Below are 57671 nucleotides of genomic sequence, written 5' to 3'. Positions count from 1 at the left end.
CAGCACGTCGTCGATGGGGCCGGTGGATTTGCCGCGCCGGGAGACATTGATGTGCTCCCAGCGGCTGAGCCGTTCGAGCGTGATGTCGTCCTCGAAAATGGGGTGATGCTCGCGAGCGACGCCAACAAAGGTGGTGGTAAACAGCGACTGCACGCGGATTTCCGGCCCGAGCTTGCGCGAGGCGCTGATGAACAGGTCGATGCGGCCGCTGCGCAGCGCCTCGCCGTCCACATCGTCTTCTTCCGGGGAAAGGCGCAACATGGCGCGCGGCATGTCCGTGGCCATTGCATCGAGCAGGCGGCCCAGGTGGATACTCACGAATTCGTCGGTGGCTCGCACGTTGAAACGGCGCTCCAATAGTTTCAGGTCAACCTCGGCACCGTGTGCCAGCACCTGCGTCGCCTGCTCGACCGCCGCGCGCACCTGCTCGCGCATGGCCAATGCCCTGGGCGTCGGCACGAGCTTGCGGCCCGCCTGCACGAACACGGGATCGCCCAAGGTTTCGCGGATTCGGCCCAAGGTGCGACTCATCGCAGGCGAGCTCAGGTTCATGCGCCGCGCGGCGCCGACCACGCTACCTTCCTCCAGCAGAGCGTCCAGCGCGAGCAGCAGGTTCAGATCGGGCTGCCCCATAGCGTGCCTCCATCAATGGCATAAAGTAAAATTTTAACCGCATATCCATGTCGCGCGCAGCAATGACGAAGGTGATCGCGTGCTCCTGCTCTCTGCAAGCCCGAGGATGGATGGGTATCGATGTAACGACACCGTCACATTTGAATGCCACTATGCACATTTTCAGAATGGTGTGCCTACCTTGCCGACGCGATCCGCCCTCCTGCCATGGCCCTTGCAGCACCGTTGCGGGCGTGTGTACGCTGGCGTGTTGAGCTGTAGCGGAATGGCGCTCTTCTGGGTGCTGGGTGGGGTGATCGGATCAGCGGGAGACGCGCTTGGTGCCTCTCCTGATCTGCCGCTCGCGGGCCTTGCACGTGTCAATCCCGTTGCTGATGCAGGTACGCCTTCCGTTGCTTTCAACATCCCGGCGCAGCCGCTGAATGCGGCGCTGAACCAGTATGCGGACACCACCGGACAGCCGGCGTTGTTTCCCAGCGATCTCGTTCATGCCCGTACCTCCACGGCGGTACACGGCCTTCACTCGGCCGAAGGAGCATTGCGCATGCTGCTGCAAGGTACGGGGCTGATTGCGGACAAGCGCAGTTCTGGTCTGGGGCAGACATTCATTCTGAAAGAGGCCGGTGCGGCATCCGCAGTGCCGGCATCCGCAGTGGCTCATAATGGCATGGCCGAGTTGTTCCGTGAGGATGGCTACGCCGGACTGGTCCAGATGCGTATTTGGCAGGCGCTGTGCTCGGATGTACGAACCCGGCCGGGTAACTACACTTCTTTGCTGCAGTTTTACCTGGAGACGGATGGTCGCATCGGCGGTGTCCGTCTTCTCGGCAGCAGCGGCGATGCCCGCCGCGATGCCTCGTTGCTGCACGCATTGCGCGGTGTGCACATCGGCCGCCTGCCGCCAGCGGCGATCGCGCGGCAGCCCTTGTCCATGATGGTTGCACCGAATGCCCCGGATGCAGGGCCGCAGTGCGACCGGCAACAGGGGGCGGGCTAGCCATGTCCGAAGGCACGCAGCTCTTCCTGCTGAACTACCTGGGTAAGCATTACGCATCCATCAAGCAGCGCCTGACACGAAAGCTGGGCAATGCGGAGGATGCCGGCGATGCGCTGCACGACACCTGGCTGCGGCTGAAGGGTAGCGAGGACCACGGGCCGATCCAGAACCCGGGGGCCTACCTGTCCCGGATGGCGATCAATATTGCGGTGGATGTCCAGCGCCGACACAGCCGCCTGCTGTCAGGCGATAATATCGATGCATTGCTGGAGGAACTGGTGGACCCGTCACCTGGTCCGGCCCGGACCGCCGAGATACGCTCGGACCTCGATGCTTTGTTCCTGCTCCTCGACCGCATGCCCGAGCGCCGTCGGGCCGTCGCACTGCTCGTGCATGCGGAAGGCGTGACGCAAAAAGAGGCCGCACAACGGCTGGGCGTGTCGCTGCGGACGGTCGAGTACGAATTGAAGCGCGTGCATGAACGCCTTGACACTTATCTGGCGGCGGAGAATAAATAATGCGGGTTTTCCGGGACGCCATTCGTCATCCAGTATGAGAGAACAAAAAATATATGCACGCAACACGCAGCAGCCTGCCGGTTTCCTGCTTTACGGCCGCGCCTGGCCGCTGGATATGACACGATGAAGACGCCGCCGCCCAAGAACAGTCACGCCACTTCGCCCTCGGACCTGGACGCCCAGGCGTGGAACTGGTTGCGCCTGCTCACTTCGGGAGACGCGCGCGAAGTGGATGCACAGCAGTTCAGGCGCTGGGTCAAATCGAGTCCCTCGCATCAAGCCGCATACAACGACGTGAAGCGCCGCTGGGATGCGATTGAGGCCCCGGCCCGCGAGTTGTTGCGCGTCAAGCCGGAAGCCGCGACGCTGGGCGCATGCCGTCCTCGCCTGGTGCCGGGTGGACGGCGGGCCTTCCTCGGTGCTGCCATCAGTGCGGCGGCGGTCGCAGGCGTGGCCGTGGTGCATCCGCCGCTGGGCTTGTGGCCGGGGCCGGATGAGTGGAATGCGGATGACCGCACCGCCACCGGGGAACTGCGCACGCTGGCGCTGTCCGGGGGTGTCGATGTCATGCTGAATACGCGCACCAGCATTCGTCGCCAGACCGACGGCGGCAAGCTGGTTGGCCTGGATCTGCTGATCGGCGAGGCCTCCATCGATGTGAGGGATGGAGGGCAGGCCTTTGCTGTCGTGGCCGGCGTTGGCCGCAGCCTGCTCGAATCCGGACGGGTCGAAGTGCGTCATCTTAATGGCAAGGTCTGTGTCACCTGTATCGAAGGCACCGTCCGCGTGCAACATCCGGCAGGCGCGCGTCAACTGTATGCCCGCCAGCAAATGATGTACGGCGCCAGTTCGGTGGGCGACATCGCCAGCATTGACCCGAAAACAGTCTCGGCCTGGCGTCAAGGGATGCTGGTGTTTAACCAGGTACCTCTGGCCGATGTGCTCGACGAAATCAATCGTTACCGCTCCGGTCGCGTGGTGCTGATGAACGATGCCGTGCGCAACAAGCCGGTCAGCGGGCGCTTTTCCACGGCCTCGCTGGATCTGGCACTGTGGCAGTTGCAGGAATCCTTTCAGTTGCACGCCAGGTCGCTGCCGGCGGGATTGTTGTTCTTGAGCTGAATGGCTTTCTTCATCGGTTTGCATTGCGGGTTCGTGCGACCTTGCGCAGGGTATGTCGGGGCTGCGGAAAAATTTTCAAAAAAGTTTGCGGTATTTGCGTGGTGCAGTTCGTCACCCATACATAGGGGCTTTTTCTGTCGCAGACGCTACTCGGTTGCGATGCGAAAAGCCACCATGAATGTGGTTGGCCGGCGCGAGACGGGCAGCCGAACGGCATCGACTCAATGACCAGGCGGAAACTTACATGAACACACGCGGGCGCAGTGGCAAGGAAAATCAAACGATACGCAAACAAGATCGGGTATTCAGGCTGGTACCGTTGGCGCGGGCCATCGCGCTGACACTGGTCGCCGGCGCGGTAACGCTGCCGGCCCATGCGCAGCGCACGTTCAGTCCGGCATGGTTTACCGACAAGGGCGGGGTCAGGGACACGGCGTCGCAAACGGGCCGGCTGCCCAACGGTCTGCCTGCAGCAAACCTGACGAGCCCGCTCGGACAGCAGCAGAAAGCCAACGAGCAACTGCAGCGCTCCATCAGCAATCTGAACCTGGCCGCGCGCGGCATCGCGGCGCAGCAGTCGGCCCAGGCCGCCGCCCGTCTGGCGGCCGCCAAGGGTGCATCCGTCCCCGATGGCATGACCGAGGGTGGCCTGAAAATCGACACCAACTCGCTGACTGCGGGCTGGCACAATGCGAATGCCCCGGAGCTTTCCCAGGTCGACGGTCGCACCAATGTCGCCATTCAGCAGACCGGCGACAAGGCCATCCTGAACTGGGAGACTTTCAATGTCGGGCGCAACACCACGGTCGAGTTCAGGCAGCAGAAAGACTGGGCCGTCCTCAACCGCGTCAATGATCCGAACGCACGCCCCTCGCAGATCCAGGGCCAGATCAAGGCCGATGGCACGGTGCTCATCGTTAACCGCAACGGCATCGTCTTCAATGGCGGCAGCCAGGTCAACACGCGCAATCTCATCGCCGCCGCCGCCGAGATCGGCGACGGCCAGTTCAAGACCCACGGCATCTACACCGCCAACGCCAGCCAGCCCGGCTTCACCAACGCCCAGGGCAAGGTAGAGATCCAGGCCGGCGCCCGGATCGCCACACTGGCCCCGAAGACTTCCACCGAAGGCGGCGGCTATGTCCTGCTGCTTGGCAAGGAAGTGCACAACGCGGGGGACATCGCTACGCAGAAAGGCCAGACCGCGCTCGCGGCCGGCGACAGCTTCATCATCAAGAAGGGCGTCGGTACCGACGGCAACCAGGCGTCGACCACGCGCGGCAACGAGATCACCGCACAGTTCAACACCGACAGCCTGTCGGGCAAGGTCGGCAACACCGGCCTGATCCAGGCTCGCCACGGCGACGTGACCATGCTGGGGCGTGACGTCCAGCAAAACGGTGTGGTACTGGCCACCACCAGCGTCAACACCCGTGGCACCGTGCACCTCAACGCCATCGACGCGGATGGCAAGGTTGCCTTCGGCCAGGGTGCCATTACCGCCGTGGTGATTGAAGACGACGGCAAGACGGCCCTGGACAGCCAGCGCGACGGCTTGCGGGGACCGGCAATCACGACGCCCGAGAACATCGTGGCCATCACCGACCGCCGCGACCAGTCCCGCATCGAGATCAGCAGCAGCGGCACGGTTGACTTCCAGAGCGACTCCCTGACCTTGGCCACCGGCGGTCAGATCGTCATCCATGCAGCCCAGCGCAGCCTAATGCGTGAGCGCGCCCGGATCGACGTTTCCGGTGCCGTGGGCGTGAACCTGGCCATGGAATCGAACAACGTCAAGGTTAACGTCCAGGGCAACGAACAGCGCGATGCGCCGCTCAACCGGGATGGCAAGACCCTCAACAGCAACGACGTGTGGATCGACCGCCGCAGCCTGGTGTTCGTACCCAAGGGCACGAACGGCTACGCCACCGACCGCTGGTACACCGCGGGCGGCCTGCTGGAGGTCGGCGGCTACCTGGGCACCCAGGGCCACACCGTGGGCGAATGGATGGCGCAGGGCGGCACGCTGAGCTTTGGCGGCAACGATGTGGTCACGCAAGCAGGCTCCAGCATCAACCTCTCAGGCGGCACGCTCAATGTGCAGAGCGGTTTCATCAGTCAGACTTGGCTCAAGGGGGCGGATGGGCGGCTGTACGACGTGAACAAGGCGCCGGGCGACCAGCGCTACACGGGCGTCTACAAAGGCTACGAGGACAAGCACGAACGCTGGGGCGAAAAGGCGACCGGCTATTACTACAACCCGCTGATCGGACAGCAGCGCCGGCTGGAAAGCGGCTACACGGTGGGCCGCGATGCCGGCCTGCTGGTGATCGGGACGAAGAGCGCGGTGATCGAGGGCGACATCGCGGGCGACACCGTCCAGGGAAGCCGCCAGACGCAGGCGGCGCAGGCCGGACTCGACGGGTATGACCAGTCGCAGATGGCGGTGGCGCGCGGCGGGCAGTTGGTGATCGGCAGCTACGGCGCCCTCTACGACAAGAACAGCGGCCTGATGCACCGCCGGCTCGACACTGCAGGCGTGAAGGACGTGGTGTTGACAGACACGGCCGAACGCATCGCCGCCGGCCTCGACCTTACGGCGGCGCTGCCCGCCGCGCGCCAGGATAACTTGACCCTGGACACCACGCTGCTCAACGGCTTCTCGCTGGGCGCGGTGCGCATCGCGGCCACGAACGCGATCACGGTGGACTCGGCGCTGACGCTGGGCAATGGCGGCGACATCGCGCTCTACGGCCCGAAGGTCGCTGTGAACGCGGACCTGACGGTGCACGGCGGCAGCATCCGCCTGGGCGACACGCTCGCGCAGGCCAGCACCAACTACCTCGATGACACCACGCAGATCACCACGCCCGAAGGCGTGCGCGCGGGCGTGGCCGTGGCTCAGGGCGTGACGCTGGACACGCGTGGCCTGTGGAGCAAGCTGCATCTCGATCCGGCCGGCACCGGCAACATGGCCTGGCGCAACGGCGGCAGCGTGTCGATACGCAGCAGTGGCGACGTGCAACTGGACGAAGGCAGCATCATCGACGTGTCCTCGGGCGCGGCCTTGCTGGCCAACGGCACCTCGCAGCAAGGCGGCAAGGGCGGCGACATGCGGCTGCAAGCGAATGCGCAGACCGGCGGTGATGGTGTGCTGGCGATCGATGGCGCGCTGCGCGGCTGGGGCACCTCGGGCGGCGGCACGTTGAGCCTGCAGGCCGGGCGCATGCTCGTCACGGACGAATCGGTGGCTGCGGCTGATGCCGGCACGTTGGTGCTGGCTGGCAACTTCTTCGACAAGGGTTTCAGCCGCTACGAACTCATCGGTGACCGCGGCCTCACGGTGGCCGACGGCGCGAAGGTCGCGGTGACGATGCCGGTGTTGCGCGTGACCCCCGAGGCCAAGAATGTCGCGACCGGCGCTGAGGCGGGCAAGGCGCTACAAACCTGGACGCCGCCGCTCTACACCGAGGATGCCGTCAAGGGCGTGCTCACGCAGCGCGCCGGTGCGAGTCTGAGCCTGCAGGCGGGCACGGCGCAGACCCTGGCGGCCGACCTGCCGACCGTGGCTGCGGTCATCGGTCAGGGTGCGCAGATCACGGTCGATCCGGGCCAGGCCATCGACGTGCGCAGCGTCGGGCAGCTCACGCTGCAAGGCCGGCTGCAGGCGCACGGCGGCAGCATTTCGCTGAAGAACCTCGACCTCACGCGCATGGAGCAGGAGCACGCCGTGGACGTGGCGCACAGCCGCTCGATCTGGCTCAGCGAGCAGGCGGTGATCGACGTGTCCGCCACGCCCGCGACCGGGCTCGATGCGCAGGGCCGGCGCTACGGCATCGTGCGCGACGGCGGCAGCATCGTGATCGGCGGCGAGATCAGGGAAAGCGACGGTTCGGCCACGGCCGCCAACGGCTTCATCATTGTGCGCGAGGGCGCCATGCTCGATGCCTCGGGCACCGCCGCCGTGCTCGACATGGGCGATGCCGGCCCGGTCGCGGTCGCGAGCCGCGGCGGGCGCATCACGCTGGCCTCGAACAACGGCCTCTACCTCGACGGCGAACTGCGGGCCCGCTCGGGCGGCGCGGGCGCGGCCGGCGGCACGCTGCAAGTCGCGCTGGAATCGCCCGAAGTGCGCACGAGTTCCGGCCCGGCGCAGTACACGCTGGCTGAGAACGCGGTGCGCAACTACCGCGACCTGGTGGTCGGCAGGCTGCAGGGGCCGTCGGACCTGCCGGCTGGACTGGCCCCCGGCGCGGCCGATGCGATGCTGGTCTATGGTCACGGTCGGCTGGGCGTCGACACCGTCACACGGGGCGGCTTCGATAATCTCGCGCTGCTCAGCGCGGGCGGCATCAGCCTGGAAGACAACGCCAGCCTGCGGCTCGGCCAGAGCCTGTCGGCCTACGGCGCGCTGATGCTGGCCAACAACGCGCGCAACGATGCGCACATCACGCTGGAAGCGCCCTACGTGCGGCTGGCCGGCATCACGCAGAGCTTGGCGTTGGACGTGACCCGAGGTCGCTTCGGCGTCATCGGCACCGGCGACTGGCTACCCTCCGAGGCGCATCTGGCGGTGCATGCCGGCCTCATCGACGTGCGCTCGTCGGTTCGAATGTCTGGTGTCAACGGCGATATACCGATAGCGTCCGACAGCGACACGCCGGAAAACCCGGGCAGCATCAGGGTGGAGCGGCGCGGTTTCGGCCAGACCACGCTGCAAAGCGACGGCGACTTGCGCTTTCTGTCCGACGTGCCGGCCTTGACCAACGGCATGCCGACGACCAGCCTGGCCACCCCAGGCGACCTCACGCTGCGGGCTGGGCAAATCTACCCGGCCATTGGCGTCTCGGCCTCGATCCAGGCGGGTGTGCTGCACGACGGCACTTATGCACCGGATCGCGTGCTGCGCATCGAAGGCAACGGTCAAGCCGCGCCGGCGGTACCCTATGCGGCCTTCGGCGGCCTGACGCTCGGCGCCGCGACCATCGAGCAGGGCGGCGTGCTGCGCGTGCCGCTGGGCAGCCTGCGCATCGGCGACGCAAACACCACGCGGGTCGACTTCCTGCCTGGGAGCCTGACCTCGGTCAGTGGCAACGGCCTGCTGATGCCGTATGGCGGCACGGTTGACGGCTTGAACTACCTCTACGACGGCACGCAGGTCCAGTTGATCGGCGTGGGCGGCGCCGGCTCGTACGGCCAGACACTGACGGTCGGCCTCACGCTGGGCGGTGCGAGCGCCAATGTGCAGCCCGGCGCGGTGCTGGACCTCTCGGGCGGCGGCGAACTCAAGGGCTTTGGCTTCATCGGTGGCCGCGGCGGCTCGACCGATGCGCGCTACCACCCGCTGGTGCGTACTGCGGCCGATGGCAGCTTCAGCCTGCCCGGTCTCGCGGGCAACCCGGTATATGCCGTCGTGCCCGGCGTGCAAGCCCCGGTCGCCCCGGTGGGCGGCGAACGTGGCGCGGTCGACCCGCTGATCGGCCAGCAGATCACGCTGGGTGCCGGCGTGCCGGGCCTGCCTGCGGGCACCTACACGCTGATGCCTTCCACTTATGCCCTGATGCCCGGCGCCTTCCGCGTCGAGCTCAACGGCAGCGCCGGCCAGGGCGCGGCGCAGCCCGGCAGCGCGATGCGCAACGGCTCGTGGTCGGCCGCCGCGCGGCTCGGCATCGCCCATACCGCCATCGGCGATATGCTGTTCCGCCAGGCGATCCTCACACCGGCCGAGGTGCTGCGCACCTACTCGCAGTACAACGAGACTTCGTTCAACCAGTTCATCGTGAGCGACGCCGCGCGCCTCGGCGTACCGCGCGCGATGGCACCGGCGGACGCGCGCACGCTGCTGCTGGCCCTCACGCCGAACACCGGCGCCGGTGTCGATGCCTTCCGTTTCGACGGCATCGGACGCTTCGACGCGGCCAAGGGCGGCTACGGCGGCACGGTGGCTTTTTTTGCTGGATCTGGGGGGCCTGAAAGTCAGATCGAGGTCGTGCGCGGTGGCGCGAAGGCCACCGCCGGTTTCGAGGGCGTGACGCTGAACGCTGATGCGCTCAATGCGATGGGTGCCTCGCGGCTCATGCTCGGCGGTCTGCAGTACGTGACCTACGGCCCGGGCGGACGTATCGTGATGTTCGGCACGGGCACGAACAGCCTCACGCTGCGCCAGGGTGCGGTACTGTCGGCACCCGAGGTGTTCCTGCTGGCCGATGCCACCAACACCGATAACGCGAGCCACCTCGTGATCGAGCAGGGCGCGGCGATCCGCACGCTGGGCAAGGGCCGCGCAGCCTATGACTCGGCCGATGGATTTTTCTACGCGGGTACGGCCGGCAATCTGGTGGCCGTGTCCAACGGCGTGCTCAGCATGCTGCCGGGTCTGCCGAGCGTGGACTTGCTAGGTAACCGCAGCCTGCAGATCGGCACATGCACCGTCGCGCCCTGCGCGGGCCAGGCCGAGCTGTATTCCGAAGGCACCATCGCGCTGTCCACGCCCGACCGTTTCGTGCTCGACGACTCGGTGCGCTACGGCACGCGCAACCTCACGCTGGCGGTGCAGGGCATCAACGTCGGCGACAGCGCGGCGCTGGCCGACGCGGCCGCGCGCAACACGCTGCCTTCCGGCTTGGTGTTGAACCAGAGCGTGCTCGACCGCCTGCTGCGCGGCGACACGCGGTACGGCGCCCCTGCGCTCGAGACGTTGGAACTCAACGCCAGCGGCGGCCTGCGCTTCTTCGGCAGCGCCTCGCTCGACACCATCGACCCGGCCACCGGAAAATCCACGCTCGCGCGCCTGGTGCTGGGCACGCCCGCCATCTATGGCGCGGGCGCTGCCGGCGATGTGGCGACCATCCGCACCGGCCACCTGATCTGGACCGGATCGACCGTGGCGCCCGGCGCCGCAGTCACGGGCGGCGCCGGCACCGGCAGCGGCACGCTGGCCATCGAGGCAGGAACCGTCGAATTTGGCTATGGCCCAGGCACGCAAGCCGAGGGCGCCAGCGATGACGCGCGTCTGGCGCTGGGCTTTGCCGATGTGCGGCTCACGGCCAGCGACCGAATCACGGCCAACAACAAGGGCAGCCTGTCGGTCTACCAGTCGCAAGGCGCGTATGAAGCCGGCAACGGTTATGCCTACAGCGGCGGCAACCTCAGCATCGACGCGCCGTTGGTGACAGGCGCGGCGGGCTCGGTCAACCGCATCACCGCGGGCGGCGATCTGCGCGTGACCAGCACAGCCCCGGCAATGATGCCGGTCGCCGACGCCGCACTCGGCGCGGAACTGCGCCTTGCGGGCCGTGACGTGATCGTCGACGCCACGCTGGCGCTGCCCAGCGGCAAGCTCGTGATCAGCGCCGACAAGGACCTCACGCTGACCGGGCGCGCGCGGCTCGACCTGGCCGGCCGCAAGATCGATTTCAACGATGTATCCAAGTACAGCTGGGGCGGCGACGTCACGCTCGAAAGCCTGGCCGGCAATGTGCGCCAGGCTGTGGGCTCGGTGATCGACCTCTCGGCGCGGAACAACCGCGCCGGCACGCTCAAGGCGCTGGCGCTGGGCGACCAGGCGGGCGTAGTCGACCTGCAGGGCACGATCCGCGGCGGCAGCACGGGGCGCTACGACGCGGGTGGCACCCTGGTGCCCTATCTGGCGGGCGGCGTGGAGATTCGCGCGCAGCGCCTGGGCGAATCCGGTACGCTCGACAGCCAGTTCGCATCGCTCAACCAGCGGCTCAACGAAGGCGGCGTGTTCGGCACGCGCACCTTCCAGCTCAAACAGGGCGACCTCGCCATCGGCGACGGCCTGAAGGCCGGCGAGGTCAACGTATCGGTCGACAACGGCAGCCTGACGGTCAACGGCACCGTCGATGCCAGTGGCGAGCGCGTGGGCCGCATCTACCTCGCGGCGAAGAACGCCCTGACGGTGGCGAGCTCGGCCATGCTTGATGCGCACGGCACGCTGCTGCGCGTGGACAGCTACGGCAAGATCATCGATTCGCCCAACCGCGCCAGCGTCGACCTGAGCACCCAGGGTGGCGTGCTGACGCTGGCCGACGGCGCACGCATCGACCTGCGCCATGGCACGGCCGCGACCCTGGGTACGCAAGCGGGGCAGAACGACGGCCGCGCACGCGGCACGCTCGAACTCTCGGCGCCGCGCATCGGCGCCAACGGCTTGCCGGGCATCAACGGGGCATTTGACGCGGCGGTCTACGGCGACATCGCCATCGACGCGCGCGGTGCGCTCGACATCCGCGGCGCTCGCTCCATCGCGGTCAACGCCATGCAACGCTACGACGACGCCCCGCTGGTCAGCTCGCCGGCCGCCAGCGGACGACCCTACCAGGAGATCACCCAGACCTGGCTGAAGGACAAGCACGACCACAACAACGATTTCATCGATGCCGCACTGGCGCGCGCCAGCCTCATGACCGGCAAGCTTGCCGGCCTGCGCAACCCGGCCTATGCCGACGCCTTCCATCTGCGTCCCGGCATCGAGATCGTGAGCAATGCCACAACCAACCCTGGCGGGGACATCGTCGTGTCCGGTGATCTGGACCTGTCGGGCTACCGCTACGCCAGCGTCAACCCGCACACGCAAAAGACCGGCGTCTATGGCTCGGGCGAAGTCGGCAACTTGCGCATCCGCGCGGCCGGCAACCTCGATATCTATGGCAGCATCAACGACGGCTTCGCGCCGCCGCCCGCCACGCAGGACGACAAAGGCTGGCTGTTGCTTTCGGGAAAAAATCTCTTCGGCGCCGACACGGTGATCCCGCGTGCCGGCATCGTGCTGGCCGATGGCACGGCGTTCGAAGGCGGCAACGCGCTCAATTTTGACCTGCCGATACAGTCGGTTGACTTTGCCGCCGGCACGCTGATCCCCGTGTCCAGCGCATTGACGGCGGAGATGCTGCTTCCCGCCGGGACTGTGCTCGCTGCCAACGTGCGCGATGCCTCGGGCCAGATTATTCACGCGGCCGGCAGCATCGCCGGCGAAACCATGACGCTGCCACAAGGCACGCGCCTGGACGCGGGCACGCGCCTGCCGGGCGCCACCACGCTGGACGCGCTGGTCTGGCCCAAGGGCGTCGCGCTACCGGCCGTACGCGCGAAGTACCTGATGCAGGGCGACACGGCCTTGCCCGTGGGCGCGCTGCTGCCTTCTTCGACCAACATCAAGCTGCCGGGCGACGCCAAGTCGGTCGAGCTCCGTCCTGGCGGCGCGGGCCGGCTGTGGGGCGTGGCCGCGATGCTGCCGGAAGGCTCGCAGTCGTGGTCGCTGCAACTGGCGGGCGGCGCCGACCTCGCTGCGGCCGACCCGCGCACGTTGCAGCAGAACCCCGCAGCGGGTGTGCTGCGCATGGCCGACACCCACTACGGTCTGTTTGCCAAGGCGCTGCCGTTCAAAGGCGCGTTCGCATGGACATCGCTCGCGGCTACCGCTCTGGGCTTAAAGGCAGGCGTAGAAATCACCGATGAAGTCGCCCGCCAACTCATGGGTGGCAAGTACCAGACCGCTACGGCGCTGTGCGCGGCGAACGGGGCCTATTGCACGCCGGTCTACGCTTTCAAATGGTCGCAGAGTGGGGCCAATGCGGTAAAGAATCCCGCTTTTGCGGATACGCCGATACTCGATGCGGTTGTCGCCAAATCCACCAACGGCGCGTACAAGACTGCCGCAGCGCTGTGTGCGGCACGCGTCAGCTATTGTGTGGCGCTGCCCGTGAATGTGTATTATGAGTATCTGCCCGGCAGCACCCGCTTCAGCGTGCTGCGCACCGGCGCCGCCGACCTGGACCTGCGCGCGGCCGGCAACCTGGGCATGAACTCGCTCTACGGCATCTATACGGCCGGCGCTTCGTCGCAGGTCACGCAGGCCGGCGACCCGTATAACCTGCCGCGCGTGGTGGGCAGCAGTGGCACGGTGCTGAGCGACAAGAACAAGGGTTACGAGAAGTTCGTCGATGGCGGGGCAGAGAGCCTGGCGCGCGCCTGGTACCCGGCCGGCGGTGGCAACCTTACGCTGCAGGCAGGCGGCAACCTGACCGGCGAGACGGCGCAGGCCATCACCTCGACCGGCGTCGGCCGCCCCAACCCGGCCGATAAGGGCGTGACGACCAACGACACCGCCAACTGGCTGTGGCGCCAGGGCAGCGGTAGCACGCTCGGGGGAGGCAACGATCAGGCTGCGGCCTGGTGGATCAACTTTGGCAGCTACGCCACGCGCGGCACGACCGACACGCTGCTGGGTTTCACCGGTTACGGCACGCTGGGCGGAGGCGACCTGCGCGTGGACGTGGGCGGCGACGCGGGCCTTGTGTCCAAGCGGGGGGAGGCCGTTCGCACCGGCACGGTCAACCTGCGCAGCGACGGCCTGGTGCTGGCCGTGGGCGGCACCGGCCGCGTGCTGGCCGATGGCAGCCTGGCGCTCACGGGCGGGGGCGATCTGAGCCTGCGCGTCGGCGGCGCACTCAATCCCCTGGCGCTCGATCCCTTGAACGACATCCAGACCAACGCCGTGCTCAACGGCGCCGTCGTCAACCTGCGCGGCGACGTGCAGATGCAAGCCGGCGCGATGGGCACCCAGTCGCTGCGCTATGCGCAGTACACCGGCCAGCTGTCCGAACGCGACCCCCGGGCGATAGATCCGTTCTCGGCCGGGCGCGCGGTGGCGCAGGGCGGCATGCTGCTGATGCCGGGCGATGCGAGCTACCAGCTGAACACGCGCGGCGACCTGGTCGTGACGGACGCCAACGATGCGGGGCGTGCCGTGATTCAGAACCGTACCCCCTTCATGGTGGACGCGGCCAAGGGCAGCGGCGACAGCTGGTTTACGCTGTGGACGCCGAACACCGCCATCCGCCTGTTCTCGGCCGGCGGCGACCTGACGCCGCAGATGGCTAACCTTGGCGCGCTCCCGACCGACATGGCGAACGTCTACCCGTCGATCCTGAGCGCGGTCGCTGCCAGCGGCAGCCTCTACTACGGCAGCATGGCCACGGACAGAACGACAGAGGCGACCGGCGCGCTGGTGCTCGCGCCATCGGCCAACAGCTTGCTGGAGTTTCTTGCCAGCGATTCGATCCATGGCGGCGGCTACACCGTGAGCCCCTCGGGCGCGGCCGAGAGTGCCATGGCCACGCCCTTCCATCCGGCTTTCCGGGGCACGCTGGCGAACGGCACAGTTGTGAGTAATCTCGCCCAGGCCGGCAACCTCATCGAAAATGGCAGGCCATTGTTCGCGCTGGGCGCCAACACTGTTTCGGCAGGCGGCGAACATGGCAGCGAACCGGTGCGCTTCTATGCCCTGCACGGCGACTTGGTGGGCGTGGCCACGGGCCGCATCAACGTCTTTGCGTCCAACGACCCGACACGCGCTGGCCAGACTTATTACGAGGCCGGGCAGCCGGTGTGGATGATGGCCGGGCGCGACATCGTCGGTAGCGGCACGCCCATCGGCCAGGCCCTGCGCATTGATACGAGCTTGGGCGCGCTCTATGAAAGCTCGGGCAACCTGTTCGCGCACAACAACCCGACCGACGTGTCGGTAGTGTCGGCCGGTCGCGACATCGTCTACAGCAGTTTTAACGTGGCCGGCCCCGGCACGCTGGAGATCACCGCAGGGCGCCACATTCAGATGGAAGACCGTGCGGGCGTGAGCAGCCTTGGCCCGGTGGTGCCGGGCGATAGCCGGCCCGGTGCAAGCATCTCGATGCTGGCCGGCGTGGGCGCGCACGGCCCCGACTACAAGGGCTTCCTGGCGCGTTACCTCGGCGAAGGCAACCGCGCCCAGGCCGGCCGACCGCTGGCCGACCAGCCGGGCAAGGTCGTCAAGAGCTACGAGGCAGAGCTGGCCAACTGGCTGGCCGACCCTGCCCACGGCCTGGGCTTCAAAGGTACGGCCGGCGAGGCGCAGGCCTTCTTCGACGCGCTGCCGGCGACGCAGCAACGCATCTTTGCGCGCCAGGTGTACTTCGCCGAACTCAAGGCCGGCGGGCGCGAGTACAACGATGCGGACGGCGCGCGCTTCGGCAGCTACCTGCGCGGACGCCATGCCATCGCGGCGCTGTTCCCCAAGGGGGCTGCGGATGGAACGCCGATCAACTACAGCGGCGACATCACGATGTTCCGCGGCAAGCTCGGCGCCATGCCGCGTAGCGGCTTCGTACGCACGCTGTTTGGTGGCGACATCGAGCTCATGACGCCGGGCGGCCGCCAGGTCTACGGCATCGAGGGCGAGGCACCGCCGTCCGACTCGGGCGTGATCACCCAGGGGGCAGGCGACATCGCGATCTACTCGCGCGGCAGCATCCTGCTGGGCCAGAGCCGCATCATGACGACCTTCGGCGGCGCCATCATGGGCTGGTCGGGCGAGGGCGACATCAATGCGGGCCGGGGCGCCAAGACCACCGTGGTCTACACGCCGCCCAAGCGTGTCTACGACCAGTGGGGCAACGTCACGCTATCGTCCGACGTGCCAAGCACGGGTGCCGGCATCGCCACGCTGGCACCGATTCCGGAAGTGCCGGCCGGCGACATCGACCTGATCGCGCCACTCGGCACCATCGACGCGGGCGAAGCGGGTATCCGCGTGTCGGGCAATGTCAATCTGGCGGCCTTGCAAGTGGTGAATGCGGCCAATATCGCCGTCAAGGGTGCGTCGATGGGCATGCCGAGCATTGCGGCGGTGAATGTCGGCGCATTGAGCAATGCCAGTGCCGCAGCGTCGCAGGCGACGGCCGCCGCGCAGGACGTTCTGCAACGCGAGCGCAGTGCTGCGCGTCAAAACCTGCCGTCGATTTTCACGGTGCGCTTGATCGGGTTTGGCAATGAGCCGATGGAGAAAGAGATTGAAGCACCGCCGCCAGCTCGGGCCGGGCTGCAGTCATCTCACGGCGTTCCCTACGACGCTGCCAATCCGGTGCAGTTCGTTGGCGTCGGCCGCGACTTTGACGCCAAGCAGCTGGCACGCTTGAGTCCCGAGCAACGACGTCAGTTGCAGCAGGGCCGCTAGGCCAGTGGCATGCAGCGGCATGACCCACCTGTTACCTGCCCGTGCAGGGAGCAGGATGGGGCGCTCCATGCACTCGTTTTGCATAGGTCGCTGTTTCCCCCTTTGCTGCTGACGTTGCGCTGCTCTCAGGGCTGCGCGGCTTGCGGAAGAACACCGAGGTATACCCGTCATGAACCCGAGTACCCTGGATGGCTTGAAGGCGTCCAATGTTGCCGATGAGATCATCGGAGACTCATTCAGCGAGACCGGTCACGGCATCGTGCTGGGCGATTTTCTGGCGGTGAACTACGCCCGCCTGCATCGCCGATTGTTGCGCAATCTCGGTTGTCCCGACCTGGCCAGTGACTGTCTGCACGACGCCTGGCTACGATTGGCGGGCACGAGCGTCCCTGTGTTCGTGCAAAACCCGAACGCCTATGTCTACCGGGTAGCTTGCAACGTCGCGATGGATCAGCTGCGCGGCACGCGCTCCTCGCAGCACGACGATGAGGCTGCAATCGAGGATCTGACTGACCCGGCCCCCGGTCCGGACCTCATTGCTTCGGCCCGCTCCGATCTGGCCGCAGTCGAGCGCGCGATGCAGCGCATGCCGTATCGGCACCGTTCTGTTCTGGTTGCCCTGAGGATCGAAGAAAAGACGCGCCAGGAAGTCGCGGACGAGTATCAGGTTTCCCTGACCAGCATCGATACGATGCTGCGCCAGGCTCTGGATCACTGTGTCCAGGAAACCGGGCAGAATGCGATCGGGGGGATCAGCCAGTCCCGGCGCGGTTTCTCGCGCCGCTGGCAGGCCAAGGTGCTCGCCGCAGAGCCCACTGCGATGGCGCGCGAACGAAGCTGCATCCGGCACTGACAAGCAGGGCACGGCATTCATGGCGCCGAGGGCATCTTCTGTGCGCCTACAGCAGGGAAAACGGCGACACGTGCCTGCTTGGGCTTGACCTGCGTACAGGCACGAGCGAGGCCGGTGGCATTTGCTAGTCGCGCTCGCGTCAGTGACTTGACTGACCTGTCAGTCCCCGTTTTCGCCATTCTATCCCCCGATTTCCGTCCCCTGTCGCTGTAATCAACCTGGCGATACCGCTTTGGCCTATGATTTACTGGCACATGCACGTGTGAAGTTTCCCTTCATTCATCAACCATGAGGTGTCCATGATTCGCTATGTCCTGCCTGTCCTGTTGTTCGCCAGCGTACTGCCGGCGCACGCGCAAGCCCCTGTCAAGGAAACGCCGCTGATCGAGCGGGCCAAACTGTTTGGCAATCCCAGCAAGTCCGGTGGCAAGCTCAGTCCCGATGGACGGTGGCTGTCGTGGATCGCACCGCGCGATGGCGTGCTCAATGTGTGGGTGGCGCCGGCCAGCGACCTGGCGCAGGCGCGCCCTCTCACCGAAGAGAAGGTGCGGCCCATCCGCAGCAGCTTCTGGTCGCCCGATTCGAAAACCCTGCTGTTCATCCAGGACAAGGGTGGCGATGAGAATTTTCTGCTGTACGGCGTAAATGTGGCAAGCGGCAAGCAGGTCAGTTACACACCGTTCGAGAAGACCCGCGTGCGGATCGTCCAGATCAGCAGCAAGGTCAAGGACCGCATCCTCATCGGTGTCAATAACCGCGATGCGCGCTGGCATGATGTGTACAGCCTGGACCTGGCTAGCGGCAAGCTGACCCTGGTGCAGCAGAACGATGGCTATGGTGGCTACCTGGCCGATGAACTGCTCAACTTGCGCATCGCCAGCAAGGCGCGCACCGATGGCGGCATGCAGTATTTCCGCCTGAAGGAGGGCAAGGTCGAGAGCACGCCGCTGGTCGAAGTCGACCTGGAAGACTCGCAGACCACGGCGCCGCTGGCCTTCACGGTCGATGGCAAGACCTTGTACTGGACCGATTCGCGCGGCCGCAATACCTCGGCGCTGCTGGCGCAGGACGTGGCCAGCGGCAAGAGCACGCTGGTGGCGCAAGACCCGCGTGCCGATATCGCCGATGCGCTGTACGACACGCGCACGGGGCGGGTGCAAGCTTATACGGTCAATTATTTGCGGCAGGAATACCTGCCGCTGGCGGACGACCTGAAGGCCGACCTGGCCTTCCTGAAGAAAAACACCCAGGGTCAGTTCACGGTGACTTCGCGCACGGATGCCGACGACAAGTGGCTGGTGAGCGTCGACGCCGTCACGGCGCCGCCATCGAGCTGGCTGTATGAGCGCAAGACCAAAAAGCTCACGCGGCTGTACGTGACGCGCCCGGAACTGGAAGGCGCGCCGCTGGTGCCCATGTATCCGCAGCAAATCAAGGCGCGCGATGGCCTGACTCTGGTGTCTTACCTCACCTTGCCGCAGGCGTCGAAGGCAAACGCCGGCGGCGTGCCATCGCAGGCGGTGCCGATGGTGCTGCTGGTGCACGGTGGCCCGTGGGCGCGCGATACGTATGGCTACAACGGTTACCACCAGTGGCTGGCCAACCGGGGCTATGCGGTGCTATCGGTGAATTACCGTGGTTCGACGGGCTTCGGCAAGCAATTCATCTCGGCCGGCGACCTGCAGTGGGGCCGCAAGATGCATGACGACTTGCTCGATGCCGTGCAATGGGCCGTAAAGAGCGGCGTGACCAGCGCCGACAAGGTGGCCATCATGGGCGGCTCGTACGGCGGCTATGCCACCCTGGCCGGTATGGCGTTCACGCCGACGACCTTTGCCTGCGGCGTTGACATCGTCGGCCCGTCGAACCTGTTCACCCTGCTGCAAACCATTCCGCCGTATTGGGAAGCGGGCAAGCAGCAGTTCTACAAACGCATGGGCGACCCGACCACGGAAGAAGGCAGGGCGCTGCTGAAAGAGCGTTCGCCGCTGAACTTTGCGCAGAATATCCAGCGCCCGCTGCTGATCGGCCAGGGGGCGAACGACCCGCGCGTCAACGTGGCTGAATCGGACCAGATCGTGGCGGCCATGGCGGCGAAGAATATCCCCGTCACGTATGTGCTGTTCCCCGACGAAGGGCATGGCTTTGCCCGGCCCGTGAACAACATCGCCTTCAATGCGGTGACGGAAAACTTCCTGGGCCTGTGCCTGACTGGCCGCGCGGAACCGATCGGCGCCACGCTGAAGGCGTCCACCGCGCAGGTCAAGCACGGTGCCGAGTTTGCGCCGGGTTTGCTGGAGGCGATGCGCTAAGAGCCTATCCCATTAGTGAGCGTCTTCTGCTGCAAGTTCATCAGGAGCGCGGACAAGGCGTGAGGAGGACGCGTGGCGAGCCACGCGACGACGAGCAACGCAGTCCCCGCTTCTGAGGGACGACAGCGGAGGATGTATTCATCTACTGGGATAGGCGCTAAGCACTGCACGCTGGAGGCAGGCCTACGCAGCTTCCTTTTCAGCTGTTCCTGGCGCGCCGTCAAAGCGCCCAGGGATGTTCTTCGGCGCCGGCGACGATGCCGCCCAGCATGGCTTGATCGCGTTCGGCATGGCTTTGGCGCAGGAATACGGGCAGGTCGGCCACCAGGCGCGCGAAGCGGGCATCGCGGCACAGGGGGCCGGCGCCCAGCGCACGCGTGGCCAGGTGCAGGACTTGAGTGGCGGCGTCTTCTACCGTCAGGCGCAGGCGCAGCGCCAGGGCTGTCGCATCGCTTTGCGGATGCCTGTCGATCTCGGCGGCGCCTTCGCGCAGCAGCGCGCTGGCGGCGCGCAGCGCACAGTCGATTTGCCCCAGTTGCGCCAGGCGGACGGGATCGGGGGTGGCGTGCTGCGCGCGCGCATGCAGGTGGCTGGCGACGGCGCAGGCCGCGCCATACCAGGCGGCCGCGATGCCGGCGCCGCCATGCCAGAAGCCGGGGCGCTGCAGATACGCGCCCGGCGCGCCTACGGGAAAGGCCCGCGCGCCGGAAAAGGTCACATCGACGCTGGCGCAGGCGAGCATGCCGACGGCATGCCAGCCTTCATCCGTAACGTGCACTCCCGGCTGCGACAGGGCCACGCAGGCCAGGCAAGCCTGGCCGTGCTCATTCCAGCAACTGATCAAGGCATGGCTGAGTCCATTCGCCCCGCAGCACCAAGCCTTGCGGCCATCGAGCACATAGCGGCCATCGGCCGCCTGCTGCAACTGCACGCGCGCGTCCGGCATGTCCGCGCACCAGACACCCCAGCTGCTGCTGGCCGGCACGCCGGGACCGTCGATTTCCGCCAGGATGGCCAGCGCATCGGTATGGCCCTCATACAGCTTGAGCAGGGAGAGATCGATGGCGGCAATGGCAGCCAGCATTTGCCAGCGCAGCAGGGTGGCGCCGTGGCCGGGCAGGGGTAATTGGTCCAGCCCCGCGTCGCGCAGACGCCGTAAGCCTTCGATGGGGTGGAAAGCGCGGTCCTGCGGCTGCAGCAGGGCATCCAGTGCAGCGTGGGAGGGCAGGGGTAAGGTATGCTGCGACATGGCAAGCTCCTGTTTTTTAACAGAATAGCTTTGTATTTTCGCAATGTATGTTCGATTCTGCACATACACCTGCTAACGGCCTCGAGTCTAAGCAGCGACGGGCGAGAAGATGCGGCTGCGACAACTGCAGGGCCGGGCAGCCCCGCAGCAGATCATGCGCTTACTTTTTCACGTAGTGCATGTCCAGCACATAGACGCCCTTGTCCAGCATCACCGTGTACAGTTCGTTGCCGCGCAAGGACAGGCCGCCTGGGATGCTTTGTGCAGCTTGCATGCCTTCGTCCCACAGGCACGATTCACCTTTATCCACCTCGACGCACCACTGCTGCTGGTTTGCTCGCAGCACATATTTCACGTTAGCGCCGGTCCTCTGGAAGGCATAAGCCGGGACCGACGAGGTGATCTTGTCGACGCGCAAGCTCGTTGCCACGGCGTTTTCCGCCAGCTTGATCAGCATGTCGGCAGTGCCGTCCGGCTTGCCGGTGATCTTTGCGCTCATGCTGTCTGTGGCGACCACGGGGCCGGAGCAATCGGCCTTGAAGTAGGTCTCGCCGGTCGGCGTCAGTTCCAGCGAACCGCTGCCGTCGCTCTTGAGCGCGATGACCAGCGATTGACGGTCGTGATCGTCGCAGGCCGACTGCCATGTGCCGACATACGCGGCCAGCGGCGAGGCGTTGCCGGTATCGCCGGCAAGCTGTTGTGTCGTGCCACTACCACCGCCACCGCAGCCGCTCAAGAGTGTCGCGGCCGAGCCGGCCAATACTGCCAATAATTTTTTCATTCAGAATCCTTTTCATCCGGCAGCGATGCGTGCCGTCAACGCGGCCTGATTATAGGAGTATTAACAGGGGGCAATTCTCACCGAATCTATCGGCGACTTGATTTGGATCAATATCTTTCCCAAGAGGACTATATGCAGTCAGGTGGACACGAGCAGATACAGCTTGTCGCCTTGCAGATACATGCCACCCGTTTGCGTCATGGCGGGGACCGGTCCCCGCTCAGCGGCGCAGAAACCCGGCTTGTCCGGGTGAGTGATGCACCAGGCCCGCTGCCCCAGTTCGACGCAATAGCTCAGGTCCTTGCCGGTGAAGACGCTCGTATAGGCGGGACTGCTGATGGTAATTTTGTCAATGTGGGTGGCGTTCGTGGCGCCAGCAGGGCTGAGTTGAACCTGCACCTCGGTCGTGTTGCCATCGCTAACGGTGGATGTGACAGTGGGGCTTGGGTGGCAAATGGCGCGCCGGAGCAGTTTGCGGTCTCGAAGTGCTCAATCTTGTCGGCGATCTCCAGGCTGTCATCGGCTTTGCGGGTGATGGCCATCGTCTCGAGCGCCTTGTACTGGCACGGAGTCTGCCAGCTGCCCGCATACACGGACAGGGGCGCTGCGGCTTGTTCGGCAGGAGGGGGAGAGCCACCGCCGCAAGCGGACAGCAGTGTGGAAGAGGTAAGTACTGTGAGGGTTTTTTCAGGTGTTTCCAATAATCGGCAAAGTGGCGTGCCAGAGGCGCGCCAGATTATACGAAATATTTTTCTGTGGAAACCTGCGAAAACTCACCATGCTGCTGCGCCGCCCGCAAAGAGGGAATCTTTGCGGGTTAGCGTCGCCTTACTCCGCTTAAAATTCTTCCCAGTCATCGCCGGGCGCTGCCTTGGCGGGCGCGTGCGCTGCTTGCGGCTTGGCGACGCTCAGGCGCTTGGCTGGCGCGGGTGTTTTTGGCGGCGCGGCGCGCGGCGTTGCCACGCTTGCTGCGGGTGTCGTCTGGCGCACCTGCTCGCCCAGCTTGAAGACGCTGACCACCTGGGCCAGATGGCTGGCCTGGTCTTGCAGGCTTTCGGCGGCTGCCGCCGCTTCCTCGACCAGGGCCGCGTTTTGTTGCGTCACGCCATCCATTTGCGCCAGCGCCTGATTGACCTGGGCGATGCCGTCGCTTTGCTCGGTGGTGGCGACGCTGATGTCGGCCATGATGGCGGTGACCTTGCGCACGCTGTCGACTACCTGCTCCATGGTGGCGCCCGCTTCATCGACGAGCTTGCTGCCGGCGGCCACCTTGCCCACGGAATCGTCGATCAGCAGCTTGATTTCCTTGGCCGCCGCGGCCGAGCGCTGCGCCAGGTTGCGCACTTCCGTTGCGACGACGGCAAATCCGCGTCCCTGTTCGCCCGCGCGCGCCGCTTCCACGGCCGCGTTCAGGGCCAGGATATTCGTCTGGAAGGCGATGCCGTCAATCACGCTGATGATGTCGACGATCTTGTTCGACGAGTCGTTGATCGACGTCATCGTGGCGATGACCTTGCCGACCACTTCGCCGCTCTTTTGCGCCACGCTGGACGCGGAGGCCGCCAATTGATTGGCCTGGCGCGCATGGTCGGCGTTTTCCTTGACCGTGCCCGTCAGCTCTTCCACTGAAGCGGCCGTCTCTTCCAGCGAGCTGGCTTGCTGCTCCGTGCGGGCCGATAGGTCGTTATTGCCTTGTGCAATTTCCGCGCTGGCGCGGGCCACATTGTCGGCGCTGGCCTGCACTTGCAGCAGCACGGCGTGGATCTTTTCCACGAACTGGTTAAAACCCTTGCCGATGATGGCCAGCTCGTCGGTGCCCTTGACTTCCAGCTTGACGCGCAGGTCGGCGTCGCCGCTGGACAGGTCCGTCATGGTGCGGCCCAGGGTGCGCAGGGGGCGCGTCAGCTGGTTGACGACGAGGATCAGGATGCCGGCCGTGGCCGCCGCGCACAGCAGGGCGACGATCAGGGTGTAGATCATCAGCTCGCGCGCCGAGGCGATGGCCACGCTTTTCGGGAAGTTCAATTCCACGCTCCAGGGCGCGATATCAGGGTGGATCTGCAGCGGCTGCAGCAAATGGATGTAGCCCTGGCCATCCTCGTACTCATACGGCTGGCCCTGGCGTACCTTTTCCAGGCCGGCCGCAGGTACGTCGTCGGCCTTCTTGCCCAGCCGTTCAGGCACGGGATGGCTGGCGTACAGGCCGCCGTTCGAGATCAGGGCCAGCTTGCCACCCTCGATCACTTTCAGGTCGGCCAGGATTTTCGCCAGGCGCGTGAGCATGAAGTCGGCGCTGGCCACGCCCTTGAAGCTGCCCTCGATCATGATGGGGGCGACAAGCGAGGCCATCAGTACATCCTTGCCGTCAACGGGGTAGATGTACGGTTCCGTAAAGAAGGTTTTTCCCGTGCGCTTGGGCACGTCATACCAGTCGTTGGCGCCCGGTTTCGGGTCGAAGACGATGGGTTCGACTTGCAACTTGCCGCCGGCGCCCCGCGTCCAGTAGGGCATGAAGCGGCCGCTGGCATCGTAGTGCGGCTTCTGGTTGGCAAATTCCGCATCCTTGCCGTCGAGCGCGTTCGGCTCCCACGTCACGGCCGCGCCCAGCAAGTCTTCCGAACTGCTCAGGGTGGCCTTGGTCAGTTCATTGATCTGCTCGCGCTGCAGGGGCAGGCTGGCGCTTTTGGTGCCGCGCATGGCGCCGGCCAGGCTGCTGACACTGGCCAGGTTGCTGGCGATGCGTGCCTGCAAGGCGCCAGCCACTTCGCGTGCCGAGGTGTGTGCCAGTGCCAAAGCGGCCGCCTCGGCGCTGGCGCTGCTCTTGTAGCCGATCACCGCCGCCGTGACGCCCAGGCTGAGGACGGCGAGCGCGGTGGCGGCGACGCAGATTTTGCTGTTGAGAGAAAGTTGCATGGTGCTGTTCCTTGATGGGGAGGATATCGGTGTCATGGGCGGCGCGCGTGGCGCACCTAGAACGTCTTGCTGACGGCCACGACCAGCGTGGTCGCGGCGGGGTTCGAGGTGTCGAACTGGCCGGCAGCATTCGGGATGCCCAGCGTGTAATGGTCGTAGGCGTCGGTCGCACCCCAGGCGCGCGTCACGGCAGCGCTGGCGCTCCAGCCGCCGTCGAAGGCCCTGGTGACGCCGACCTTGGCGTCGCGCCAGTTCCAGATGGCATTGCCGGCGCCCGCCACCCGGCCATTGCCGGCGTGCAGATTCAAGGTCCAGGCATTGCCCAGGTCGACATTCGCGCCCACGTCCAGATAGCCCGTGCCGCGCGCATTCGTGATGCCGAAAAAGTCCCGCGTCACGGTATGGTTGTACTTGGCGTACAGCATCTTGTAGCTCAGGCCCAGCGACAGTTCGCCATAGTCGTACTTGACGCCCGTGGCGCGGTAGATCGCACCCGGATATTTGTAGTAATACGCCAGCACGCTATAGCCCAGCTCGCCCACCGTGCCGCTGTAGCCGCCATACAGGTCCCATTCGATGCTGGCGTCTTCGATATAGCGGTCGCTGACGGTGGAAAGCCAGGTCCCCAGCGACCATCCGCTGGGGTGCGCGTAGTCGGCACCGGCTTGCAGCGCGGGTTTGCCCCAGGTCTGGCGAAAACCGCGCGAAATGTATTGCGAGGTGAGGCTGGCATTGGCGCTGAAGGTGGCGGCAGTGTTGTCCGTGGTCTGCGCCTGCACGGGCAGGGCGGCCAGCAAGAAGACGCAGCCCAGCAAGGATGTTGCAGGAAAATGGTAGTGCGATGGCATGGCAGTCAGCTCCGTATTTGCTGGCAGCGGCCGTCCAGGCACGTTGCCTTGATGGTTGCAATAAATAAATGCGGAATGGACTTTGCGCAAGCAAGGCGACACCGTCTGCATGCTCACAGGAACATGCACACATTCTCACCAAACGTAACTGAAAGGATAGGGGTTAGGGCTAGTGGAAGTCAACAAAGTTGCGTTGCGGAAATCGTAAGTTGTTGTTTCCTGGCACTTTTTCATGCGTCTGTCACATTCTCGGCGCGCCACGGCTGGCTGCCTGTTGCAAGCTGGCCAGCAAGCGGGGCAGGGCCGCATGCAGGGCAGGCAGGTCGCCAGCCTGTAGCTCGGCTTGCATTTCCACCAGGCCCGATGGCTGGCCCCAGACGACCTGTGCGCTCAGCTGGGCGCCGGCGTCGAGCCCCGTGACGCTGACCAGCAGGGCGAATTCTTCCGGGGCATCTTCGGACACCGCTTCGAGCAGGCAGGAAATGCCGAAATGATAGTCCTGGAAAGCGCTGGCCGTGCCGCTGGAAAAGGCGAATACGGAGGCGAGCACCTGCGGCGCAGCGGCCGCAAGTGGCGGCAGGGCGGCGCGGAACAGGGGCAGCAAGTCGTTTTCCAGCTGAAGCACCAGCGGATGAGTGTGGCTCAGGACGTTCATGTGAGGATGAAGTAAGTGGCGGCGCGCGATGGTAGCAGTTTTTTGCCGCCATGGTGCTCATGCACTGGTCCTACCAATGGCCCTTATTCGTCGCTGGTGACGCGCGCGCGCACGAAATCGATGTGGCCTTGCATGGCCGTGCGCGCTTCCTCGGGCTGGCTGGCGCAGATGGCCTCGCACAGGGTGCGGTGCTGCGACAGCAGGTGCAGCGAGGTCGCCTCGTCCTGCTGGCGCAAGCCCGTGCCATTGAGGGTGATGTGTTCGCGCAGCATACCGATAATGCTGGTGTGCAAGTGCAAAAACATGGTGTTGTGCGACGCTTGCGCGATGACTTCATGCAGCCTGGCATCGGCCTGCGCCTCGCCGTGCTTGTCGTCGCTGGCGCGTGCCTGTTCCAGCTCGGCCAGCAGCGCCATGATTTGTGCGCGCTCGCCGCTGTTGGCCCGCTGCGCCGCAAAGTAGGCCGTCGCCCCTTCCAGCACGCGGCGAAATTCCAGAATGTCGTCGCGCAGGGCGGGATGGTCGGCCACCAGTTGGCTCCATGGCGAAGCCATGCCGGTGCGCAATTGATCCGTCACAAAGACGCCGGCGCCGCGCCGGCTGCGCACCAGGCCCCGTGCCGCCAGCCGCTGCACCGCTTCGCGCACGGTATTGCGCGAGACCCCATATTGCAGCGCCAGCAGCTGCGCGCCCGCCGGCAAGCTGCCGTCCAGCAGGGCGGTCTCCAGTCTGCGCATCACCGTTTCGACCCTGCCCCGCGTTTGCATGCCTGTCGCCATCGCTGTCTTTCGGTGTTGTTTTAAAGTGGTCCGAGCAATTTGAAGTGGCTCGCGGAAGCTGGAATTATGCGTGAACCAGTCATTCTTAACAACACACAGCGGCGCCGCAGCCACACACAGAGCGCCGGGAGACACACGCATGCAGCCAGACCCGCGCCAGCCGCCTCACGTACCGAACCGTGCACCACGCCGCTACCCGCCCGCACCGCTCCAGGTGTATCTGTTCGCCACTTGCCTGGTGGACCTGTTCGTGCCGCAGGCGGGACTCGACGCGGTGCGCCTGCTGGAACGGGAAGGCTTGCTGGTGCATTATCCGCGTGGCCAGAGCTGCTGCGGCCAGCCCGCCTACAGCAGCGGCAACCCGGAACAGGCGCGTGCCGTGGCGCGCGCCCAGCTCGACCTGTTTGCGCAGCCGTGGCCCGTGATCGTGCCGTCCGGCTCCTGCGCCGGCATGATGCGCCACCACTGGCCGCAGCTGTTCCAGGACGACCCCGTGGCCGGCCCCAAGGCGTTGGAACTCGCCGAGCGCGTGTATGAACTGAGCGAATTTCTCGTCTGCGTGCTGAAACTCGACCTGGCCGGCCTGGCCCTGGCCGACCCCGGGCAGGCCGATGAACATGTGGTGCTGCATACCTCGTGCGGCGCGCGCCGCGAGATGGGCACGCGAGTCCATGGCGTGGCGCTGCTCGACGCCTTGCCCGGCGTGACGCGCATCGAGCATCAGCGCGAATCCGAATGCTGCGGCTTCGGCGGTACGTTTTCATTGAAACATCCGGATATTTCCGGCGCCATGGTCAGCGACAAGATCGCCTCCGCCTGCGCCACGGGCTGCGACCGGCTCGTCTCGGCCGACTGCGGCTGCCTGCTCAATATCGGCCACGCCGCGCAGCACCAGGGCGCGCCGCTGCCCGTCGAGCACCTGGCCAGCTTCTTGTGGCGCCGCACGGGAGGTGCGCCATGAGTACGGCATTGACTGCCCGCGAACGCATGCTGGGGCGTCTGCGCGCCGCGGCGCCGTCCGCGCCTGAGGCGGTGGAGGTCGTCGACGTCGCTATCGACAATCACTACCTGGCGCGCCGCGCGCAAGCGCCGCTGTCGCCACTGGGTGCGATAGCCGCCATGCAGGCAGCCTTGCGCGTCGCGCATGCCGATGTCGATTGCGTCAGCGGCGATGCCTGGCCCGCCTTGCTGGCGCAGCGCCTGGCTGCGCACGGCGCGCGCCGTTTGCTGCTCGATACCGGCAGCGCCGAAGGCCAGGCCTTGCGCGCTGCCTTGCCGCCCAAGGTGGAAGCGCTGTCTTTTGAACGTCCGCTGGCGCAGTGGAAGGGCGAATTGTTCGATACCGTCGATGCCGGCTTTACCGTCGCCCGTTCGGGCATCGCCGCCACGGGCACCCTGGTCATCGCGCCCGACGCGGCCACGCCGCGCACGGTGTCGCTGGCGCCGCCCTTGCACATTTGCCTGGTGTATGCGAGCACCCTGCACGCGGACTTGCATGCGGCGGCGCGCGCCGAGCGCTGGGCGGACGGCATGCCGGCCAACCTGGCGCTGGTGTCGGGCCCCTCGAAAACCTCCGACATCCAACAAACCCTGGCGTATGGCGCGCACGGTCCGCGCTGGCTGTGGGTGCTGATCGTCGATGACTTGTCAGCCCATGAAGGAGGCCAGCCATGAACGCCAAGCCCATGCAATTCGTCACGCCGGCGGACTTCCATGCGCGCGCCCGCGCCGCGCTGGACGACCCGAAACTGCGCCAGAGTTTTCGCGGCGCCATGGATTTCTTGCAGGACAAGCGCAGCGCCCAGTTCCCCGACGGCGACGAGCTGGAACGCCTGCGCGACATCGGCGAAGCCGTGCGCCAGCACGCGCTGGCGCGTTTGCCCGATTTGCTGGTGCAGCTGGAAGACAAGCTGACAGCGGCGGGCGTGCAGGTGCACTGGGCCGAGGATGGCGAGCAAGCCAACGCCATCATCCACGCCATCGCCGAAAGGAACCACGCGACGCGCTTCATCAAGGGCAAGTCGATGGCCAGCGAGGAAATCGAACTCAATCACTACCTGGAAGCGCGCGGCATGACGTGCCTGGAGTCGGACATGGGCGAATACATCGTCCAGCTGGCCGGCGAAAAGCCGTCGCACATCGTCATGCCGGCGATCCACAAGACCAAGGCGGACATCGCCGGCCTGTTCGCCGAGCACATTCCTGATGCGCCCTACACGGAAGACGTTGACAGTCTGATCCAGACGGGCCGGCGCGCCTTGCGCCAAGCCTTCGTCGAGGCGGACATCGGCCTGTCGGGCGTGAACTTCGCGGCCGCCGACACGGGCACCCTGTGGCTGGTGGAAAACGAGGGCAATGGCCGTTTGACGACGTCCGTGCCCGAGGTGCACATCGCCATCATGGGCATGGAAAAAGTGGTGGCCAAGCTGGAACATATCGTCCCGCTGGCCAGCCTCTTGACGCGTTCGGCGACGGGGCAAGCCATCACCACGTATTTCAACCTGATTTCGGGGCCGCGCCGCGCGGGTGAAAAAGATGGGCCGCGCGAAGTGCACCTGGTCTTGCTCGATAACGGCCGCAGTCAGGCCTACGCGGACGAGCAACTGCGCGCTACCCTGCAATGCATCCGCTGCGGCGCCTGCATGAACCACTGCCCAGTCTATACGCGCATCGGCGGCCACGCCTACGGCACCACGTATCCGGGGCCGATCGGCAAGATCATTTCGCCCCACTTGCTGGGGCTGGACGCAACGGCCGACCTGGCCACCGCGTCCAGCCTGTGCGGCGCCTGCGGCGAGGTATGCCCCGTGCGCATCCCGATTCCGCAACTGCTGGTGCGCCTGCGCACGGAAGCCAACCGTAATCCGGCAGAGCAGGTTGCGCATCCGCTGCGCGGGCAGGGCGCCAAGTTCAGCCGCGGCGAAAGCCTGATCTGGCGCTTCTGGAGCGGCGCCTTTGCGCGTCCTGCCAGCTACCGTTTGTTCCGCTGGGCCGCCACGCGGCTGCGGCTGCTGACGCCGCGCGCGCAACTGGGCTGGACGCAGCACCGCAAGCCCTTGATGCCGGCGCCGCGCAGCCTGGCCGACTTGCTCAATGCACGCGGGCAGGAAGAATAGCCAGGCCCGGCAGCACCGCTGCACCGCAAAAAACACGCTACACACAATGACATCAAAAGCCGTTTTTTCACTCAACCCGCATCCACCGGAGGAGACCCGACATGCAAACCTGGACCCAACTTTATACACCGCTCGGCAGCTTGTGGCTGTCGTCGCTGGCGGCAGCCGTTCCCATCATCTTCTTCTTCATCGCCCTGGCGGCGCTGCGCATCAAGGGCCACGTGGCGGCCGCCGTCACCCTGGCGCTGGCGCTGGCCGTGGCGATTTTCGCTTACGGCATGCCCGTGCCGCAGGCGCTGGCGGCGGCCGGCTACGGCTTCGCGTACGGCTTGTGGCCCATCGCCTGGATCATCGTCACGGCCGTCTTCCTGTATAAAATCGTCGTCAAGACGGGGCAGATCGACATCATCCGCGCTTCCGTACTGTCGGTCACGGACGACCAGCGCCTGCAGGTGCTGCTGATCGGCTTTGCCTTCGGCGCCTTCCTGGAAGGCGCGGCCGGCTTTGGCGCGCCCGTGGCGATCACTTCGGCCTTGCTGGTGGGTCTGGGCTTCAACCCGTTGTACGCGGCTGGCCTGTGCCTGATCGCCAACACGGCGCCCGTGGCCTTTGGCGCCATGGGCATCCCCATCATCGTGGCGGGCCAGGTGACGGGCATCGACCCGTTCCTGATCGGCGCCATGGCGGGCCGCCAGTTGCCGCTGCTGTCGCTGCTGGTGCCGTTCTGGCTGGTGTTCATGATGGATGGCTTTCGCGGCGTGCGCGAAGTATGGCCGGCCGCGCTGGTGACGGGCGGCAGTTTCGCCGTGACCCAGTACTACACGTCCAATTACATCGGCCCGGAGCTGCCGGACATCACCTCGGCCCTCGTCAGCCTGGTGTCGCTGACCTTGTTCCTGAAGGTGTGGCAGCCGAAGAATGCGAAAGTGGCCCATGCCGTCGGCGGCGGCGCGGCCGCGCTGTCCGGTTTTGGCGGTGGTGCGGGCAAGGCGGACGTGCGCGGCAGCGGCAACCGCGCCGCCTCGCCCTACACGACGGCGCAGACCATGCGCGCCTGGGCGCCGTTCGGCCTGCTGACGGCCATCGTCACCGTGTGGAGCCTGCCCGGCTTCAAGGCCCTGTTTGCCGCTGGCGGCGCGCTATCGAGCCTGGTCATCAAGATCCACGTGCCCTACCTGGACCAACTGGTGATCAAGAGCATGCCCATCGTGACCGTGCCGAAGGCGTATGACGCCGTCTTCAAGCTCGACCTGCTGTCGGCCGTGGGCACGGCGATCTTGCTGACGGCCGTGCTGTCGATGTGGATGCTGCGCATGAAGCCGCGCGATGGCATCAAGGCGTTCGTGGAAACCGTGGTGGAATTGCGCCGTCCCGTGCTGTCGATCGGCCTGGTGCTGGCGTTTGCCTTCGTTGCCAATTACTCGGGCATGTCGTCCACCCTGGCCCTGCTGCTGGCCGGCAGTGGCGTCGCCTTCCCGTTCTTCTCGCCATTCCTGGGATGGCTGGGCGTCTTCCTGACGGGTTCCGACACGTCCTCGAACGCCTTGTTCTGCTCCCTGCAAAACACCACGGCGCACCAGATCGGCGTCTCCGATACCTTGCTGGTGGCGGCCAATACGACGGGCGGCGTGACGGCGAAGATGATTTCGCCCCAATCGATCGCCGTCGCCTGCGCCGCAACGGGCCTGGTGGGCAAGGAATCGGACCTGTTCCGCTTTACCTTGAAGCACAGCCTGTTGTTTGCCGTGATCATCGGCATCATTACCATGCTGCAGGCCTACGTGTTCACCGGCATGATCCCGCATTGACCGGTCCGTAGAAGTACGTAGTAAAACTAGATGAATTGACAGTGAAACGTGCAGAGGGTCATGAAAATGACCTGATGCACCGCAGCATAGCGAGGCAGGCCCGGCGCAATGCCGGGTCCGCGGCGATGCCGTCGGCATCCAGTCCCGACCTCAGCAGAGGCAGGCTGATGCAGGCTGATGCAGGCCCCCTCGATCAGGCGCGCCGACATGGTGCGCACCGTTACACGCAAGGCCGCCACAGTCGGCAGGCCGTCGGGATTGAGCAGGGGTCATTCGCCGAGTCCCCGATAGATGCAGATCTCATATTGCACTGGGGCAAGATGATAGCTTGCAGCAGGGCGGTGTTCAGTGAGGCGGCGCGCAGGCTGCCGGCGATGGCGAGCATGGTAACGGGCGTTCGCATCCCGCCTGTGTAGCCCATCCTGTGCTCAAGCGCAAGGCGAGCGGGACGGCGCAACCGATGTTGCAACAGCCGATGAGTGGCTGCGATGAACTGCTGGGTACTGCGTCACTCTTAACGGCTCAGGCCGCTCATCCAGCTGGGCTGCGGGTTGGCACGGGCCAATTCGCGCATGCGGTATTCCAGATCGTAACGGTCGGTCGATTCGGCCAGGTAGGCTTCTTCGTAAGCGCGTTCGCGGCGGTCGCTGTTGTGGTTCAGCCAGGCGCCAAGACGTTTGGCGGCGTGAACCAGGGTGGCGACGATATTGCTGTTTTGCGTGGTGTGATAGCTAAATGCGGTAGACATGGCAGACTCCTAGTGTGGCGTGCCGCGTTGTGCTGCACTGCAATATAAGTATAGCGACTTCAAGTTATAAGGCTACTTTTGTTTTCGAATGTCAGCTATTCAATTATCGAATAATTGATGGGAAACCTGCGCAATCCGGGGCCTTTCGGGCATAATGCGCTCGCAGCAAGGTAGTTTTACTACGCGCTCGACCTTGCAAAGATGTTGCTTTCAAACACGAGCGCTGCCGCTGCCTGGCGGTGTCCATGCAAGCGGTGGGCCAGGGCAGGGCATGACAATCTTGGATAGAACAATGGAGAAAGTATGGAACACGTAAAGCAGGGGCTGGGTGCATCGCGCGCGCAGGCCGGCACGCAAAACAATACAGGCGCCCTGATCATTGTCACGGTGCTGTTTTTCATGTGGGGACTGCTGACCTCGCTCAACGATGTGCTGATTCCCCATCTGCGCTCGATCTACACGCTGACCTATGTACAGGCGATGCTGGTGCAGTTCTGCTTCTTTGGCGCCTATGCCATCGTCTCGCTGCCGGCCGGCATGCTGATCAAGAAGATCGGCTACCAGCGCGGCGTCGTCGCGGGCTTGCTGATCGCGGCCGCCGGCTGTGCCATGTTTTACCCGGCGTCCACCGGCAGCTATGCGCTGTTCCTCCTGTCCTTCTTCATCCTGGCGGCCGGCATCACCGTGCTGCAAGTGGCGGCCAATCCCTACGTGACGGAACTGGGCGACCCGCAGACGGCGTCGAGCCGTTTGACCCTGACGCAGGCGTTCAACGCGCTGGGCACCACGGTGGCGCCGGCGCTGGGCGGCATGCTGATCCTGTCGGGCACCGTGCTGACGGTGCAGCAGTTCGACTTGCTGCCGGCGGCCGAGCAACTGGCCTACCGCGCCAAGGAAGCGGCCTCCGTACAAGGTCCATATCTGGTGCTGGCCGCTACCCTGGTGCTACTGGCGGTGCTGTTCGCACTGGCAAAACTGCCGAAGATTTCGCATGCCGACGATGCCGCTAGCCTGGCGCAGGATGGCCACAAGGTCTCGATCTGGTCGCACCGCCACCTGGTGCTGGGCGCGCTGGCCATCTTCCTGTATGTGGGCGGTGAAGTCAGCATCGGCAGCTTCCTGATCAACTTCCTGGGCGAGAGCCATATCGCTGGCCTCAGCCACGCTGACGCCGCCTATTTCGTCAGCTACTACTGGGGTGGCGCCATGCTGGGCCGCTTCGTCGGCTTTGCCGTGATGCGCTATGTCAGCCCGGGCAAGACCCTGGCCTTCAACGCCGCCGTCGTCATCGCGCTGATCCTCGTTGCCGTGTTCTCCAGTGGTCACACGGCCATGTGGGCATTGATCGCCGTCGGCCTGTTCAATTCCATCATGTTCCCGACCATCTTCAGCATGGCCTTGAACAAGCTGGGTGCGCAAACGGGACAAGGATCGGGCATCCTGTGCATGGCCATCGTCGGCGGCGCCATCGTGCCGTTCATCCAGGGCTTCCTGGCCGACCACATCAACCTGCAACTGTCCTTCCTCGTGCCGGCCGTGTGCTACACCTTCATTTTGTACTTCGGCTGGAAATACGCCAGCATGTACAACGACGACGCCGCCAAATAAGCTGCGCTGTCATGATCAATCGAAAAGGTGGCCTCGGCCACCTTTTTTTTGTCAGTGCGCGAATTGCGTGCCCAGCACGTCTTGGCACACCTCGAGCCAGGCGCGCGCCGCATGCGACAGATAGCGCCCGCTCCAGATATGCGCCACCTGCCATGCCACCTCCGGCTCGACCAGGCGCACCGCTTCCAACGGTTCGCCGGCCAGGCGGTGGATGAACGGTTCCGGCAGCAGCGCCACACCCAGGCCTGCCGAGGCCATCGCCACCAGCCAGTCCCATTGACCGCTCTGCGCGGCGATGGTCGGCGTGAAGCCCGCTTGCGCGAAATGCTGGCGCAGGCTGCGCGTGAGGGCGAAATCATCTTTTAACAGCACCAATGGCAGCTCGGCCAGCGCCTTGAAGGGCAGTGTCGTGCGTTTTTTTTGGAACGTGCCCGGTTCGGCCAGGGCCCAGATCGGGTAGTTGGCCACTTCCACGGCCACGAGGTCCAGTTCCGGGTCTGCCGGCAACACCGTCATGCCGATTTCCAGCTCGCCGGCCGCCACCTTGCGCTCGATCTGCTGGCCCGTGTCTTCCTGCAGGGTCAAGCTGATGTGCGGGTGGCGCGCGCGAAAGGCCTTCAATACAGGCGTGAACAGCACATTGATCATGGGTGGGATGCCGACCGTCAGGCTGCCGCGCTGCAAGGCCTGGGTGTCGCGCACTTCGAGGGTCAGCTGGCGCATATTGGCCAGCATTTCCTGGCCGTGCTGGTAGACGATGCGGCCCGTGTCCGTCAGGGTCAGCTTGCGCCCGTCGCGTACCAGCAGCTGGGCGCCTACTTCCTCTTCCAGCTGGCGCACCATCTTGCTGATGGTGGACTGGGTCAGGTGCAGCGATTCTGCCGCCTGCGTAAAGCTCGACAGACGCACGGTTTCGACAAAATAGCGCAGGGAACGGATATCCAAGATGGGGCTCGCCTCGGCGAAGCATGAAAATATCGACTGGGTTTGGCGAAATTAATTCATGCCATGCATGTAGCCGGGATTTTATACTGAATCCACTTATGGGGTTGGTGTATGACAGCCATCCAGTTTGAGAATATTAAGAATATCAGGAGCATCACATGTACGAGGACCGTATCCGCCACCCAGGCTTGCTCAGCAAAATCATGAGCGCCGATGAGGCAGCCAAATTGTTCCACAACGGCATGCGTGTCGGCATGAGCGGCTTTACCCGTGCCGGCGACGCCAAGGCCCTGCCGCGCGCGCTGGCTGAGCGCGCCCTGCAAGATCCCTTGAGCCTGACCCTGATCACAGGCGCGTCGCTGGGCAATGGCAGCGACGGTCTGATGGCCGAGGCGGGCGTGCTGGCGCGCCGCATGCCGTTCCAGGTCGACCCTGTCTTGCGGGGCAAGATCAACAACGGTGAAGTCATGTTCATCGACCAGCATCTGTCGGAAACGGCCGAGCAGCTGCGCTCGGGCAACCTGGCCGCCGTCGATATCGCCGTCATCGAAGCGACGGCCATCACGGCCGCGGGCGCCATCATCCCGACCATGTCGGTGGGCAATTCCGCCGCTTTCGCCCAGCAGGCCACGCAGGTCATCATTGAAATCAACCTGTCCACGCCGTTGGCGCTGGAAGGCTTGCACGACATTTATACTCCGCAAGCCCTGCCGGGACGCGAACCGATTCCCCTCACGCGCGTCGACCAGCGCCTGGGCAGCACGGCCATTGCCATCGATCCCGCCCGCATCGCCGCCATCGTCATCACGGACAGCCCGGACAGCCCGTCGAACGCCTTGCCGCCCGACGCGGAAACGCAGGCGATTGCCGGCCACGTGATCGCCTTCCTGCAAGGCGAAGTGGCGGCCGGGCGCATGGGGCCGGAATTGCTGCCCCTGCAGGCGGGCATCGGCACCATTGCCAATGCCGTGCTGCATGGCCTGATCGGTTCGCCCTTCCAGAACATGACGATGTATTCGGAAGTGCTGCAGGATAGCGCCATCGAGCTGCTCGATTCAGGCCAGCTGGCGTTCGCTTCGGCCTCGTCGATCACCCTGTCGGCGGCCGTGCATCAAAAGCTGATGGATAATATCGACCATTACCGCTCGAAGATCGTGCTGCGCCCGCAAGAGATCAGCAACCATCCTGAAATCGTGCGCCGCCTGGGCATCATCGCCCTGAACACGGCGCTGGAATTCGATATCTACGGCAACGTCAATTCCACGCACGTGTGCGGCACGCACATGATGAACGGCATCGGCGGCTCGGGCGACTTTGCGCGCAACGGGCAAGTATCGATGTTCGTGTCGAAATCGGCGGCCAAGGGCGGACGCATTTCCAGCGTCGTGCCGATGGTCTCGCATGTGGACCATACGGAGCATGACGTCGACGTGCTGGTGACGGAGTGGGGCTATGCGGATTTGCGCGGATTGGCGCCGCGCGAACGCGCGCCGCTGATCATCGAGCGTTGCACGCACCCCGATTACCGTGCTCAATTGCGCGCGTATTACGATGCAGCATGCCAGCGCGGCGGCCACACGCCGCACATCCTGGAGCAGGCGCTGTCGTGGCATACGCGCTACCAGGAAACGCAGAGCATGCTGGCAGCGTAATCGACCTGCTTAGCATGCCAGTGGGGCAGGGCGGCGCATCACCGCGCCTGTCCGGCTTGGCGCACCTAGCGCCAGATCAAGGGTCAGTCCGCTGGCGCAAAGCGCAGGCGGATGCCTTGCGTGACGACGGCCAGCAAGTCGTCGATATGCGCCTTCATTTCCGGGTGCGGCGTCCATGGGTCGCCCGCATCCATGACGATGCGCAGGGAAACGAGGCCGTGCAGCGATTGCCAGAAGATTTGCGTCATCGTATGCAGCGCCGGCTCGTCCTGGCGCACCTTGCCCGCCTGCGCCAGCTCGCCGAACAGGTGCAGCGCATAGGCGTAAGGATCTTGCTCGATATTGCCGTGTTCCACTTCGACGGCGTCGATTTCCGCATGCGGGCGCAATTCCATGAAGATCAGCGAATATTCGTCGGGATGCTGGAAACCGTACTCGATGTAGGCGCGGCCGACCAGGCTGATGCGATCCCACGGATCGTTGCTGTTGGCGCAGGCGGCACGCATGGCACGCACCAGTTCCAGCAAGTCCTTGTCCATGGCCTGGGCGATCAAGGTGGCCTTGTCGCGGAACAGGGCGTACACGACCGTGGTGGAAAAACCGGCCGCTTCGGCCACCTTGCGGATGGAGACGGCGCGCGCGCCGCCCTTCTTGATGAGATCCTTGACGACGTCGATGATGTGCTCGCGCCGCGCCTGGGCCTCGCGTAACTTTCTTTCCTGAATATTGGTCAACTTCTTGTCCACGACTCTTTCCTGGCGACACTATGAAAGCAAGAATTATAGGGTGGCAACGGGCTGCCAATGTGTCTGGCATTGTTACAATTCAGTTTTTTGTCCGGTCGATGCGACAGTGCACCGATTTTTCGCCCTTTTGCCCGGCGCTTTTCCATCGATGCCACGCATTGGTGCATAAATCGCCCGCCCAGGCTTTGCGAACGGGGCCAAAGGGCGGAAAATAGCGGAATAGCATACACTGCGTTTTTAGCGCGACGGCGGTAGCCCACGAGGCAGCGCCGGAACACTTACATTGGACGGTATCATTATATGACCATTAAAATCAGCCAAAACTTCGACTCGGGTGCCATCGACGTGGTGAGCGCCACCAGCTTTGCTGCCATCGACCTGAATTTGCGCAAGGATAGCCACGCCGATATCCACCAGTGGTTCCATTTCCGCTTGCAGGGCGCGCGTGACCAGGCATGCACGCTGCGCATCCTGAACGCGGGCCAGGCCACCTATCCGGCCGGCTATGAAGGCTACCAGGCCGTGGCCAGCTACGACAGCGAAAACTGGTTCCGCGTGCCGACCTCGTTCGATGGCCAGGTCATGACGATTTCGCATACGCCGGAACTCGACAGCGTGTACTACGCCTATTTCGAACCGTATTCGTGGGAGCGTCATTTGCGTCTGCTGGGCGAAGTGGCCGAGCATCCGCTGGCGCGCGTGTCCGACCTGGGTAGCACGGTCGACGGCCGCGACATGAATATGATCACCATCGGCAACCCACAGGCGGAAAAGAAAATCTGGGTCATCGCGCGCCAGCATCCGGGCGAATCGATGGCTGAATGGTTTGTCGAAGGCCTCATTGACTCGCTGCTGGACGACGCCAACCCGATCGCGCGCAAGCTGTTGCAGCGCGCCGTGTTCCACATCGTGCCGAACATGAATCCGGACGGTTCCATCCGCGGCAACCTGCGCACGAATGCGGCCGGCGCCAACCTGAACCGCGAATGGATGACGCCATCGCTGGAGTCCAGCCCGGAAGTGCTGTGCGTGAAAAACAAGATCCACGAAACGGGCGTCGACATGTTCTTCGACATCCACGGCGATGAAGCGCTGCCGTACAACTTTGTGGCCGGTAACGAAATGCTGGAAAACTTCACGCCGGCGCAAGCGGCGCACCAGAAAGCTTTCATCGAGCGCTACAAGCAGGCCAGCCCTGACTTCCAGGACAAGTTCGGCTACGCGGCCAGCAAGTACAAGTCGGACATGCTGACTCTGGCATCGAAATACATCGGTCACCACTTCGGCTGCCTGGCGCTGACCCTGGAAATGCCATTCAAGGAAAACGCTGACTTGCCGGATCCTGCCGTGGGCTGGAATGGCGCGCGCAGCGCGGCACTGGGCGCGGCCATGCTGCAGCCTATCTTGCTGTCGCTGGATTGAGCGGCGTTGATCATGGGCGTCGAGATCGAGCGTAAATTCCTGTTGCAAGGCGATGCCTGGCGCGGCCTGGGGCAGGCGGTGCTGCTGCGCCAGGGCTATTTGTCGTCCACGCGCGAGCGCGTGGTGCGCGTGCGCATCGAGGGGCAGCAGGCGATGCTGACCATCAAGGGCGCGAACGTGGGCGCGACGCGCGGCGAGTGGGAGTATCCGATTCCGCTGGCCGATGCTGTCGAACTGCTCGACGGCCTGTGCGAACAGCCGCTGATCGAAAAGTACCGCCATCGCATTGAACACGCGGGCATGGTATGGGAAGTCGACGAGTTCCTGGGCGCCAACGCGGGCCTGGTGGTGGCCGAGATTGAACTGGCCTCGGAAGACCAGCCCTTCGAGAAACCTGGCTGGGTCGGCGCGGAAGTGTCGGGCGATGCGCGCTATTACAACGCGAATTTGATCCGTCACCCGTTTTCACAGTGGTGATGGCGCGATAAGCGCGGCTTGACATGCAAAAAGGCGGAACCGAGGTTCCGCCTTTTTGTTTTTTAACGTCGTTTAATCAAGGTATCGACACCTCTTCAAACCGTAGCGGGCTGCGCAGTAGGTTTGAAGAGTGTGTCATCAGATCAATGGAAGTGTTCGGTGCCTTGCGGCGTATCTTCCGGCATTTCCGCATGCGCCAGCTCACCCACGGGATCGGCAAACAAAGGCGCGCCGCAATCGTCGCAGTATTCACCGACAAAACGTTCCGCATGGCGCTTGATCTGCGTCACGCCGGCCGCGTTCAGGTGCTCGATGATTTCATCGACGGGCGTCTTTTGCTTGTCCAGCGCGGCAATGCCGACCTGGATCAGGCCTTCGATTGGCGTGCCATCCTCGTCTTCCTGGCCATACAGGGGCCAGACGATGCCGTAGATGACATCCGGCGTCTGGCGCAGGGTGAAGGCGATGCGGTACTCGTCGACCTGACCATCGGCCGCTTCTTCGCCGAAGCCGGCGATGACGGCGCGCAGTTCGGACGCTTCGATGGCCAGCGTGTGCGTCAGGTAGTGCACGGCGGCGCGCACGGAGACGGGGCGTATCAACTTGTCCGCTTCGCGGCAGGCCACGTAGTACGCTTCCGGCAACAGCAACTCCAGGCCGCAGCCGGGCAGCAGGCGGGCGATGGTTGGCGTCGCCTGCGCGCGCCATTGTTCCAGGGCGGCGCTGCGCTCGGCGATGAAGTCGAGCTGGCTAGCCGGCGTCTGCCAGCGGAACAGCGGTGCACCAGCTGGCGCCACCACGGCCACCAGCAGGTAGCGCGTGTCGGCCAGGAAGGGCGCCGTTTCGGCCTCTTTGCTTGAGGGCTTGACGGCCGTGCCTTTCAGGGCGGCCAGTGCCAGCTTCTGCGTCTTGGCAAATGTCTCGACGTGGCTGCGCGGCAGCTGGTCGATCGAATACAGGGTCGGCGCCATGGCCATCTTCGTGCCATCGGCCAGCAGGTGGGCGGCAAAATGCGCGGACAATACGCCGTGCGCATCGCCGGCTATGGGGCCGGAAGCGATGGAGAAGCGCGTCCACGCGAGGATGGGCACGGCCACCAGCAGGGCGTCGTAGCGCACCTCTTCATGCGTGATGACGGTCGATTCGCTGACGGCTTCAACGCAGTCCATCAGCACGTCGTAGGCGTTCAAGTCTTCCTTGAACAGGCTGCCCAGGGTGTTGTCGATGGTGTCCTGGTGGCCGGTTTTGAGTAATTTCTGGAGCTGCGTATCCAGGCTGTGTTCCCAGGACCGCTCTTCGAGACGGCTGGCTGCTTGTACGATCGCCTGGGCAAAGGTGACCAGGCGCTGGCTGTCGGCAGTCAGTTTATGGGATGAATCTTTGGAAGGACGACGCATAGCGGGATAAGAGTCTCGGAAAGTGAAAAAAATGGATCAGTCAAACAATGATAAACCCTTATAACCGTATTGTAGAGGATTCGGCCGCACGCAATACGTAAGCTATCCTCAGATCATGCCAATAGTCGAAATTTCAAGGAAAAACGGGGCGTAGGGACGAAAAAAAGCGCCGGTCGAAACCGGCGCTCTTGTCTTGCCTCACAGCTGGGCTGATTACTCGGCCAGCAGTTGACGCAACACGAATGGCAGGATGCCGCCATGCTTGTAGTAATCAACTTCGATAGGCGTATCGATGCGCAGCAGCACTTTCACGTCGACGCTGGTGCCGTCGGCGCGGTGGATTACCAGGGTGGCCAGTTGCTGTGGCTTGATTTCGCCTTCGAGGCCTTTCAGGTCGAAGGTTTCATTGCCGGTGATGCCCAGGGTTTGCACGCTGTCGTCGCCGATGAATTGCAGCGGCAGTACGCCCATGCCCACCAGGTTCGAGCGGTGGATACGCTCGAACGAACGGGTGATCACGGCTTTCACGCCCAGCAGCTGGGTGCCCTTGGCTGCCCAGTCGCGCGACGAGCCCGTACCGTACTCTTCGCCGCCGAAGACCATGGTTGGCGTGCCTTCAGCAACATATTTCATCGCTGCATCGTAGATCGACATCTGTTCGCCAGAAGGCTGGTGAACCGTGATGCCGCCTTCGACTGCCGAACCGTCTGCCTTGGCAGGGATCATGCGGTTCTTGATACGCACGTTGGCAAACGTGCCGCGCATCATGATTTCATGGTTGCCGCGACGCGAGCCGTAGGAGTTGAAGTCCGCTTTCAGGACGCCGTTTTCCTTCAGCCATTTGCCTGCAGGACCATTTTCCTGGATCGAGCCGGCTGGCGAGATGTGGTCGGTGGTGATGGAATCGCCGAACACGCCCAGTGCGCGCGCGCCTTCGATGCCGGTGGCGACGGCCGCTGGCGTCATCGAGAAGTTGTCGAAGAACGGCGGTTCCGCGATGTAGGTCGATTTCGGCCAGTTGTAGACTTGACCGGACACGGTGGTGACTTTCTCCCACAGCTTGCCTGGCGCGCCCTTGACGTCGGCGTAGTTGTCCTTGAACACCTTGGCGTTCATGGCGAACTTCATCATGGCCGACACTTCAGCCGAGGTCGGCCAGATGTCGCCCAGGTAGACGTCCTTGCCGCCCTTGCCCTTGCCGACAGGTTCCGTCATCAGGTCGCGCGTCATGTTGCCGGCGATGGCGTAGGCGACGACCAGCGGTGGCGAAGCCAGGAAGTTCGAGCGGATGTTCGGGTGAATACGCGCTTCGAAGTTGCGGTTGCCCGACAGCACGGCCGAGGCGACGATGTCGTGCGTGGCAATCGCTGCGTTCAGCTCAGGCGTCAGGTCGCCCGCATTGCCGATACAGGTGGTGCAGCCGTAGGCGGTTACGCCAAAGCCCAGTTTTTCCAGGTACGGCAGCAGGCCGGCAGCGGTCAGGTACTCGGTCACGACGCGCGAGCCGGGAGCCAGCGAGGTCTTGATGTGCGGCGCGACTTTCAGGCCGGCTTCGACGGCTTTCTTGGCCAGCAGGCCGGCAGCCAGCATCACGCTCGGGTTCGAGGTATTGGTGCACGAGGTGATCGCGGCGATCAGCACGTCGCCGTTCGAGACTTTCACGCCATTCGTCGTTTCGTACACGGCGTTCAGGTCGGCCGGATTCTTGTTGAAGCCGTTTTCCGTGGTTGGCTTGGCGAACAGTTCGGCGAAGTTCGCCTTGACGTTGCCGATTTCGATACGGTCTTGCGGGCGTTTCGGGCCGGCCAGCGACGGAGCGACCGTAGCCAGGTTCAGTTCCACCACGCGTGTATAGTCGATGTCGCCGGCTTTTGGCACGCCGTACAGGTTTTGCGCCTTGAAGTAGCTTTCGAACGCGGCGATTTCAGCCTTGCTGCGGCCGGTGCCCTTGAAGTAATCGATGGTCGCGTCGTCGACCGGGAAGAAGCCCATGGTCGCGCCGTATTCCGGTGCCATGTTGGCGATCGTCGCGCGGTCGGTCAGGGTCAAGGACTCCGTACCTTCGCCGAAGAATTCGACGAACTTGCCGACGACTTTTTCTTTGCGCAGCAGTTCGGTGATGGTCAGTACCAGATCGGTGGCGGTGCAGCCTTCGCGCAGCGCGCCGGACAGGTTCACGCCGATGACGTCAGGCGTCAGGAAGTAGACCGGCTGGCCCAGCATGCCGGCTTCCGCCTCGATGCCGCCCACGCCCCAGCCGACCACGCCGATGCCGTTGATCATGGTGGTGTGCGAGTCGGTGCCGACCAGGGTGTCGGGGTAGTACACGTCGCCGGCTTTCTTGCCTGCGTGGTGCACGCCGCGCGCCAGGTATTCCAGGTTGACCTGGTGGACGATGCCGAAGCCTGGTGGCACGACGCCGAAGGTGTCGAATGCCTGCATGCCCCATTTCATGAACTGGTAACGCTCGTTGTTGCGCGAGAATTCCAGTTTCATGTTCAGGTCCAGCGCTTTCTTTTCGCGGTAGTGATCGATGGTCACCGAGTGGTCGACTACCAGGTCGACCGGCACCAGCGGTTCGATTTTCTTGGCGTTGATGCCCATCTTGGCGGCCACGTTGCGCATCGCTGCCAGGTCGGCCAGCAGGGGAACGCCGGTGAAGTCTTGCAGCACAACGCGCGCCACTACGAACGGGATCTCGTCGGTGCGCTCGGCGGTCGGGCTCCAGCTCGCCAATTGCTTGACGTGTTCTTCGGTGACTTTTTTGCCGTCGCAGTTGCGCAATACCGATTCGAGCACGATGCGAATCGACACTGGCAGGCGGGAGACATTGATGCCCAGGCTTTTTTCCAGCGCAGGCAGGGAGTACAGCTTGCCCTTCTTGCTATCCGAAATATTAAAGTCCTTGAGCGTGTTCAGAGTGTTGCGGGACATGACCTCTCCTTGTTGGGTATCGTCTATTTATTGATTATTCAAATTACAAAACATGACTGAGCCCCCGAAGAGGCCCTTGCTACGCACATCAGCCGCCAGTGACTGGCAAGACGCCCAGCGATGGCGCCGCTTCCAGCACTGCCGCCGGCTTGGCTTGCTCCGCATCCTTGCATTCATTGGCCAGTTGGCGGCCCTGCTTGGAATCGAGCAGCATGCCTTTGGCCGGGATGCCGATCCAGACCAGGCCGTACAAGCGGTTCTCGAAGCGGTTGGCGCCGGTGGTGGTGCCAACGCGGCTCAGACGGTGCAGGCGCTTCTTCCAGCGCAGGGCGATGTGTTTGTCGTCAGTAGCATTGGTGTAGATGGTAATTTTATTGCCAAGTTCGCAATTGAAATCGGTCGAGGCCGAGCCTGTGGTGTTCGGTTCATCGGCTTCTTCCTTGTCGGCGACCGACATGGCGAGCGGATGGGCTTCCTTGACGGCCGCCTTGGCCTTGGTGGTCTTGGCCTTTGGCTTGGCCTTGACTGCCTTGGGATTTGCCTCTGCCGTGGCGGCGAAGCTGGCTGGCGCCAGCGTGAGGGTCATGGCGCCCAGCGCGACGCTGCAGGCAATGGCTAATTTGGAGAGGGACATCGTGTAATTCCTGTCAGTTTTCAGTGGTGCTGGAAGAGGGGGCGTTGAGTAATGCAGCGGCCGCCTCGGGCAGGCCCAGGCCCGCCAGTTTGGCGCGTTGCAAAACGGTCCAATAATATCGGTAGCTGGCGCGGTCATGCAAGCGGCCATTTTGCGCAATCGGTCCCCAGTTGGCGCGCAGCGCTTCATTCAGGATGTTGCTGGCCTCGTTGACTTCGGACAGGCGCGGCGTGAAGGCCTTGATGATGGGCTTGATCTGGTCCGGGTGGATGCTCCACATGCGCGTGTAGCCGAACTCGGCCGTCGCGCGCTGGGCGTCATTCGCCACCACGGCTGAATCGCGCACGTCGGTCGTCACATTGTGCGACGGCACCTTGCCGTGCGCGTGGCAGGCGGCCGCCACTTCCAGCTTGGCGCGCACCACCAGCGGGTGCGTGAACTGGCCCGGCGTGCGCATGGCGGCGGCGGGAATGGCGCCGTAGTGGGCCGAGACGAAATCCATGATGCCGAAGGACAGGCATTCGACCTGGGGCAGGGCGGCGATCGCGTAGGCGTCGCGCAGCGCGCCATGTGTCTCGATCAGGATATGCACGGGCAGGTTGTCGCGGCCGGCGCGGCGCGCGTGCAGGTTGATCAGGTCGATGGCCAGCATGGCATCCTGCACGCCGCCCACCTTGGGCACGGCGATGTAGGCCAGGCGGGACGCGGCTGAGCAAATGATTTCCACGTCGCGCGCGAAAAACGGGCTGTCGACGTCGTGCACGCGCACGCCGATGCGGTTGAACTGGTTCTCGTCGCTGGCCAGCAGGCCGGCGATCATGTGGGCGTGGGTTTCTTCATTGCCGGCGCTGGCGCCGTCTTCGCAGTCGAACGTGATGTCGAACAGGGGGCCAAGCTCTTGTTGCAAAGCAATCGATTTACGCATCAGCTTTTCAGAGCCGGCGTAGTGGTCGCAAGCGGCGAGCAACAGCGGCTGGCGTTTGCCTTGGAATAAAACCTCGGAAGGGTGCATGCTTAAGGCATTTCTGCAGGTAAAGACTACTTGATAAAACAGCCGCGCCGCGAATCTCGCGGGGCGGCCTTCTTGGCGGGCGGCGCTCAGGCCGCGCCGCCAATACTGGATTTATGCCAGCAGGTGTTTCACGCCTTCGCGCTCTTCGGTCAGCTCTTTCAGGGTCAGGTTGATGCGCTCTTGCGAGAATGCATCGATTTCCAGACCTTGAACGATGGTGTACTCACCGTTGTCGGTGGTGACCGGGAAGCCGAAGACGGTGCCTTCAGGAATGCCATACGAGCCATCCGAAGGAACGCCCATGGTGGTCCATTTGCCGTTCGTGCCCAGCATCCAGTCATGGATGTGGTCGATGGCGGCGTTCGCTGCCGACGCTGCCGACGACAGGCCGCGCGCTTCGATGATGGCCGCGCCGCGCTTGCCGACGGTCGGCAGGAAGGTGTTGGCGTTCCATTCCTGGTCGTTGATCAAGTCTTTGACGGCCTTGCCGTTCACGGTGGCGTAACGGTAGTCGGCGTACATGGTTGGCGAGTGGTTGCCCCAGACGGTCAGCTTCTCGATATCCTTGACGGCGGTGCCGGTCTTGGCAGCGACTTGCGACAGCGCGCGGTTGTGGTCCAGGCGCAGCATGGCGGTAAAGTTTTTCGCTGGCAGCGACGGCGCCGATTTCATGGCGATGTAAGCGTTGGTGTTGGCAGGGTTGCCGACCACCAGGACTTTGACATTGCGCGAAGCGACAGCGTCGAGCGCCTTGCCTTGTACCGTGAAGATCTGCGCGTTCGCTTCCAGCAGGTCCTTGCGTTCCATGCCCGGGCCGCGAGGGCGCGCGCCAACCAGCACGGCCACGTCGACATCCTTGAATGCGGTCAGCGGATCGGCGTGGGCGGTCATTTCCGTCAGCAGCGGGAAGGCGCAGTCGTCGATTTCCATCATCACGCCCTTGAGCGCCTTCTGGGCTTTTTCGTCCGGGATTTCAAGCAGTTGCAAGATGACAGGCTGGTCTTTGCCGAGCATGTCGCCATTGGCGATGCGGAACAACAGGGCGTAGCCGATCTGGCCGGCGGCGCCGGTCACTGCAACACGCATTGGGGTTTTAGCCATGATGAATCTCCAAAGTGGGAAAGAAAACGGGCTTGAAGCTGGGCTTACGCTTATCCGGAAAAACTATAATGATACCAAAACCGGCCGGCGCCACCGAATTGCTGGTGTACGCTGCCGTCACGCTCATGCTGCACGAGGCCAGAGTGGCTGGCCGACAACATAAAACGCTGGCTCACAAGTTTTATCGAAGGCAGTTTAGGCCTCCGATCTGTATCTGTCAATCATATCTTATGTCTTATATAAGACAGATAACTACGAGTGTTTTACTGGACGCGGGTAGTGATTTGTGTTGAAATGTCGGACTATGAATTCCGCCTCGTCCAATCTGACCAACAATGCCACTGCTGCAAGCGGGGCGGTCAGTCCGACCGCGAGCGCCCCGGCCACGCCTGCTGCCGCAGCGGCCAGCACGCCAGTCACTGTGCTGGCCGGCACGAATACCACTGCGGGGGCGATGCCCGTCGCCACGCCCGTAGTCAATGCATCGCCCACCTTCAGTCCACTGTACCAGCAGATCAAGGCGCTCATCACGCAGAGCCTGCAATCGGGCGAGTGGAAGCCGGGCGAGCTGATTCCCAGTGAAGTCGAGCTGGCAGGGCGCTTCAAGGTCAGCCAGGGTACGGTGCGCAAGGCCATCGATGAATTGGCCGCCGAGAATCTTGTCATGCGCCGCCAGGGCAAGGGCACTTTTGTTTCCACCCACCATGAGGCGCGCGCGCATTTCCGCTTCCTGCGCCTGGTGCCGGACGAAGGCGTGCCACATTATCCAGAAAGCAAGTTCATCGAAGTCAAGCGCGTGCGCGCGCCGGCCGACGTGGCGCGCCTGATGGACCTGAAGTCCGGTGATGCCGTCATCTTCATCAAGCGCGTGCAGTATTTCGACGGCGTGCCGACCATCGTCGAAGAGCTGTGGCTGCCCGGCCTGATCTTCAAAGGCCTGACGGCCGAGCGCCTGGTGGAATACAAGGGCCCCATGTATGGCCTGTTTGAAACGGAATTTGGCACGCGCATGATACGCGCGTCCGAGCAAATCCGCGCCGTGTGCGCCGACGCAGGCGCCGCGCAACTGCTCAATATCGATCTCGGCACGCCATTGCTCAGCTCGGAGCGCGTGTCGTTTACCTACGGCGACAAGCCGGTCGAACTGCGCCGGGGCTTGTACCTGACCAGTCGCCATCATTATCAGAATGAACTCAGCTGAAGCGGCGGGGCGCCCGCGGGCGTCCGGACAAGCGGCAAGGTTGGCGTGCATCGCTTGAAAGTGCCGGTCGCAAGGCGGGCATGGAGACAACAGCATGCGCAGGCAAAGCGTGGCTCACCCGGAGTGGACTGTGTTTTGCCGGCGATTCTGTAATTAAATTACGTGAACTACGGAAAGTAGCGCGATATTTTGTAGTAAAAAACCATTTTGGTTATATGCAACAATAGATATTGGTGCGGGTTGCGAAAATAGGCGAAAATCGCGGCTTCGCTTCAATATTTAGTTATCAAGGGGAGGTTTTTGTTATGTCTGAAGCCGTAAGAGAAGTACCAAAAAAAGAACGGCCGGAATTCCGTAACATTCATGTTACCGAATTGTCGAACTATCGCATGGCCGTCGGCGCCATCGTCTCGATCCTGCATCGTATCAGCGGCTTTATCATTTTCGCCCTGCTGCCCTGCATCCTGTACATGCTGGAACAGAGCTTGCGTTCCGAAATGTCCTACGCTTACTTCCAGGGCATCGCATCGCACTGGTTCGTCAAGCTGATCACCCTGGCTTTGGTCTGGGCTTTCCTGCACCACTTCTGCGCCGGTATCCGCCACCTGTTCATGGATGTGCACGTTGCTATCGAAAAAGATTCGGCACGCAAGACCGCTACCTCCGTGCTGGTTGTCAGCCTGGTGCTGACGGCATTGGTCGCTTTGAAACTGTTTGGAGTATTTTAATGGCAGACAATAACATCGGACCGAAACGCCTCGTCGTCGGTGCCCATTACGGCTTGCGCGACTGGCTCGCGCAACGCGTCACCGCCATCGTCATGGTGGCCTACGTCGCCATCCTGCTGATTTCCTTCCTCACCGGCAATAATTTCAGCTATGAAGGCTGGGCCGGTTTGTTTGCGCAGCAGTGGTTTAAATTGTTCAGCCTGGTGACTTTCGTCGCCCTGTTTTACCACGCATGGGTTGGCGTACGCGATATCTGGATGGACTACGTGAAAAGCGCTGGCCTCCGTTTGACGCTGCAAATTGCCACCATGCTGTGGTTGATCGCTTGTGCCGCTTGGACGGTGCAGATACTCTGGAGTGTGTAATCGTGGCAGCATATAAATCTGCAATTCCTACCCGCCGCTTTGATGCGGTTATCGTTGGCGCCGGCGGTTCCGGCATGCGCGCGTCGTTGCAGCTGGCTGAAGCCGGTCTGAACGTCGCTGTCCTGTCGAAAGTTTTCCCGACCCGCTCGCACACCGTTGCGGCGCAGGGCGGTATCGGCGCGTCGCTCGGCAACATGGCTGAAGATAACTGGTTCTGGCACATGTTCGACACCGTCAAGGGTGGCGACTATCTGGGCGACCAGGATGCCATCGAATTCATGTGTCGTGAAGCACCGAAGGTCGTGTACGAACTGGAACACTTCGGCATGCCGTTCGACCGCAACCCTGACGGCACCATCTATCAGCGCCCCTTCGGCGGCCACACGGCTCACTTCGGCGAAAAGCCGGTGCAGCGCGCCTGCGCGGCAGCCGACCGTACCGGTCACGCCCTGTTGCACACGCTGTATCAGCGCAACGTGCGCGCGCGTACGCACTTCTTCGTCGAATGGATGGCAATCGACCTGATCCGTGACGCCGAAGGCGACGTGATTGGTGTTGTCGCGCTGGAAATGGAAACCGGCGAATGCATGATCCTGGAAGCAAAGACGACGGTGATGGCAACGGGCGGCGCAGGCCGCATCTTCGCCGCATCGACCAACGCCTTCATTAATACCGGCGACGGCATGGGCATGGCGGCACGCGCCGGCCTGCCGCTGCAGGACATGGAATTCTGGCAGTTCCACCCGACCGGCGTGGCCGGCGCGGGCGTCTTGATCACCGAAGGCGTGCGCGGCGAAGGCGGCATCCTGATCAATAGCGAAGGCGAACGCTTCATGGAGCGCTATGCGCCGACCCTGAAGGATCTGGCGCCGCGCGACTTCGTCTCGCGTTCGATGGACCAGGAAATCAAGGAAGGCCGCGGCTGCGGTCCGAACAAGGACCACGTGATGCTGGATCTGCGCCATATCGGCGCCGACACCATCGCCAAGCGTCTGCCGTCGATCCTGGAAATCGGCCACAAGTTCGCCAACGTCGATGCCACCAAGGAACCGATTCCTGTCGTGCCGACGATTCACTACCAGATGGGCGGCATTCCAACGAACATCCACGGCCAGGTCGTCACCCCGACCGGTCCGGATAATTCGGCGAAAGTCGTCAACGGTCTGTACGCGATCGGCGAATGCGCCTGCGTTTCCGTGCACGGTGCCAACCGCCTGGGCACGAACTCGCTGCTCGACCTGGTGGTCTTCGGCCGCGCGGCCGGCAACCACATCGTCAACAGCGGCCTGAAAGCCAAGGAAAACAAGCCTTTGCCAGCCGATGCTGCCGAATTTGCCATGGGCCGCCTGGCGCGTCTGGAAAATTCGACCGGCTCGGAAACCGTGCAGGGCGTGGCAAACGATATTCGCGCAACGATGCAGAAGTACTGTGGCGTGTTCCGTACCGACGAGATGCTGAACAAGGGCGTCGAAGAAATCATGAAGCTCGACGAGCGCCGCAAGCACGTCTCCTTCAAGGATAAATCGATGGTCTTCAACACGGCCCGCGTGGAAGCGCTGGAACTGGACAACCTGATCGAAACGGCGAAAGCGACCATCGTTTCGGCAGCCGCCCGCAAGGAATCGCGCGGCGCGCACGCCCAGGACGACTATCCGCAACGTGACGACGACAACTGGATGAAGCACACTCTGTGGTATTCGGAAGGCAACCGACTGGAATACAAGCCAGTCGTGACCAAGCCGCTGACGGTTGATACCTTCAAACCGAAACCACGTACTTTCTAAGGCTATACCATGGCACGCACTCTTAAATTCAAAATCTACCGCTACGATCCTGACCAGGATGCCAAGCCGTACATGCAAGACCTGACGGTCGAACTGAAAGACACCGACAAGATGCTGCTCGACGCACTGCAGCGCATCAAGGCGGACGTCGATGACTCGCTGGCCCTGCGCCGCTCGTGCCGCGAAGGCGTGTGCGGTTCGGACGCGATGAACATCAACGGCAAGAACGGCCTGGCATGCACCACCAACCTGAATGAACTGTCGGAGCCTATCGTGCTGCGTCCGTTGCCAGGTTTACCGGTCATCCGCGACCTGATCGTCGACATGACGCAATTTTTCAAGCAGTACGATTCGATCAAGCCGTTCCTGATCAACGATTCGATCCCGCCAGAAAAAGAACGCCTGCAGTCGCCGGAACAACGCGAAGAACTCGATGGCCTGTACGAGTGCATCCTGTGCGCATGCTGCTCCACGTCGTGCCCGTCGTTCTGGTGGAATCCGGATAAATTTGTCGGCCCGGCCGGCCTGCTGCAAGCCTACCGCTTCATCGCCGATTCGCGCGACGAAGCCACCGGTGCGCGTCTGGACAACCTGGAAGACCCGTACCGCCTGTTCCGCTGCCATTCGATCATGAACTGCGTCGACGTCTGCCCGAAAGGGTTGAACCCGAACAAGGCGATCGGCAAGATCAAGGAATTGATGGTCCGCCGCGCGATCTGAGTCGTCTGATCGCGTCCGCCGGGCGCCGTTTGCGGGAAGAGGGTATCCTCTCTTGCCTGCAGGCGGCGCCTGCAAAGCAGCAGCGTGCCGCAAGGCACGCGTAAAGTGGTAAACCAAATGACAGAATCAATTTTGTCCTCGCATCAGGCCGACCCGGCCAACCGCGCCCGCCTGCGCTGGCGTTCACGCCGTGGCCTGCTGGAAAACGACATTATCCTGACCCGTTTTCTCGATGCGTATGAAACCGAATTGACCGATGAAGAAGTTGACGCGCTGACGCGTTTGCTGGATTTATCGGACAATGCGTTAATGGATCTGGTACTGGCCCGTAAAGAGCCGGAAGGCGAAGTCGATCTGCCGCATGTGCGCGCACTGCTGCAACGACTGCGCATTGCCTAGACGCCTGGGCGATATATTGCAAACGGTGCGAGTGGCGCGCTGTAGCACTGCCGAATTGCGGTGCGAATTGCAGCCAGAATTTTTGATTTTAATTTCGACTCACTCCCGAGAAGGAAGAGCCCATGAATATCTCTGACACAAAAGCTACCCTGTCGTTCTCCGATGGCAGCCCATCGCTTGAATTTCCAATCTACAAAGGCACGGTTGGTCCGGACGTCATCGACATCCGCAAACTGTACGCCGGTAGCGGCAAGTTCACCTACGACCCAGGCTTTATGTCGACGGCCGCCTGCAACTCGTCGATCACCTACATCGACGGCGACAAGGGCGAGCTGCTGTACCGTGGTTACCCGATCGAACAGTTGGCCGTCAACGCCGACTTCATGGAATCGTGCTACCTGCTGCTGAACGGCGAATTGCCGAACGCGGCGCAGAAAGCCAAGTTCGTCGACACCGTCACCAAGCACACGATGGTGCACGAACAGATGCAATTCTTCTTCCGTGGCTTCCGCCGCGACGCGCATCCGATGTCGGTCCTGGTGGGCACCGTCGGCGCGCTGGCATCGTTCTACCATGACTCGCTGGACATCAACGACCCGCGTCACCGCGAAGTGTCGGCCATCCGCCTGATCGCCAAGATGCCAACCCTGGTCGCCATGACTTACAAGTATTCGGTCGGCCAGCCGTTCGTGTACCCACGCAACGACCTGTCGTACAGCGCCAACTTCATGCACATGATGTTCGCCAATCCTTGCGAAGAGTACAAGGTCAACGACGTGCTGGTGCGCGCCCTGGACCGCATCCTGATCCTGCACGCAGACCACGAGCAAAACGCATCGACATCGACCGTCCGTCTGGCCGGTTCGTCGGGCGCCAACCCGTTCGCCTGTATCGCTGCCGGTATCGCCTGCCTGTGGGGCCCTGCCCACGGCGGCGCCAACGAAGCGGCACTCAACATGCTGAAGGAAATCGGCACCGTCGAAAACATCCCTGCCTTCATCGAGCAAGTCAAGGACAAGAACTCCGGCGTCAAGCTGATGGGCTTTGGCCACCGCGTGTACAAGAACTTCGATCCACGCGCCAAGCTGATGCGTGAAACCTGCTACGAAGTGCTGCAAGAACTGGGTCTGCAAGACGACCCGCTGTTCAAGCTGGCGATGGAACTGGAAAAGATTGCACTGAACGACGACTACTTCGTTTCGCGCAAGCTGTACCCGAACGTCGACTTCTACTCGGGCATCGTGCAATCGGCGCTGGGCATCCCGGTATCGCTGTTCACCGGTATCTTCGCCATGGCCCGCACCATCGGCTGGATCGCCCAGTGGAACGAAATGATCGCTGATCCGGAACAGAAAATCGGCCGTCCGCGCCAGCTGTTCGTCGGTTCGACCACACGCGAAGTACTGCCACTGGACAAGCGTTAATCCACGGCGGTATCGAGCAAACAAAAAACGGGCTTCGGCCCGTTTTTTTATGCGCATCTTGCGCTCGATGCAAACCAGGGCTGCCAGGCTGTTATGCTCGGACCCTGGCTCAACAGGAAGCACAACGCGATGAACGAAGTAACATGCGCCCCCAGCGGCGTGGCCCTGGGCGATACGGCATTTGGCTATACTTTGTCGCTGATCGGCGGCAAATACAAGATGCTGATCCTGTATGCGCTCGCGCAAAACAAGGTGCTGCGACATAACGAACTCAAGCGTCATCTCGGCGGCATCGCCTTCAAGACCCTCAGCGTCGTCCTGAAGGAGCTGGAAGCCGATGCGCTGATCGTCCGCAAGGAATATCCGCAAGTGCCGCCCAAGGTTGAATATTCCCTCTCAAGCAAGGGCGCCTCGCTGATTCCCGTGCTGCATACCTTGTGTGAGTGGGGCGAACGGCACCAGTCAGTCTGATCCGGACGGACATGGCTAAGTAGCTTTCTATGGTTTAGTAGCTTACTTTTCATATGGTATAAGTAGTAAATGTGGGTACTTGTGAAAAGAACTCACTATGGCTATGCTGTTTTTGCCTCTTGGGGCGCGCCGCCAAGTGCTGCGCGCCTTGGGGCAGGGTATCGGCTTGCCTGCTTTCTTGAGAGTGTGGAGCCGGTGCATCCATTCCATTGTCATGAAAGCAGCATGATGAAAACCCTCGTTATCGTTTTCCATCCCTCCATCCCCACCTCGGTGGCCAACAAGCGCTGGCTGCAGGAGCTGGCGCAGTATCCCGACCGTTACACCATTCATAATGTGTACCAGGCTTATCCGGACGGAAAAATCGATGTGGCGCGCGAACAGGCGCTGGTGGAGGCGCACGCCAATGTGGTCTTGCAGTTCCCTGTGTACTGGTTTAACTGTCCGCCCTTGATGAAGCAGTGGCTCGATGACGTGCTGGCGTATGGATGGGCTTACGGCACGGGCGGCGATGCCTTCCAGGGCCGCAAGGTTGCGCTGGCCGTCACGGCCGGCATCCGGCAGGAGGACTTCGCGCCGCAAGGCAAGTGGAACGTCACCTTGGCGCAGCTGCTGGCACCGTTTGATGTCACCCTCGCCTATGTCGGCGCCGACAACCGCCGTTTCTTTGCTTTCTATGGCGCGGAAGACGGGCCGAAGGAAACGGGCTATGCCGAGCGGCTGGCGCGCAGCGCGCAAGAGTATGAGCGCTTTTTGGCTGCCTTGTAAGGCGGGGTGTGCCGGCGCTTGCCGCTGGCGGCGATGGTGTGCGCTAACTGCGCTGCATCGTCGTGCAGGAACTGGGCGTTGATCAGGATGGCGTCCGCCACCGCGCTCAACAGTAATAAGGTGGAGGGGCGGGCGGCGCGTGCCAGCATATTCTCCTTTCGACCAGGCGCGACAAATAAGGTAGATTGCAATACTTAGTTGCATGGATCGGATGAATCAAGGGAGTACCTGCATGGACCGCATCACCGCAGCACAAGTATTTGTCGCCATCGCCGAACGCGGCAGCATGGTGGCCGCCAGCGAGGCGCTCGATATGTCGCGTGCCATGGTGACGCGTTACCTGGCCGAAATGGAACAGTGGGCGGGGGCGCGCCTGTTGCATCGCACCACGCGCCGTTTGAGCCTGACGGATGCGGGCGAGGCCACGCTGGCGCGCTGCCGCCAGATGCTGGAAGTGGCCGGCGCCATGGCCGTCGCCTGGCCCGAGGGAATCGACACGCCGCACGGCTTGCTGCGCATTAGCTGCTCGCAATCGCTGGCGCAGACGGCGCTCGCCGGCGCAGTAACCGCTTACCTGCGGCGCTACCCGCGCGCCGCCGTCGATCTGCAGATGGAGAACCGCGCCGTCAATCTGGTGGAGCAGCGCATCGACCTGGCGATCCGCATCACGAACGCGCTCGAGCCGAACCTGATCGCGCGCCAGCTGGCCAGTTGTGCGTCGGTGGTGTGTGCTGCACCATCGTACCTGGCAGCGCATGGCACGCCGCGTCGGGCGGAAGATCTGGCCCTGCATAACTGCCTGACTTATACGTATTTCGGCAAGAGCCTGTGGCAGTTCACGCACGATGGGGAAGCGCTCACTGTCCCCGTCAGCGGCCGCCTGTCGGCGAATGAATCGCTGGTCCTGCTGGTGGCCACGGTGGCGGGGGCGGGCATCGCCATGCAGCCGCGCTATTCGGCCGCGCCGCTGATCGCCAGCGGGCAACTGGTAGAACTCCTGCCCGCGTATCAGCCTCAAGACATGGGCATCTACGGCATCTATACGTCGCGCCAGCACATGTCGCCCCTGCTGCGCACCATGCTCGACTTCCTGGTTGAGTGGTTTGCGGGCGATCCCGATTGGCTGGCCGCCATCGCGGCGCCGTCGTTGTCGGGCAGACCAGTTGGGCGCAAGCGGCATGCCAGCGCGGGCAAGGAAGTGCTGTAAGCACAACAGTAACAGGCTTGCAAGCCCGGGGAAATCAAGGACCCAGCTTACATTTGCTTGCCAAATAAAATTCAACTAGTGATTGTTGCGTTACAATACCGCGTGCTATTCTAAATGACGGTATGCAGAATGCTGGTGCAATAAAAAAGCCCTTCCCCACAACTTGATGTGCAATCCGCTAACCGGTCAGGCCGTGTCGCGGAAGGTTAGATTAACCCGCTAATTCCTCGCGAAGCGCGAAGAAAGGTGAGCAATATATGCAGCAATTAACGACCAACTCCTACCTGTTCGGTGGGAATGCTCCGTACGTGGAAGACCTGTACGAGGCGTATCTGAACAATCCAGGCTCGGTACCCGATAACTGGCGTTCCTACTTCGACGCGATGCAGCATGTGCCTGCCGTCGATGGCACCAACAAGCCTGACGTGGCGCATGCCTCCGTCGTCGCCTCGTTCGCCGAGCGCGCAAAAGCAGGTCCGATCCGCACAGTGACCGCTTCCTTCGATGCTGAAATGGGCCGCAAGCGTGTTGCTGCTACGCAACTGATCGCCGCTTACCGCTACCTCGGTTCGCACTGGGCCAATCTGGATCCGCTGCAACGCCAGGAACGTCCGATGATCCCTGAGCTCGAGCCGAGCTTCTACGGTTTCACCGACGCGGACATGGACACCGTGTTCAACATCAGCAATACCTATTTTGGCCCCGAGACCGCCACCCTGCGCGATCTGCTGAACTATCTGCGCGACACCTACACGCGTTCGATCGGTGCCGAATTCATGTACATCTCCGATCCGGCCGAAAAGCGCTGGTTGCAAGAGAAACTGGAAGCGATCCGCTCCACCCCGAATTTCACCCCAGAGAAAAAAATCCACATCCTCGACCGCCTGACCGCGGCCGAAGGCCTGGAACGCTATCTGCACACCCGCTACGTGGGCCAGAAGCGCTTCTCCCTGGAAGGCGGCGAAACCTTCATCGCCTCGATGGATGAAACCATCCAGCGCGCCGGCGAAAAAGGCGTGCAGGAAATCGTTATCGGCATGGCCCACCGCGGCCGCCTGAACGTGCTGGTGAACACCCTGGGCAAGGCGCCGCAGGAACTGTTCGAAGAATTCGAAGGCAAGCATGGCGACGACCTGCCTGCCGGCGACGTGAAGTACCATCAAGGCTTCTCGTCGGACATCTCCACTGCGGGCGGCCCGGTCCACCTGTCGCTGGCGTTCAACCCGTCGCACCTGGAAATCGTCAACCCTGTGGTCGAAGGTTCCGTCAAGGCCCGCATGGATCGCCGCGGCGATGCGCAGGGCGCGCAAGTGCTGCCTATCCTGGTGCACGGCGATGCCGCGTTCGCCGGCCAGGGCGTGGTCATGGAAACGCTGAATCTGGCGCAAACCCGTGGCTACCATACCGGCGGCACGGTGCATATCGTGATCAACAACCAGATCGGTTTCACTACTTCGGATCCGCGCGATGCCCGCTCGACCCTGTACTGCTCGGACGTCGTCAAGATGATCGAAGCACCGGTCCTGCACATCAACGCCGATGATCCGGAAGCCGTGGTACTGGCGACGCAAATCGCGCTCGACTACCGCATGGAATTCAAGAAGGACATCGTCCTCGACATCATCTGCTACCGTAAACTTGGCCACAACGAGCAAGATACGCCGGCACTGACGCAGCCACTGATGTACAAGAAGATCGCCCAGCATCCAGGCACCCGCAAGCTGTACGCGGACAAGCTGGTAGCGCAAGGCGTAATCCCTGCCGATGGCGGCGACAAGATGGTGGCCGCTTTCCGCGACGCCATGGACGCCGGCAAGCATACCGTCGATCCGGTCATCTCGAACTTCAAGAACAAGTACGCCGTCGACTGGCTGCCGTTCCTGAACAAGAAATGGACCGATTCGGCCGACACCGCCGTGCCGATGACGGAACTGAAACGCCTGGCGACCCGCATCACCACCGTGCCGGAAGACTTCAAGGTCCACTCGCTGGTTGAAAAAGTGCTGGGCGACCGTGGCACCATGGGCCGTGGCGAAATGAACCTGGACTGGGGCATGGGCGAACACCTGGCCTACGCATCGCTGGTATCGTCCGGCTACGCCATCCGTTTGACGGGCCAGGACGCCGGCCGTGGTACCTTCGTGCACCGCCACGCCGTCTTGCATGATCAAAACCGCGAGCGTTGGGATGCAGGTACCTACATTCCGCTGCAAAACGTGTCGGACAACCAGGCGCCGTTCACCGTCATTGACTCGGTGCTGTCCGAAGAAGCCGTACTGGCCTTCGAATACGGCTACTCGACCGCTGAACCGAACACGCTGACGATCTG

The 57671-nt window shown here is 63.3% G+C and carries 41 protein-coding genes (2 of these 41 running past the window's edge); 25 read left to right on the top strand and 16 right to left on the bottom strand.

Translation table 11 applies throughout. From position 1 onward, the window contains the following. Window positions 1-633: the 5' portion of a LysR family transcriptional regulator gene (locus ACQ4W7_RS24915; RefSeq protein WP_436534076.1), read on the bottom strand. Its footprint begins 300 nt before the window's first position; only the first 633 of its 933 coding nucleotides appear in the window; its start codon is at window positions 631-633; its stop codon lies off the left edge, out of view. Window positions 634-898: 265 nt separating this feature from the next. Between ACQ4W7_RS24915 and ACQ4W7_RS24910 the strand changes: the two genes are divergently transcribed. From ACQ4W7_RS24910 to ACQ4W7_RS24885, 6 genes are all read left to right on the top strand, one after another. Beyond that, window positions 899-1630: a TonB C-terminal domain-containing protein gene (locus ACQ4W7_RS24910; RefSeq protein ID WP_436534074.1), complete on the top strand. Its 732-nt coding sequence runs from the start codon at window positions 899-901 to the stop codon at window positions 1628-1630. 2 nt (window positions 1631-1632) lie between these two features. Further along, window positions 1633-2148, top strand: coding sequence for an RNA polymerase sigma factor (locus tag ACQ4W7_RS24905; RefSeq protein WP_426070749.1), 516 nt, complete (start codon window positions 1633-1635; stop codon window positions 2146-2148). Between the two features lie 123 nt (window positions 2149-2271). Continuing rightward, entirely contained in the window at window positions 2272-3270 is a 999-nt protein-coding gene (locus ACQ4W7_RS24900; RefSeq protein WP_436534072.1) for a FecR family protein, read from the top strand. A 244-nt stretch (window positions 3271-3514) separates the two neighbouring features. After that, window positions 3515-16285: a filamentous hemagglutinin family protein gene (locus tag ACQ4W7_RS24895; protein WP_436534070.1), complete on the top strand. Its 12771-nt coding sequence runs from the start codon at window positions 3515-3517 to the stop codon at window positions 16283-16285. A 169-nt stretch (window positions 16286-16454) separates the two neighbouring features. After that, window positions 16455-17138, top strand: a complete 684-nt coding sequence (locus ACQ4W7_RS24890) for an RNA polymerase sigma factor (RefSeq protein WP_426070746.1) — start codon at window positions 16455-16457, stop codon at window positions 17136-17138. Window positions 17139-17437: 299 nt separating this feature from the next. After that, entirely contained in the window at window positions 17438-19450 is a 2013-nt protein-coding gene (locus ACQ4W7_RS24885; protein ID WP_436534068.1) for a S9 family peptidase, read from the top strand. A 220-nt stretch (window positions 19451-19670) separates the two neighbouring features. Here the strand turns inward: ACQ4W7_RS24885 and ACQ4W7_RS24880 are convergent, their stop codons facing one another. The 7 genes from ACQ4W7_RS24880 to ACQ4W7_RS24850 all read right to left on the bottom strand — a co-directional run bounded on the left by ACQ4W7_RS24880 (window position 19671) and on the right by ACQ4W7_RS24850 (window position 26663). Then, entirely contained in the window at window positions 19671-20699 is a 1029-nt protein-coding gene (locus tag ACQ4W7_RS24880; RefSeq protein WP_436534066.1) for an acyl-CoA dehydrogenase family protein, read from the bottom strand. 160 nt (window positions 20700-20859) lie between these two features. Further along, entirely contained in the window at window positions 20860-21480 is a 621-nt protein-coding gene (locus ACQ4W7_RS24875; RefSeq protein WP_426070743.1) for a hypothetical protein, read from the bottom strand. 138 nt (window positions 21481-21618) lie between these two features. After that, the gene (locus ACQ4W7_RS24870) at window positions 21619-21879 is read right to left on the bottom strand and encodes a hypothetical protein (RefSeq protein ID WP_436534064.1); all 261 of its coding nucleotides are present in this window, start codon (window positions 21877-21879) and stop codon (window positions 21619-21621) included. 438 nt (window positions 21880-22317) lie between these two features. Continuing rightward, complete coding sequence (locus ACQ4W7_RS24865; RefSeq protein WP_436534062.1) at window positions 22318-24393, bottom strand: methyl-accepting chemotaxis protein; 2076 nt, start codon at window positions 24391-24393, stop codon at window positions 22318-22320. A 56-nt stretch (window positions 24394-24449) separates the two neighbouring features. Beyond that, complete coding sequence (locus ACQ4W7_RS24860) at window positions 24450-25241, bottom strand: TorF family putative porin (RefSeq protein ID WP_436534060.1); 792 nt, start codon at window positions 25239-25241, stop codon at window positions 24450-24452. A gap of 241 nt (window positions 25242-25482) precedes the next feature. Beyond that, complete coding sequence (locus tag ACQ4W7_RS24855) at window positions 25483-25896, bottom strand: hypothetical protein (protein ID WP_436534058.1); 414 nt, start codon at window positions 25894-25896, stop codon at window positions 25483-25485. 83 nt (window positions 25897-25979) lie between these two features. Continuing rightward, window positions 25980-26663, bottom strand: a complete 684-nt coding sequence (locus tag ACQ4W7_RS24850; RefSeq protein ID WP_436534056.1) for a FadR/GntR family transcriptional regulator — start codon at window positions 26661-26663, stop codon at window positions 25980-25982. Between the two features lie 151 nt (window positions 26664-26814). Here ACQ4W7_RS24850 and ACQ4W7_RS24845 point away from each other — a divergent pair, with 151 nt between their 5' ends. From ACQ4W7_RS24845 to ACQ4W7_RS24830, 4 genes are all read left to right on the top strand, one after another. Continuing rightward, window positions 26815-27636 carry a (Fe-S)-binding protein gene (locus ACQ4W7_RS24845; RefSeq protein WP_426070737.1) on the top strand — a complete coding sequence of 274 codons (822 nt, stop codon included), beginning with the start codon at window positions 26815-26817 and terminating at the stop codon, window positions 27634-27636. Beyond that, window positions 27633-28349, top strand: a complete 717-nt coding sequence (locus ACQ4W7_RS24840; RefSeq protein ID WP_436534054.1) for a LutC/YkgG family protein — start codon at window positions 27633-27635, stop codon at window positions 28347-28349. The genes ACQ4W7_RS24845 and ACQ4W7_RS24840 overlap by 4 nt, the downstream gene beginning before the upstream one ends. Beyond that, on the top strand, window positions 28346-29791 hold the full coding sequence (locus ACQ4W7_RS24835; RefSeq protein ID WP_436534052.1) for a LutB/LldF family L-lactate oxidation iron-sulfur protein: 1446 nt from the start codon (window positions 28346-28348) through the stop codon (window positions 29789-29791). Before ACQ4W7_RS24840 ends, ACQ4W7_RS24835 begins: the two co-directional genes overlap by 4 nt. A 101-nt stretch (window positions 29792-29892) precedes the next feature. Then, a complete protein-coding gene (locus ACQ4W7_RS24830) occupies window positions 29893-31599 on the top strand; it encodes a lactate permease LctP family transporter (RefSeq protein ID WP_436534050.1) in 1707 nt (568 codons plus the stop codon). 514 nt (window positions 31600-32113) lie between these two features. Here ACQ4W7_RS24830 and ACQ4W7_RS24825 read toward each other — a convergent pair. Continuing rightward, complete coding sequence (locus ACQ4W7_RS24825) at window positions 32114-32347, bottom strand: DUF3563 family protein (RefSeq protein WP_426070733.1); 234 nt, start codon at window positions 32345-32347, stop codon at window positions 32114-32116. Window positions 32348-32650: 303 nt separating this feature from the next. Between ACQ4W7_RS24825 and fucP the strand changes: the two genes are divergently transcribed. Beyond that, window positions 32651-33955 (top strand): L-fucose:H+ symporter permease, encoded by a 1305-nt coding sequence (gene fucP / locus ACQ4W7_RS24820; protein WP_426070732.1) that lies wholly within the window; start codon window positions 32651-32653, stop codon window positions 33953-33955. A gap of 51 nt (window positions 33956-34006) precedes the next feature. On the opposite strand, the gene ACQ4W7_RS24815 is transcribed toward fucP, so the two are convergent. Then, window positions 34007-34900, bottom strand: coding sequence for a LysR substrate-binding domain-containing protein (locus ACQ4W7_RS24815; protein ID WP_436534047.1), 894 nt, complete (start codon window positions 34898-34900; stop codon window positions 34007-34009). A gap of 158 nt (window positions 34901-35058) precedes the next feature. On the opposite strand from ACQ4W7_RS24815, the gene scpC reads away from it, so the two are divergent. After that, window positions 35059-36552, top strand: coding sequence for a succinyl-CoA:acetate CoA-transferase ScpC (gene scpC, locus ACQ4W7_RS24810; protein ID WP_436534045.1), 1494 nt, complete (start codon window positions 35059-35061; stop codon window positions 36550-36552). A gap of 83 nt (window positions 36553-36635) precedes the next feature. Here the strand turns inward: scpC and ACQ4W7_RS24805 are convergent, their stop codons facing one another. Continuing rightward, a complete protein-coding gene (locus ACQ4W7_RS24805; protein WP_426070729.1) occupies window positions 36636-37298 on the bottom strand; it encodes a TetR/AcrR family transcriptional regulator in 663 nt (220 codons plus the stop codon). Window positions 37299-37598: 300 nt separating this feature from the next. On the opposite strand from ACQ4W7_RS24805, the gene ACQ4W7_RS24800 reads away from it, so the two are divergent. Both ACQ4W7_RS24800 and ACQ4W7_RS24795 read left to right on the top strand, forming a co-directional pair. Then, entirely contained in the window at window positions 37599-38720 is a 1122-nt protein-coding gene (locus ACQ4W7_RS24800; protein ID WP_436534043.1) for a M14 family metallopeptidase, read from the top strand. Between the two features lie 12 nt (window positions 38721-38732). Beyond that, window positions 38733-39197, top strand: coding sequence for a CYTH domain-containing protein (locus tag ACQ4W7_RS24795; protein WP_436534041.1), 465 nt, complete (start codon window positions 38733-38735; stop codon window positions 39195-39197). Window positions 39198-39340: 143 nt separating this feature from the next. Here the strand turns inward: ACQ4W7_RS24795 and ACQ4W7_RS24790 are convergent, their stop codons facing one another. The 5 genes from ACQ4W7_RS24790 to ACQ4W7_RS24770 form a co-directional block, all read right to left on the bottom strand. Then, complete coding sequence (locus ACQ4W7_RS24790; protein ID WP_426070726.1) at window positions 39341-40594, bottom strand: DUF2863 family protein; 1254 nt, start codon at window positions 40592-40594, stop codon at window positions 39341-39343. Between the two features lie 213 nt (window positions 40595-40807). Further along, window positions 40808-43528 carry an aconitate hydratase AcnA gene (acnA, locus tag ACQ4W7_RS24785; RefSeq protein ID WP_426070725.1) on the bottom strand — a complete coding sequence of 907 codons (2721 nt, stop codon included), beginning with the start codon at window positions 43526-43528 and terminating at the stop codon, window positions 40808-40810. An 88-nt stretch (window positions 43529-43616) separates the two neighbouring features. After that, window positions 43617-44162 (bottom strand): hypothetical protein, encoded by a 546-nt coding sequence (locus ACQ4W7_RS24780; protein WP_426070724.1) that lies wholly within the window; start codon window positions 44160-44162, stop codon window positions 43617-43619. 13 nt (window positions 44163-44175) lie between these two features. Beyond that, window positions 44176-45174, bottom strand: a complete 999-nt coding sequence (locus tag ACQ4W7_RS24775; protein ID WP_426070723.1) for an HpcH/HpaI aldolase/citrate lyase family protein — start codon at window positions 45172-45174, stop codon at window positions 44176-44178. 111 nt (window positions 45175-45285) lie between these two features. After that, window positions 45286-46275 carry a malate dehydrogenase gene (locus ACQ4W7_RS24770; RefSeq protein ID WP_426070722.1) on the bottom strand — a complete coding sequence of 330 codons (990 nt, stop codon included), beginning with the start codon at window positions 46273-46275 and terminating at the stop codon, window positions 45286-45288. Between the two features lie 304 nt (window positions 46276-46579). On the opposite strand from ACQ4W7_RS24770, the gene ACQ4W7_RS24765 reads away from it, so the two are divergent. The 11 genes from ACQ4W7_RS24765 to ACQ4W7_RS24715 all read left to right on the top strand — a co-directional run. Further along, the gene (locus tag ACQ4W7_RS24765; RefSeq protein WP_436534037.1) at window positions 46580-47476 is read left to right on the top strand and encodes a GntR family transcriptional regulator; all 897 of its coding nucleotides are present in this window, start codon (window positions 46580-46582) and stop codon (window positions 47474-47476) included. 305 nt (window positions 47477-47781) lie between these two features. After that, window positions 47782-48204 (top strand): succinate dehydrogenase, cytochrome b556 subunit, encoded by a 423-nt coding sequence (gene sdhC, locus ACQ4W7_RS24760; protein WP_101482191.1) that lies wholly within the window; start codon window positions 47782-47784, stop codon window positions 48202-48204. Continuing rightward, a complete protein-coding gene (gene sdhD / locus ACQ4W7_RS24755; protein ID WP_426070720.1) occupies window positions 48204-48569 on the top strand; it encodes a succinate dehydrogenase, hydrophobic membrane anchor protein in 366 nt (121 codons plus the stop codon). The genes sdhC and sdhD overlap by 1 nt, the downstream gene beginning before the upstream one ends. A gap of 2 nt (window positions 48570-48571) precedes the next feature. Continuing rightward, window positions 48572-50353 carry a succinate dehydrogenase flavoprotein subunit gene (sdhA, locus tag ACQ4W7_RS24750; RefSeq protein ID WP_426070719.1) on the top strand — a complete coding sequence of 594 codons (1782 nt, stop codon included), beginning with the start codon at window positions 48572-48574 and terminating at the stop codon, window positions 50351-50353. 9 nt (window positions 50354-50362) lie between these two features. After that, window positions 50363-51073 carry a succinate dehydrogenase iron-sulfur subunit gene (locus tag ACQ4W7_RS24745; RefSeq protein ID WP_034752075.1) on the top strand — a complete coding sequence of 237 codons (711 nt, stop codon included), beginning with the start codon at window positions 50363-50365 and terminating at the stop codon, window positions 51071-51073. Window positions 51074-51190: 117 nt separating this feature from the next. Next, window positions 51191-51472: an FAD assembly factor SdhE gene (locus tag ACQ4W7_RS24740; RefSeq protein ID WP_034752073.1), complete on the top strand. Its 282-nt coding sequence runs from the start codon at window positions 51191-51193 to the stop codon at window positions 51470-51472. Window positions 51473-51594: 122 nt separating this feature from the next. Next, window positions 51595-52896: a citrate synthase gene (gltA, locus tag ACQ4W7_RS24735; protein ID WP_099400296.1), complete on the top strand. Its 1302-nt coding sequence runs from the start codon at window positions 51595-51597 to the stop codon at window positions 52894-52896. Between the two features lie 129 nt (window positions 52897-53025). Next, window positions 53026-53367: a winged helix-turn-helix transcriptional regulator gene (locus ACQ4W7_RS24730; protein WP_426070718.1), complete on the top strand. Its 342-nt coding sequence runs from the start codon at window positions 53026-53028 to the stop codon at window positions 53365-53367. 225 nt (window positions 53368-53592) lie between these two features. Then, window positions 53593-54135 carry an NAD(P)H-dependent oxidoreductase gene (locus ACQ4W7_RS24725; protein WP_436534034.1) on the top strand — a complete coding sequence of 181 codons (543 nt, stop codon included), beginning with the start codon at window positions 53593-53595 and terminating at the stop codon, window positions 54133-54135. A gap of 232 nt (window positions 54136-54367) precedes the next feature. Next, complete coding sequence (locus ACQ4W7_RS24720) at window positions 54368-55342, top strand: LysR family transcriptional regulator (protein WP_426070716.1); 975 nt, start codon at window positions 54368-54370, stop codon at window positions 55340-55342. A 257-nt stretch (window positions 55343-55599) separates the two neighbouring features. Beyond that, a protein-coding gene (locus tag ACQ4W7_RS24715) for a 2-oxoglutarate dehydrogenase E1 component (protein WP_426070715.1) crosses the window boundary here: on the top strand, window positions 55600-57671 show its 5' portion. It continues 781 nt past the right edge of the window; only the first 2072 of its 2853 coding nucleotides appear in the window; its start codon is at window positions 55600-55602; its stop codon lies beyond the right edge, outside the window.

Source organism: Janthinobacterium algoris (assembly GCF_051380935.1).
Classification (GTDB): domain Bacteria; phylum Pseudomonadota; class Gammaproteobacteria; order Burkholderiales; family Burkholderiaceae_D; genus Janthinobacterium.
This window is presented reverse-complemented; position numbering and strand designations above follow the sequence as displayed.

Excerpts from the sequence above, each read along its gene's own strand:
- ACQ4W7_RS24905 (WP_426070749.1), top strand. The coding sequence starts at position 1,633 with ATGTCCGAAGGCACGCAGCTCTTCCTGCTGAACTACCTGGGTAAGCAT.
- ACQ4W7_RS24730 (WP_426070718.1), top strand. The coding sequence starts at position 53,026 with ATGAACGAAGTAACATGCGCCCCCAGCGGCGTGGCCCTGGGCGATACG.
- ACQ4W7_RS24835 (WP_436534052.1), top strand. The coding sequence starts at position 28,346 with ATGAACGCCAAGCCCATGCAATTCGTCACGCCGGCGGACTTCCATGCG.
- ACQ4W7_RS24895 (WP_436534070.1), top strand. The coding sequence starts at position 3,515 with ATGAACACACGCGGGCGCAGTGGCAAGGAAAATCAAACGATACGCAAA.
- ACQ4W7_RS24910 (WP_436534074.1), top strand. The coding sequence starts at position 899 with ATGGCGCTCTTCTGGGTGCTGGGTGGGGTGATCGGATCAGCGGGAGAC.
- ACQ4W7_RS24845 (WP_426070737.1), top strand. The coding sequence starts at position 26,815 with ATGCAGCCAGACCCGCGCCAGCCGCCTCACGTACCGAACCGTGCACCA.
- ACQ4W7_RS24745 (WP_034752075.1), top strand. The coding sequence starts at position 50,363 with ATGGCACGCACTCTTAAATTCAAAATCTACCGCTACGATCCTGACCAG.
- ACQ4W7_RS24875 (WP_426070743.1), bottom strand. The coding sequence starts at position 21,480 with ATGAAAAAATTATTGGCAGTATTGGCCGGCTCGGCCGCGACACTCTTG.
- ACQ4W7_RS24880 (WP_436534066.1), bottom strand. The coding sequence starts at position 20,699 with ATGTCGCAGCATACCTTACCCCTGCCCTCCCACGCTGCACTGGATGCC.
- ACQ4W7_RS24800 (WP_436534043.1), top strand. The coding sequence starts at position 37,599 with ATGACCATTAAAATCAGCCAAAACTTCGACTCGGGTGCCATCGACGTG.
- ACQ4W7_RS24790 (WP_426070726.1), bottom strand. The coding sequence starts at position 40,594 with ATGCGTCGTCCTTCCAAAGATTCATCCCATAAACTGACTGCCGACAGC.
- sdhC (WP_101482191.1), top strand. The coding sequence starts at position 47,782 with ATGTCTGAAGCCGTAAGAGAAGTACCAAAAAAAGAACGGCCGGAATTC.
- ACQ4W7_RS24725 (WP_436534034.1), top strand. The coding sequence starts at position 53,593 with ATGATGAAAACCCTCGTTATCGTTTTCCATCCCTCCATCCCCACCTCG.
- ACQ4W7_RS24890 (WP_426070746.1), top strand. The coding sequence starts at position 16,455 with ATGAACCCGAGTACCCTGGATGGCTTGAAGGCGTCCAATGTTGCCGAT.
- gltA (WP_099400296.1), top strand. The coding sequence starts at position 51,595 with ATGAATATCTCTGACACAAAAGCTACCCTGTCGTTCTCCGATGGCAGC.
- ACQ4W7_RS24795 (WP_436534041.1), top strand. The coding sequence starts at position 38,733 with ATGGGCGTCGAGATCGAGCGTAAATTCCTGTTGCAAGGCGATGCCTGG.
- ACQ4W7_RS24740 (WP_034752073.1), top strand. The coding sequence starts at position 51,191 with ATGACAGAATCAATTTTGTCCTCGCATCAGGCCGACCCGGCCAACCGC.
- ACQ4W7_RS24775 (WP_426070723.1), bottom strand. The coding sequence starts at position 45,174 with ATGCACCCTTCCGAGGTTTTATTCCAAGGCAAACGCCAGCCGCTGTTG.
- ACQ4W7_RS24900 (WP_436534072.1), top strand. The coding sequence starts at position 2,272 with ATGAAGACGCCGCCGCCCAAGAACAGTCACGCCACTTCGCCCTCGGAC.
- ACQ4W7_RS24830 (WP_436534050.1), top strand. The coding sequence starts at position 29,893 with ATGCAAACCTGGACCCAACTTTATACACCGCTCGGCAGCTTGTGGCTG.
- ACQ4W7_RS24720 (WP_426070716.1), top strand. The coding sequence starts at position 54,368 with ATGGACCGCATCACCGCAGCACAAGTATTTGTCGCCATCGCCGAACGC.
- ACQ4W7_RS24850 (WP_436534056.1), bottom strand. The coding sequence starts at position 26,663 with ATGCAAACGCGGGGCAGGGTCGAAACGGTGATGCGCAGACTGGAGACC.
- ACQ4W7_RS24860 (WP_436534060.1), bottom strand. The coding sequence starts at position 25,241 with ATGCCATCGCACTACCATTTTCCTGCAACATCCTTGCTGGGCTGCGTC.
- ACQ4W7_RS24770 (WP_426070722.1), bottom strand. The coding sequence starts at position 46,275 with ATGGCTAAAACCCCAATGCGTGTTGCAGTGACCGGCGCCGCCGGCCAG.
- ACQ4W7_RS24765 (WP_436534037.1), top strand. The coding sequence starts at position 46,580 with ATGAATTCCGCCTCGTCCAATCTGACCAACAATGCCACTGCTGCAAGC.
- scpC (WP_436534045.1), top strand. The coding sequence starts at position 35,059 with ATGTACGAGGACCGTATCCGCCACCCAGGCTTGCTCAGCAAAATCATG.
- ACQ4W7_RS24885 (WP_436534068.1), top strand. The coding sequence starts at position 17,438 with ATGATTCGCTATGTCCTGCCTGTCCTGTTGTTCGCCAGCGTACTGCCG.
- ACQ4W7_RS24855 (WP_436534058.1), bottom strand. The coding sequence starts at position 25,896 with ATGAACGTCCTGAGCCACACTCATCCGCTGGTGCTTCAGCTGGAAAAC.
- ACQ4W7_RS24825 (WP_426070733.1), bottom strand. The coding sequence starts at position 32,347 with ATGTCTACCGCATTTAGCTATCACACCACGCAAAACAGCAATATCGTC.
- fucP (WP_426070732.1), top strand. The coding sequence starts at position 32,651 with ATGGAACACGTAAAGCAGGGGCTGGGTGCATCGCGCGCGCAGGCCGGC.
- acnA (WP_426070725.1), bottom strand. The coding sequence starts at position 43,528 with ATGTCCCGCAACACTCTGAACACGCTCAAGGACTTTAATATTTCGGAT.
- sdhD (WP_426070720.1), top strand. The coding sequence starts at position 48,204 with ATGGCAGACAATAACATCGGACCGAAACGCCTCGTCGTCGGTGCCCAT.
- ACQ4W7_RS24780 (WP_426070724.1), bottom strand. The coding sequence starts at position 44,162 with ATGTCCCTCTCCAAATTAGCCATTGCCTGCAGCGTCGCGCTGGGCGCC.
- ACQ4W7_RS24840 (WP_436534054.1), top strand. The coding sequence starts at position 27,633 with ATGAGTACGGCATTGACTGCCCGCGAACGCATGCTGGGGCGTCTGCGC.
- ACQ4W7_RS24865 (WP_436534062.1), bottom strand. The coding sequence starts at position 24,393 with ATGCAACTTTCTCTCAACAGCAAAATCTGCGTCGCCGCCACCGCGCTC.